We start from the raw sequence: 54917 nt of genomic DNA, 5'->3' as shown, positions 1-54917 counted from the left end.
TCGAGTCGGCCAGCATGGTGCCCCATTCGGGGGTCGGCGGCTGTGCGCCCAGGCCCAGAAAGCCCAGCGCCGCGGCGTCGAGGATGGCGCTGGAGAAGCCCAGCGTGGCCTGCACGATCAGCGGCGCGGTGCAGTTGGGCAGCAAGGTGGAGAACATCAGTCGCAACGGCCCGGCACCCGCCACGCGGGAGGCCATCACATAGTCCTTGCCGGATTCGGCAATGACCGAAGCCCGGGCCAGGCGAATGTAGAACGGTATGTTGACGATGGAGATCGCGACGATGGCATTGGTCAGGCTCGGCCCCAGAATGGCCACGATGGCGATGGCCAGCAGCAGGCTGGGCACCGCCAGCATGATGTCCACCAGACGCATCACCACCCCGTCGACCCAACCGCGGTAGAACCCGGCCACCAGGCCCAGCACCACGCCCACGGCCAGCGAGAGTGTCACCACCAGCAGGCCGACGAACAGCGACAGGCGCGAGCCGTAGATCAGCCGCGACAGGATGTCGCGTCCGACGGCGTCGGTGCCCAGCGGATAGGTCCAGCTCCCGCCGGGCAGCCAGGCGGGGGGCTGCAGAAATGCCGTCTGGTCCTGGTTGATCGGCGAGTGCGGGGCAAGAATGGGGGCGAAGAGGGCGATGAGCACCAGCGCCACGCTGACGGCCAGACCCAGCAGGGCCCCCTTGTTCTCGCGGAAATAGCGCCAGACCTCGATGGCGGGATGGGGCGGTCGGGTGTCCACATGGGCGAAGGCGTGGCCCTCGGCCGCATCGGACGCGGCGTCCAGCGCGAGTTCGCGCTGCGGATCGGTTTGCATATCGGCGTCCTTCCGGTTCAGCGCGTGTGGCGGATGCGCGGGTTGATGAGGCCGTAGGTCAGATCCACCAGCAGATTGACCAGGATGATCACGCTGGAGATCAGCAGGATGCCGCCCTGCACCACGGGGTAGTCGCGCTGGTTGATCGCCTGCACCATCCACTGGCCGATGCCCGGCCAGGAGAAGATGGTTTCGGTCAGGATGGCTCCGGCGAGCATCACCCCGACCTGCAGCCCCGTGACGGTGACGACCGGAATGAGCGCATTGCGCAGCGCATGCACCAGAATCACCCGCCACGGCGAAGCGCCCTTGGCGCGCGCGGTGCGCACGTAGTCCTCGCCCAGCACCTCCAGCATGGACGAGCGCGTCATGCGCGCGATCACCGCCAGCGGAATGGTGCCCAGCACGATGGCCGGCAGGATGAGGTGCTTGAGCGCGTCCTTGAAGGCGTCGTAGTCGCCGGCCCTGAGGGTGTCGATCAGCATGAAGCCGGTATGCGGCGTGATCCAGAACTCGGGCGAAAGTCGCCCCGACACCGGCGTCCAGCCCAGTTGCACCGAGAACAAGAGAATCAGCAACAGTCCCCACCAGAAGATGGGCATGGAGTAGCCGGTCAGGCTGGCGGTCATCACGGTATGGTCGATCCAGCTGCCGCGTTTGACGGCGGCCAGCACGCCCGCGGGCAGACCGATCAGGATGGCAAACAGAATGGCCGCCAGCGACAGCTCGACCGTCGCCGGAAAGCGCTGAAGAAAATCATGCATCACCGGCGTGCGGGTGAAGATGGAGGTGCCCAGGTTGCCGTGCAGCGCGTTCCAGTCATACATCACGAATTGCTGCCACAACGGCTTGTCCAGCCCGAGCTGATGCAGCATTTCGGCATGGCGCTGCGGCGTGAGCCCGCGCTCGCCGACCATGATGGTGACCGGGTCGCCGGGAATGAGGTGGATGAGGGCGAAGCTGAGCAGACTCACGCCCAGCAGCGCCGGGATCACCAGCGCCAGGCGTTTGAGGAGAAAGGAAATCATGCGGGGCGTGCGAAAGAGGCGACAAGGCAACGCCGCGCCGCGCCGCTTGCCGCCGGATGGGCGGTGAATCGGCGATGAGGCGAGGCATGCGGAGCAGAACGACAACCGGCCGGATCGCCGCGAACCGCGCAGGGTTCACGCGATCCGGCCGGTTGCCGAGGAAGAGACTTACTGCAGGCTCACGCCATAGAACACGTGCACCCCGGTCGGCTGAATCTTGTAGCCGTGGACCTTGGTGGACATGGGCATGAAGTCGGTCGAGTAGTCGATTGGCACCCAGGGCACCTGCTGATGGAAGACCTCTTGCGCCTGCTCGTAGAGCTTGGTGCGTTTGGCCACGTCGCTGGTTTGCTGGGCTTCGGTGGTCAGCTTCTGGAAGGGCTGATAGCACCATTCGGCGATGTTCTGCGTGGTATGCACGCCGGCGCAGCCCAGCAGGGTGTTGAGGAAGTTGTCAGGGTCGCCGTTGTCGCCGGTCCAGCCCATGAGCGCGGTCTGGTGTTCGGCCTGACCCAGGCGCTTGAGGTACTCACCCCACTCATAGGTCACGATCTTGGCTTTCACGCCGATCTTGGCCCAGTCGGACTGGATCATCACCGCCATGCGGCGCGCGTCCGGGTTGTAGGGGCGCGAAACAGGCATGGCCCAGAGGTCGGTCTCGAAGCCATTGGGGTAACCGGCCTTGGCCAGCAGCTTCTTGGCCTCGGCCGGGTCGTAGGAGTAGTCTTTGATGGCCTTGTTGTACGACCAGATGGTCGGTGGCATCGGGTTGACGGCCACCGTGCCCGTGCCCTGGAAGATGGCATCGACGATGGACTTCTTGTTGATGGCCATGTAAAGCGCTTTGCGCACGTCGAGGTTGTCGAACGGCTTCTTCTCGGTGTTGAAGGCCAGATAGCCGACGTTCAGGCCCGGCTTGGACTCGACCTTGATGGCCTTGTCGGCCTTCATCGCGGCGATGTCGGTCGGGTTGGGGTAGGCCATGATCTGGCACTCGCCGGCGCGCAGCTTGGCCCAGCGCACCGAGGCGTTGGGGGTGATGGCGAACACCAGGTTGTCTATGGCGGCCTTGCCGCGCCAGTATTGCGCGAAGGCCTTGTAGCGGATCATCGAATCGGGCTGATAGGCCACGAGTTCGAACGGGCCGGTGCCAATGGGCTTCAAGTCCAGATCCTGCTTCTTGTTTTCCTTGGCCAGCTTGTCGGCGTACTGCGCCGAGTCGATCGAGGCGAAGTCCATCGCCATATTGGCGAGGAAGGGCGCGTTGGGTACGTTGAGGATGAACTGCACCGTGTACGGATCGACCTTCTTGATCTCCTTGATCATTTTCGGCATGTCCATGCCATCGAAGTAATCGTAGGTGCCGCCCGAGACCATGTGGTACGGATTGTTCTTGTCGAGCATGCGGTTGAAGGTGAACAGCACGTCGTCGGCGTCGAAGTCGCGGGTGGGGGTGAAGCCGTAGTTGGTCTGGAACTTCACGCCCCGGCGCAAATGGAAGGTGTAGGTCTTGCCGTCGGCCGACACGTCCCACGACGTGGCCAGTCCGGGCACGATTTCGGTGCTGCCGGGCTTGAACTCGACCAGACGGTCATAAATGGTGCGCGAGCTGGCATCGAAGGTGGTGCCATCGGTGTAGAGCGCGGGCTGGAAGCCGTTGGGGTTGCCCTCGGAGCAGTACACCAAGGTCTTGGCGGCCAGCGCGGGCAGGCTGAAGGCCGCAAGCGACGCGCCCAGCGCGAGTGCGGCAATGGACTTTCTCATGGAAGTTTCCTTATGGGTTGTGAACGGTTGGGTTTCAAAAAAGCGGCCCGAGTCTATAGCAAGTTTTGCGCCCAAGAAGCGCAAATCCTGCAGCAACCCGCCGCAATCCCTGATGAAGGGGCGAATTATCAGAACGGCTTCCGTATACGTCAATCCTGCGGTTTACCCGGCGAAGCGCCTTCGCAACTGGCCTGGCAACACGGTGGGTGGACGGCTCTCCGCCAGGCGGTAAAAGCGGCTGTGCCGAAATCGGTCACAATGCGTGACAAGAGATTTTCTGGAGCTCGCCATGAATGACAGCTTTCGCCAACGCAACACCGCGTTTTTCGACCAAATCGGTCGCCTGATTGAGCGCTCGCCGCTGCACGATGCGCAGCGCAACCTGCGGGCTCTGGCGCATTCCGCCGCCGGACGGCTCGATCTGGTGACGCGTGAGGAGTTCGACGCCACGCAGCGCATGCTGCTGGCCGCGCGCCAGCAGATCGATACGCTCGAAGCCCAGGTGCGCGAACTGCAGGCGCGTCTGGACAGCGGCGCGCAGTCGGCGCCCACATCGCCCGAAGACGCCTGGCGCTGATTCGGCGCGCATGTCGCTGGCGCAGGTTGCCAGCCGGGCTTTGTTGGGCATGGAGGCGCCGCCGGTCACGGTCGAGGTGCATCTGTCTCCCGGTCTGCCCGGCTTCACCATCGTCGGCCTGCCCGAGGCCGAAGTCCGGGAGGCGCGCGACCGTGTGCGCAGCGCCCTCCTCAACAGCGGTCTGGGCTTTCCCTCGAACAAGCGCATCGTCGTCAACCTGGCGCCGGCCGATCTGCCCAAGGAATCGGGCCGCTTTGACCTGCCCATCGCGATCGGGCTGCTGGCGGCGCAGGGCCTGATTCCGGCCGGGCGGCTTCAAGGGCATACCTTCGCCGGCGAGTTGTCGCTCACCGGCGAACTGCGCCCCACGCGAGGCGCTCTGGCCATGGCCTGCGCCCTGGCTTCGCAGCGGCCGGAGGCGGGCGATGACCTCAGGCTGGTCTTGCCGCAGCAAAGCGCGGAAGAAGCGGCGCTGGCGCAGGCGGCCACGGTTCTTGGTGCACGCGACCTGCTGCAGGTCGTGGCCTATCTGCTCGAACAGGATGGTGCCGCGCAGCGCGTGACGGCCGCCGCCACCACGCTGGCCCATGCGTCCGGACCCGATATGGCCGAGGTGCGCGGCCACAGTGCAGCCAAGCGGGCCCTGGAGATCGCCGCGGCCGGAGGGCATCATGTGCTCATGGTGGGACCGCCGGGCAGCGGCAAATCCATGCTGGCCCAGCGTTTTGTCGGCCTGCTTCCGCCCTTGACCCGCGAGCAGGCGCTGGAGAGTGCGTCGGTGCTCAGTCTGGTGGGGCGGTTCGACCCGGCGCAGTGGGGGCGCCGTTTTGTCCGCAGCCCCCATCACACGGCGTCCGCGGTGGCGCTGGTGGGGGGCGGTGCGGGCACGATACGGCCGGGCGAGATTTCCTTGGCGACCCACAATCTGCTTTTTCTCGATGAACTCCCGGAGTTTGATCGGGCCGTGCTGGAAAGCCTGCGCGAGCCGCTGGAAACCGGGCGCATCCACATTTCCCGCGCGGCGAGGCAGGCGGAATTTCCGGCGCAGTTCCAGCTGATCGCCGCGATGAACCCCTGTCCCTGCGGGTATCTGGGCCATGCCACTCGGGCGTGTCGCTGTACGCCGGATCAGATCGCGCGTTATCAGGGGCGCATTTCCGGGCCGCTGCTCGACCGGATCGATATCCAGGTGGAGGTCGGCGCCATAGCGCCCGAAACCTTGCTGCAGTTGCCACAGGGCGAGACCAGTGCGCAGATCGCAACGCGCGTGGCGGCGGCCGCCGAAGTCCAGATCGCCAGACAGGGCGTGCGCAATGCCCAGCTGCAGGGCGCCGAGTTGGATGCGCATTGCGTGCTCGATCCAGCCGGCAGCGCGTTTCTGAGCCAGGCCATGACGCGGCTGGGCGCATCGTCCCGCCAGGCGCACCGGGTGCTGCGCCTGGCGCGCACCATCGCCGATCTGGCCGGGGTGCAGTCCATTGCGCTGAACCATCTTGCCGAAGCCCTGCAACTGCGCCGTGCGCTTGCGCAAGCGTGAGCTTGTGGCACGGCCCGCCCGCGGGGCGCACAAAAAAAAGCCAGGTGCGTTGCGCACCTGGCTGGAAATGCCCGGATCGGGGGGAGAGTCTGAGGAGCAGACTACCGGGCAACTTGGAGGGCCACAGGATTGAGCATGAGCTCGAACCACAGCAGCACCAGTTCTGTTCGGTGAAACTCCAAAAAGTTCAGTCCATTTTGTAACGCCCGATCTTTCCCGTCAATCAGCGAGGGGCGTGTGGCAACACCCCACGAACAGAGGGTGTTGCCGGTGTGAAATCGTGTACGGCGATCATGGGATCGGGTTCAGGCCGCCGTCGGAGCCCAGCTGCACGCGCTGGCCCACGGGCGGGGCGACCTTGAGTTGCAGGGTGCGGACCTGGCCGTCGTCCATGCGGACCTGCACGTCGTACACCGTCTGCGAATCGACACGCTTGGCGATCTCGTTGCCCGCGAAGCCGCCGCCAATCGCTCCGGCAACCGTGGCCAGCTTGCGGCCGTCACCCCCGCCAACCTGATTGCCGAGAAGGCCTCCAACGATACCCCCGGCAATGACGCCGACGGGGCTGTTCTGCTGCGAATGAACCTGGACGGGGGTGACCGCGGCCACGGTGCCGCAATGGCTGCAGACGGGTTGCTGCGGGGCGACGGGCGCGGTCTGCGGGGCGAACTGCTGAGGTGCAAACTGTTGCGGCGCGGCTTGCTCGGAGGCTTGGGCCTGCCGCACGACGGGCTTGGGCTGGGGTGCGGCAGCCTGTGTTTGGGCGGTCGAGGGTGGCGCGGTGTTCTTGGTCTCGGCGGTTTGGGTGGCTGGCACAGTCGCTGCCGCTGTGCTCTGGGTTTGGGTGGGCGGAGCGCTCGCGGCCTGGGGTGCCGAAGCCAGGGCCGTGCTGGTGGGGGCCGTCACCGCCGAGGCGGCGGCCACGGGTTTGCCGCCCGAACTGTCGCTGAGCTTGTAGAGCACCGCGGCCAACAGCGCCACGATGACCGCACCCATGACGAAGACTGCAATCCAGACGCCTTTTCCCGGTGTTGTGGCGTTCTGCGGAGGAATGGATGACATGAAGTTCTCCCGTGGTTTTGGTGAATGGTGTGTGTGCATGCTCAACGTCTCAGGCCGCCTTTTTGCCGACAGCCGAGGGCCGTGAGTCGGCTCAACTGCCGCTGGCCTCCAGCGCCTGGTCCAGATCGGCGATCAGATCGTGCACGTTTTCGATGCCGATCGACAACCTCACCATGTCCTCACTCACCCCGGCCGCTTCCAGCTCTTGTGGGTTGAGCTGGCGATGGGTGGTCGTGGCCGGGTGGCAGGCGAGCGACTTGCAGTCGCCGATGTTGACCAGCCGCGTAAAGAGCTGGAGGGCGTCCTGCAGCTGCGCGCCTGCCTTCCTGCCGCCTTTCAGCCCGAAGCTCAGAATGCCCGAGGCCCGGCCATGCATCAGCCGATGCGCGATGTCGTGATCGGGGTGGTCGACCAGCCCGGCGTAGCGCACCCAGGCCACGCGCGGATGCTTCTGCAGATGCGTGGCGATGTGCAGCGCGTTGGCGCAGATCCGGTCCATGCGCAGCGGCAGGGTTTCGATGCCCTGAAGAATGAGGAAGGCGTTGAGCGGCGACAGTGCCGCGCCCATATTGCGCAAGGGCACCACGCGGGCGCGGGCGATGAATGCGGCGGCACCGAACTGTTCGGTGTAGCTCACGCCGTGATAGCTCACGTCGGGCTCGACCAGGAGTTTGAAGCGGTCGCGGTGCGCGGTCCAGTCGAACTTGCCGGCATCGACGATGGCGCCGCCCACGCTGTTGCCGTGGCCGCCGAGGTATTTGGTCAAGGAGTGCACCACGATGTCCGCACCGTGCTCGAACGGACGGCAGAGGTAGGGCGAGGGCACGGTGTTGTCGACGATCAGCGGCACCCCGGCGGCATGCGCCACGGCGGCGAGCGCGCCGATGTCGGTCACGTTGCCCAGCGGATTGCCGATGGTTTCGCAAAACACCGCGCGGGTGCGGTGGTCGATCAGCCGGGCAAAGCTGTCGGGGTCGCGCGGATCGGCAAAGCGCACCTCCAGCCCTTGCCGCGGGAAGGTGTGGGCGAACAGGTTGTAGGTGCCGCCATACAGACGGCTGCTGGAGACGATGTTGTCGCCGGCCTCGGCCAGCGTTTGAATGGCCGCGGTGATGGCGGCCATGCCCGAGGCCACCGTCAGCGCCGCGACGCCGCCTTCGAGGGCCGCGACGCGCTGCTCCAGCACGTCGTTGGTCGGGTTCATGATGCGGGTGTAGATATTGCCGGCAACCTTCAGGTCGAACAGATCGGCGCCATGCTGGGTGTTGTCGAAGGCGTACGACACGGTCTGATAAATGGGCACGGCCACCGCGCGGGTGACCGGATCGGGTTTGTAGCCGGCGTGGACGGCAAGCGTTTCAAATTTCATGAAGAGTCTCCTGTGTGGGGTTTGGGTGGCGTCAACAGACCCCAGCCTACTCACCTCGCCGGGTGAATCCAAAGATCGAATCGTCAGAAGGATATGCCGACAGAAAGACCGATGAAAGACCGTGAACCGGCCCTCGGTTCATTCCAGTGTCGGCGCGGACTCGTCGGCGGGCGAGAGCGTCACCATGGGCCGGTGGCGCTGCTGGGTCTGAAAGTAGGCCGACGGCGTCGTGCCCAGCGTCTGGCGGAAGGTTTTGATGAAGGCACTGACGCTGTCATAGCCCAGCGACAGAGCGACGTCCTTGACGGCGCGGCCGGTCGCCAGCCATTCCAGCGCCTGGGTCAGTCGGGCCCACTGGCGCCACTGCGCGAAGCTCATGCCAGTCTCCAGCACGAACTTGCGGCTGAGCGTCCGGGGGCTGATGTCTGCCCAGCGGGCCCATTGATCGAGCGTGCGTGCGCTGGCGATATGGTCGAGAAGGCCGCGCGCGATGCTCAGCAGCCGGGCGTCCTGCGGCCATTGAAGCTGCAGGGGGCGGGCCCGTGACTGCCGCAATTCGTCGAGCAGTACCAGCAGCAGACGCATGCGGCTGAGGTCCAGCGGGACATCGTGAGGCCAGCTCAGCGCCTTCTGCAGGATCAGCGCCACCAGCGGATTGACCGGGTAGCTGGTTGGCTCCGCCGGCAGGTCGCCGCAGAGTTGCGGTGCCAAGAAGGCGCCGTAACCGGCCGTCGGACCATAAGACTGCACCGCGTGCGCCACGCCTGGCGGCATCCAGCCGATGGTTTGTGAGGGGGAGAGCTGCCGCCCCTGGGCGGTTTCCACGATCACCAGCCCTTCGTTGAGCAGGAACAGGGTGCCGCGCGCATGGCAGTGCGTTTCAGGATCCATGGCCAGCGGGTTGCGCACGCTCACCGCGATCAACTCGGCGCCTTCGAGATGGTTGATTCGCTGGAGAAGTTCCGCTTTGCTGCATTCGCAGTCGGAGGGTGGGGCGTGGTCAGGGCGCATTTTGGCGTGTTTGCGATATTCATTGGCATAGTAAAGCAACCCGGCCATTTCTTCTTCGCCTAGCATGCCGAACATTCGTCCCATCGAATCGGGGGAGCGTGGTCGGCAAAATTCCGAGGCACCTCCTAGAATCAGCCGTCTTTCGCACAGCAGGAGGCGTCCTCGCCGACAGGTGAGGGCCTCCGGCAACGCGCTGTGTTTGCCTCCTTTCCTTCCCGTTGCTCCTCCGTCTTTCCGGAACGCGCCCTATGCAGAATTTGCCCGCGACTCCTCGCGTCTTGTGGTTGTCCCTCTGCGCCGCCCTGCTCGGGGGTTGCACCACGGTCGGCCCCGATTTCCAAACGCCCAAGGCGCCCGCCGCAGCGCAATACACGCGCCAGGGCTTGCCCGCGCAGACAGCATCGGCGCCGGGTCCGCTGGGCGGGGTGCAGCGATTCCAGACCGCTGATCGCATCGCCCCCGACTGGTGGCGTGCGTATGGTTCCTCGCAGCTCGACGGTCTGGTGGATGCGGCGCTGCACAACAGTCCGTCGCTGGCCGCGGCCGAAGCCACGCTGCGGCAAGCCCAGCAGACTTATGAGGCTCAGGCCGGTTCCACGCTTTACCCCACGGTGAATGCCAAGCTCGGTGCGAGTCGCAACCAGGCGAATGCGGCGAGCACCGGCCAGAGCGGCGATAGGACGACCACCTACAACCTCTATAACGCAGGCATTGCGGTGGGTTACGACTTCGACCTGTTCGGGGGCAACCGCCGCGCTCTCGAAGCCCTGGCGGCGCAGGCGCACTATCAGCAGTTCCAGCTCGAAGGCGCAAGGCTGACCCTGGCTGCCAATGTGGTCACCGCCGCCTTCACCCAGGCCCAGCTCGGCGCCCAGATCGAAGCCACCGAGGCCATTCTGAAGGCGCAGCAGAACCAGCTCGAGATTGCCCGCAAGCGGTTTGCGCTCGGCGCCGCCGCCCGTACCGATGTGCTGACTCTGGAAACCCAGGTCGAGCAGACGCGCGCCAGCGTGCCCCCGCTGCGCAACAAGCTTGAGCAGACCGATCATCTGCTGGCGGTGCTGATCGGCAAGGAGCCCGGCGCGGCCGACTTGCCGCGTTTCACCCTGTCGGCCTTTGCGCTGCCGCAGACGCTGCCCGTGGTCGTGCCCTCGGCGCTGGTGCAGCAGCGGCCTGACATTCGCGCCAGCCAGGCCTTGCTGCATGCGGCGACGGCGCAGTACGGGGTGGCGATCTCCAATCTGTATCCGCAGATCAACCTCAGCGCCAGCCTGGGCACCCAGGCGCTCACGATGGGCGCCTTGTTCGGCCCCGGTTCGGCCGTGTGGTCGCTGGCCGGCAGCCTGGCGCAACCGTTGTTCAACGCCGGGTTGAAGGCCGGGGCGAACGCGGCCGAAGCCAGTCTCCAGGCGGCCGGGGCCAACTATCAGCAGACGGTGCTGCAGGCTTTGCGCAATGTGGCCGATGCGCTGCGCGCCCTGGAGAACGATGCGCAGACCTTGCAGGCGCAGGCCGCAGCGGATGCATCGGCCCAGGAGTCGCTCAAGCTCGTCGACCAGCAATATCTGCTCGGTGCCGCCAGCTATCTGCAGCTGCTCACCGCGCAGCAGCAGGCGCAGCAAACCCGCATCGGCCTCATTTCGGCGCAGGCCCAGCGTTTGGCCGACAGCGCAGCGCTGTACCAGGCCATGGGCGGCGGCGTGATGAACGATGCCGCCGTCCAGGGCTCGCCGCCCGCGGCGCAACCCGCCCAGGCGTCGGCCCAGTAATGGCCACCCCCTTTCCGATCACACCAAACAAGACAGCATTCGGAGTTCAGAGATGACCAAAGGCACAACCAAGCGCATGATCATCATGCTCATCATCGCCGCCGTATTGATCGGGGGACTGGTGTGGTTCCAGCACTTCAAGAACACCATGATCGCCAAGGCGATCAAGGGCATGTCCAACCCGCCGCAGACCGTGTCGACGCAGGTGACGCAGTCATCGGCCTGGCAGCCCACGGTGGAAGCGCTGGGCAATCTGCGCGCGAGCCAGCAGGCCTCGTTGAGCCCGCAGGTTGCGGGCATCGTCACCGCCATCCACTTCCGCTCCGGCGAGAAGGTGCGCGCCGGACAGGTTCTGGCCCAGCTCAGCGACGCGCCGCAGCGCGCCCAGCTGGCGCAACTGCAGGCCCAGGTGGGTCAGTTGCAGGCCCAGCTCGATCTGGCGCAGACCACGCTGAAGCGCGATGAGGCGCAGCTCAAGGTTCAGGCCATCAGCCAGGCCGCCGTGGACACCGATCGTGCCAATGTGACCAGCGTGCAGGCCCAGCTCAAGGCGCTGGCCGAGCAGATCAACGCGCAGAAGGCGGTGCTGGCGCAGGCCACCATCACCGCGCCGTTCTCGGGCGTGCTGGGCATCCGTCAGATCAACCTCGGCCAGTATCTGGCGCCAGGCACGGCAGCCGTCACGCTGCAGGCCCTCGACCCGATGGAGATCGACTTCACCGTGCCGCAGAACCAGATCGATCTGGTGCATGTGGGCATGAAGGCGCAAGTGACCACCAATGCCGTTGCCGGCAAGACCTTCGAGGCCAAGGTGATTGCGGTCGAGCCCCAGGTGAGCACGACCACCCGCAACCTCACCGTGCGCGCCAGCATTCCCAACCCCAAGGGTGAACTGCTGCCCGGTGTGTTCGCCACCGTTCGTCTGACCGACGGCGAGCCGCATGACTACATCACTCTGCCCAATGCGGCCGTGGCCTACAACCCCTATGGGGCAACCGTCTTCCTGGTGAAGGACGATGGCAAGGACGCCAACGGCAAGCCCAAGTACGTGGCCGAGCAGCGCTTTGTCACGACGGGCCTGACACGCGGCGACCAAGTGGCCATCGTCAGCGGACTGAAGGCCGGCGAGACCGTGGTCACCGCAGGCCAGCTCAAGCTGCGCAACGGCACGCCGGTGTTGATCAACAACAGCGTGCAGCCGGCCGACAGTGCCAACCCGCAAGTGCCCAACTCCTGAACCGGCCGCCCGCGATGAACAAGAAATTCACAGACATCTTCATTGATCGCCCTGTGCTGGCCATCGTGGTCAGCCTGGTGATTCTGGTGCTGGGCCTGCGCTCCGTGGGCCTGCTGCCGGTGCTGCAGTATCCCTATACGCAAAACGCGGTGGTCACCATCACCACGACCTATCCTGGTGCGGATGCCAATCTGGTGGCCAGCTTCATCACCACACCCCTGGAAAACGCCATCGCGCAGGCCAACGGCATCGACTACATGACGTCGAGCAGCGTGCAGAGCAGCAGCACCATCACCGCCAATCTGCGGCTGAACTACGACCCGGACAAGGCGCTCACCGAGATCAACACCAAGGTGAACTCGGTGCTCAACCAGCTGCCTTCCGCGGCTCAGAAACCGGTGCTCACCGTGTCCATCGGTCAGACCATCGATGCCATGTACATCGGCTTCTACAGCAATGTGCTGCAGCCGAACCAGATCACCGACTACATCACCCGTTCGGTGCAGCCCAAGCTGCAGTCGATCGACGGGGTGCAGACCGCCGAGATCCTCGGCGCCAAGAACTTCGCGCTGCGCGCCTGGCTCGATCCGAACAAGCTCGCCGCTTACGGCCTGACCGCTGCCGATGTCTATTCGGCCCTGGCCGCCAACAACTACCTCTCGGCCACTGGCAACACCAAGGGCCAGATGGTGCAGATCAACCTCGCGGCCAATACCGACCTGAAGTCGCTGAGCAGCTTCCGCAACATGGTGGTGAAGTCGGTGAATGGTCAGGTGGTGCGGCTCGATCAGGTGGCTCAGGTCACCCTGGGGTCGGACGACTATGACAGCTCGGTGGCCTTCGACGGCAAGTCCTCGGTGTTCATCGGTATCCAGGTGGCGCCGGGCGCCAATCTGCTCGACGTCGTGGAGCGGGTGCGCAAGGCCTTCCCAGCCATCCAGCAGCAGTTGCCCGCAGGGCTGAATGGCGCCATCGTCTACGACTCGACCAAGTTCGTGACGTCGTCCATCGACGAAGTGGTCAAGACCCTGGTCGAGGCCATCCTGATCGTCACCGCCGTGGTGTTCATCTTCCTCGGCTCGCTGCGTTCGGTGATCGTGCCGCTGGTGGCGATACCGCTGTCCATCGTCGGCACCTTCACCATCATGCTGGCGCTGGGCTATTCGATCAACCTGCTCACCCTGCTGGCGATCGTGCTGGCCATCGGTCTGGTGGTGGATGACGCCATCATCGTGGTCGAGAACATCAGTCGCCACCTCGAAGAGGGCATGTCGCGGCACGATGCCGCCGTGCGCGCGGCGCGCGAGTTGGCCAACCCCATCATCGCCATGACCATCGTGCTCGTGGCGGTGTACGTGCCCATCGGCTTCATGGGCGGGCTCACCGGCGCGTTGTTCACCGAGTTTGCCTTCACCCTGGTGGGCACGGTGGTCATCTCGGCCATCATCGCGCTGACGCTGTCGCCCATGATGTGCTCGCACCTGCTGAAGGCGCCCGATCCGCAGAGCCGCAGCTGGCAGGACCGGCTGGTGCTGTTCCTCGACCACAGTTTCGAGCGCCTGCACAAGCGCTACGAGCGCACCCTCGACGGTTCGCTCAACTATCTGCCGGTGACGGCGGTGATGGCCGCCATCATTCTGGGTTCGATCTATTTCCTGTACTCCACGTCCATGTCGGAGCTGGCGCCGCAGGAAGATCAGGGCGTGCTCATCGCCGTGTCGTTCAACAATCCCACGGCCACCCTGGATCAGCGCGGGCTCTACGCCAAACAGGTCTACGACGTGTTCAAGACCTTCCCGGAAACCGACCACGTGTTCCAGCTCAACACGCCCAGTCAGGTGATCGCCGGCATGGTGCTCAAGCCCTGGGATGAGCGCGCGCGCACGGCCACGCAGATGCAGCCCGAGCTGCAGCAGAAGCTCAACCACATCGCCGGCAGCCAGATCGCGGTGTTCCAGCCGCCGCCGCTGCCAGGCTCGCGCGGCCTGCCCATCCAGTTCGTGATCACCACCACCGAACCGGCGAGCAAGCTCTACGACGTGTCGCAGAAGTTCCTGCAGGACGCCCTGAAGTCCGGGCAATTCATCTTCCTGCAGTCCGACCTGCGCATCGACCTGCCGCAGACCCGCATCAATGTCGACCGCAATATGGCGGCGCAGCTCGGCCTGACCATGCAGGACATCGGCTCGGCCCTGTCGGCCATGCTCGGCGGGGGCTACGTCAACTTCTTCGAACTTGACGGACGCTCCTACAAGGTCATTCCGCAAGTGGCGCAGCAATACCGCCTCAATGCCAACCAGTTGCGGCACTACTACGTCCGTACCTCGAGCGGAAGCATGGTGCCCTTGTCCACCGTGGTGCATCTGACCACCAGCGTGCAGCCCGAGACCATCAACCACTTCCAGCAGCTCAACTCGGCGACCATCCAGGGTGTGACCCTGCCCACGATCGCCCAGGGCGAGGCGCTGGACAATCTGGTGGCCTTGGCCAAGCGCACCCTGCCCACGGGCTACAGCTACGACTTCGCCGGGCCTTCGCGGCAGTACGAGCAGGAGACCGGCGGCCTGGTGCTGACCTTCGGCTTTGCGCTGGTCATCATCTTCCTGGCCCTCGCTGCGCAGTTCGAGAGCTTCCGCGATCCCATCATCATCCTGATCTCGGTGCCGATGGCGATTTCGGGCGCGCTGCTGTTCATCAATCTGGGCATCGGCCACGCCACACTCAACATCTACACCGAGGTGGGGCTGGTGACGCTGATCGGGCTGATCTCCAAGCACGGCATTCTGATCGTGGAGTTCGCCAACAATCTGCAGCGTGAAGGCCGGAGCAAGCGCGAGGCCATCGAGCATGCCGCGGGCATGCGGCTGCGCCCGATTCTGATGACCACGGCCTCCATGGTGCTCGGCGTGATGCCGCTGATTTTCGCCAGCGGTGCCGGTGCGGTCAGCCGCTTCAACATGGGGCTGGTGATCGCCAGCGGCCTGGCCATCGGCACCCTGTTCACCCTGTTCGTCGTGCCGGCCATGTACATGCTGCTCGGCACCGATCACAGTCACGAAGCCCGCGCTCAGGCGCTGCGCGAATCCGAGGCCAACGACCCGATGGCCCATCCCCCGGGCGGAGGCGCCTCGACCGCCCATTGAGGGATGCCGCAATCCCCTTGAAGCCGACCTTAGGGTCGGCTTTTTTCTTACAGCTTGTAGCGTTTTGAGAATCGTGTTTTCAGGAGAATGGTTGAACTAGCCAATTCACTTCCACAATCATGAGCGTTGAGGTTTACCCAGATGGACAGCCCATGAAGTCAGGCGCTCATACCCGCCTTGCATTCCGCGCCGATCTGCAAAGTCTGCGTGCGCTAGCCATCGTGCTGGTTATCGCGGCACACGCCGGCGTGCCCTTTCTGCAGGGAGGATATGTCGGTGTAGATGTCTTCTTCGTACTGTCGGGTTATCTCATATCCGGTCTTGTATGGGACGAGGTTCAAGGCACTCGCAGGTTCGATGCAGTCGGTTTCTACGCTCGAAGGTTCAAGCGTCTGGCGCCTGCGTTGATTCTGGTCCTGGTCAGCGTTGCAGTCTTTGGATGGCTTCTCAGTGGCCCACAACGACAGCTTGAAGATTCCGCAGCAGCAAAGGCCGCCGCGGTCTGGCTAAGCAACTTCTACTTCTCGGCTCGAGTCATCAACTACTTTTCCTCGGGAGCCACCAGCAATTTGTTTCTGCACACGTGGTCGCTTGGCGTCGAGGAACAGTTTTATGTCGTGTGGCCGTGGTTGATGCTCTTTCTGCTCGGCGCTTTCGCCTGGCAAGGCAGGCAGTTTGATCGCAGACGTCTCCTCGGCGGCTGGATCGCAATAAGCCTGATTTCCCTGGGTTTGGGCGTGTACTGGAGTCATACACAGCTCGAGCTGGCTTTCTATCTGATGCCGGGTAGAGCCTGGGAATTCGGGCTTGGTGCTTTGACCTTCGCGCTCCGAGAGAAGCTCGAGTTCCCAAGGTGGGCGCGAGCCATGCTAGGCAGGTCGATTTTGAATGCCCTTGGGTACGTTCTGATCATCGCAGCTGCGGTGACTCTCGACGACAGTTTGCGTTATCCGGGCTTGTTCGCTGTATGGCCTAGCGTTGGGGCGGTGTTTGTCTTGCTCGATCGTCCGGAGCGCGGCCCTGGGCAATGGTTGTCGCGCTTCCTCCTCCGAGCCCGTGTGCCGCAGTTCATCGGCAATGTTTCGTACAGCCTCTACCTGTGGCACTGGCCGGTTTTGCTCCTTGGTCAGTCGTTTCTCGGGCATTCCGCATGGGTACGACTGGGAATGGTCGCGCTGGCCCTGCTACTCGCATCGCTGACTTATTTTTGGGTTGAGCAGCCAGTGCATCGTCGGCGTTTGAGGTCACGCCCGTGGCCCGTTCTCGGCGCCGGTATTGTGTCCGCGGGCCTTGCATTCGTTCTGATGAGTCAGTGGCAGGATGCTGCGCGCGAGCTTCTGCAAAGCCCGCCTCAGCTCGAGCTCGATTTGGCTCGATGGGATCTCCCAGCTCTGTACTCGCATCCCGGTTGCGATACCTGGTACCACAGCGCTGATGTTCGAGTCTGTGATTTCGGCCCAGCCCAGGCCAAACACACAGCCGTGATTTTTGGGGACAGTGTCATGGCACAGTGGTTTCCAGCCATCGCCTCCATCTATTTGGCCAAACCGGACTGGCGTGTCGCAGTGCTGACCAAGTCCTCCTGTTCTGCCTCTCAAGTGAGTTATACCTACAACAAGGCCCACGGCATTTATGCAGTTTGCAATCTCTGGAGGCAAAGGGCCATCGCCGAAATCGAGAGGTTACGTCCCGACATCGTCTACCTGGGATCCACCCATTACGCTTTTACTCAGGGCCAATGGATCGAAGGAACGCGAAGCGTTCTAGCGCGTTTGAGTCCAGTGGTCGGATGCATTTTGGTCATGAATCCATCTCCAGAACTTGGATTCGACGGCATAGCCTGCTTGTCTGCTCGAGCAAATTTGCCGCATTGGCTGTCGAGGTGGAAAACCTGCTCGAACCCGCTCGCTGCGATCAGTGTCGACAGTGTCCACACTGCGCTGGAGATGGCCATTGCGCCTTTCGCGAATGCGCACTTGATAGATCTTCGGCATGTCATTTGCCCGCAGCAAACGTGTCGAGCCGAACTGCGTGGACAGGTTGTTTATCGGGATGGCCAGCACATGACGGCTTCGTTTGTGCAATCCCTTGCGCCAGCGTTGTTATCTGTCATTCCCACGGAGGCCCGCCCGCAGTAGGCAGGTTGGTAACGTTCAGTTGCAGACCAGTAATCCACGACGTCACCGACCAATGCACGTGGGCCGTTGTTGCGGGCATGGCGTTGTGCCATGTCCCACAGGAGTCTGACATGTCCGTTCGTTTTGCTGCCCCCTTGATGCTGGCCGTTGGCCTGACGCTGGGCGCGCCTGCGGCCTTTGCCGCGCCCCAGCCGGCGATGATGCATGCGCTGCGTGATCTGCAGCAGGCCCGCGCGGAGCTGCTGCGCGCCGCACCGGACAAGGGCGGCTGGCGCATGCATGCGCTGCAGCAGGTCGATCAGGCGATGGCCTCGGTGCGTGCGGGCATGCGTTATGCCAATCAACATTGAGGCCGCCTGGGCGCGCTGCGGCGTCCTGGCGGGCTCAGGTCTGCACGGCCACGGCTTCCAGTGAGCGCGCGGCGCGGCGTTCCCAGTCGGCCTTTTGATCGGGGCCGACGGGGCCGACGTTGAAATACTGGGCTTCGGGGTGAGCGAGGTAAAAGCCGCTCACGCTGGCGGCGGGAAGCATGGCCCAGCTTTCGGTCAGCGACATGCCGATGTCCTGCGCCTGCAACGCTGTGAACATGTCGCCCTTGACCGAATGTTCCGGGCAGGCGGGATAGCCAGGCGCAGGGCGGATGCCGCGATACTGCTCGGCGATCATCTCGGCCTGGCTCAGCGATTCTTCGGGCGCATAGGCCCAGAACTCGGTGCGCACGCGCTGGTGCATGCGCTCGGCAAGCCCTTCGGCCAGGCGGTCGGCCAGGGCTTTGAGCATGATGGCGGAGTAGTCGTCGAGATCGGCGAGAAAGGCTTTTTCCTTGGCGTCCACGCCGATGCCGGCGGTCACGGCGAACAGGCCGATGTAGTCGGCGCCGGTGCCCTTGGGGGCGATGAAGTCGGCCAGCGCGCGGTTCGGTCTGGGCACGCCATCGATCACCGGGCGTTCGGTCTGCTGGCGCAGGCCATGCCACACCATCAACTCGGTGCAGCGGCTCTCGTCGGTGTAGATCGCGATGTCGTCATCGTTCACGCTGTTGGCGGGCCACAGTCCGATGACGGCATGCGCCGTGAGCCAGCGACCTTCGATCAGCCGCTTGAGCATGCGCTGGGCATCGCCGTAGACGCGGCGGGCGGATTCGCCCACGATGTCGTCGGTGAGGATGTCGGGAAACTTGCCCGCCAGATCCCAGGTCTGGAAGAACGGCGCCCAGTCGATGCTGGCGGCGATCTCCGCCAGGTCATAGTTGCGGAACACGCGCCGGCCGATGAACTTCGGCACGGGCGGCTGGTAGGCCGACCAGTCGATGCGGGTCTTGTTCGCCCGCGCCTGCTCCAGAGAGACCAGCGGGGTGACGCGCTTGTTCGCGTGCAGCACACGCACCTTCTCGTAATCGGTTTCGATCTCGGCGATATAGGCCGCAGCCTGCTCGGACAGCAGGTTCTGCGCCACGCCCACGCTGCGCGAGGCGTCGGGCACGTACACCACCGGCCCGTCGTAATGCGGGGCGATCTTCACCGCCGTGTGCACCCGGCTGGTCGTGGCACCGCCGATGAGCAGCGGCATCTTGCGGCTGCGGAAATAGTCGTCGCGCTGCATCTCCGCGGCCACATGCTGCATCTCCTCGAGGCTGGGGGTGATGAGGCCGGACAGCCCGATGATGTCGGCGCATTCCTCGCGCGCCTTGGCCAGAATGTCCTTGGCGGGCACCATCACGCCCATGTTCACCACTTCGAAGTTGTTGCACTGGAGCACCACGGTGACGATGTTTTTGCCGATGTCGTGCACGTCGCCCTTCACCGTGGCGATCACGATCTTGCCCTTGGCCCGCACATCGCAGCCCGCGGCCTGCATCTCCAGCTTCTCGGCTTCGATATAGGGCAGCAGATGCGCCACGGCCTGCTTCATCACCCGCGCACTTTTCACCACCTGCGGGAGGAACATCTTGCCCGCGCCGAACAGGTCGCCCACCACATTCATGCCGTCCATCAGCGGGCCTTCGATGACGTGCAGCGGCCGCCCGCCTTCGGCACGCAAGGCCTGCCAGACTTCCTCGGTATCGTCGACGATGAAGTCGGTGATGCCATGGACCAGCGCATGGCTCAGGCGTTGACGCACCGGCAGTTCGCGCCAGGCCAGGCGGGCGGTGTCGTCCTTGGCCGCGCCCCTCACCGCTTCGGCCACTTCGAGCAGGCGCTCGGTGGCATCGGTGCGGCGGTTGAGCACGACGTCTTCCACGCGCTCGCGCAAGGACGGGTCGAGGTCGTCGTAGACCCCGATCATGCCGGCGTTGACGATGCCCATGTCCATTCCGGCCTGAATGGCGTGGTACAGAAACACGGTGTGGATGGCCTCGCGCACCGGCTCGTTGCCGCGAAAGCTGAACGAGACATTGGAGACCCCTCCCGACACCTTGGCGCCCGGCAGGTTCGACTTGATCCAGCGCGTGGCCTCGATGAAATCGACGGCGTAGTTGTTGTGTTCCTCGATGCCGGTGGCGATGGCGAAGATGTTGGGATCGAAGATGATGTCTTCCGGCGGAAAGCCGACCCGCTCCACCAGCAGACGGTAAGCCCGTTCGCAGATCTGTGTCTTGCGGGCGAAGGTGTCGGCCTGCCCCTGTTCGTCAAACGCCATGACCACGGTGGCCGCGCCATAGCGGCGCAGCAGACGGGCCTGGCGCAAAAATTCGGCCTCGCCCTCTTTCATGGAGATGGAATTCACCACCGCCTTGCCCTGCACGCAGCGCAGCCCGGCCTCGATGACCTCCCACTTGGAGCTGTCGATCATCAACGGCACGCGGGCAATGTCGGGCTCGCTCGCCATCAGGTTGAGGAAGCGCACCATCGCGGCCTTGCTGTCGAGCATGGCCTCGTCCATGTTGACGTCGATGATCTGCGCGCCGTTCTCCACTTGCTGGCGCGCCACGGCCAGGGCCTTGTCGTATTCGCCAGCGAGAATCATGCGGGCAAAGACCTTGGAGCCCGTCACGTTGGTGCGCTCGCCAATGTTGACGAACAGCGAGCCGGGGCTAACGACAAGCGGCTCCAGGCCTGAGAGTTGCAAAGGGGGCAGGGCGGGAGGAGTGGCGTCGTGGGACATGGTGATCTCAAGGGGAGTCGGCCTTCGCCACCGCGCAGGTGAAAGAAGGGATGAGCGCCGTTGAGACCCCCAAGCCTGACGCCCGGCGCACATTCGGCGACAGGCGCTGCAACGCTCCTTGGGAAGCCTTATTGTAAAGAAGCGCGCGTGCCCAGGGCATCGGCCCTACCATGTGGCGGTACCCCGCTTTTTGCCATGCCCGCCCTCCCTCCTTCCCAACAGACCGTCCATGCGACCTGGGCGCCGCGCATCGCGCAGTTGCTGTTGCGACAGCCCGGCCATCGCCTCACCGCCGAAGACGCCGTGCTCATCGCCGACCAGATGCAGGTGCGCTGGATGCAGGCGGGCACGCGCTTCATCCAGCAAGACGACGACACGCACGATGGCACCATCCTGATGCTGCTTTACGGCGAGGTCAGCGTGGAGAAAGCCCCGCTGCACCAGGGCGACAGTCTGGTGGTTTCCATCGCCAAGGCCGGGCAGATGTTTGGAGAAATGGGTGTTTTGCTCGATGCGCCTCGCAGTGCGAGCTGTGTGGCCTATTCCGACGTGGCGCTGGCCGAACTCAGCCGCGAGGCCCTGGAGCGCCTGGTGATCGACCACCCGGCGGCGGCGGCGCGGCTGGCGCTGGGCATCGCCAGCCGTCTGGCCGAGCATCTGCGCGACACGTCGAACAAGCTCAGTTCGATGTCGCGCCTGGTCAGCGCCATGCATCCGGCCATCCGCTCGCAGATGTTGGGGCCCAGATCCGGCTTCTCCCCCAGCCAGCTCGACGACCCTTCTCAGGGCTGAACGGCGTTGTCTAAAGCCGTCCGACGGCTTCGGCGGCCAGCCAGCTCACCACGCTGGCGAGCAGGAACACCAGAAATCCGATATGGCTTTCCATGCCCAGCCGCTCGGTGAAGAACCGACGCAGGCCATAGACGGCGAAAGGATAGATGACGACGGAGACGAAAAATCCTAACAAGGCGCGCTTCCTGAAAAAGCCGCCGCTCGCGGTGAACGGCGGGCCATGGCGCCTATTGTGTCGTCCCGGGCGTGTCAGAGGTGTGTGCGGCTGTAAAAGCGCGCTGATAAACGAAAACCGAGGCCGGAGGCGCGTTGCGCCAGGCCAGGCCCGAGCGGTGCACATGCAGCCCGAGTTCCTCGCGCAAGGCGCGTGAAACGGGGCTGGCATGCCCGTAGGTGAACTGGATAAAGCAGCCTCCGGGACGCAGCACCGAAAACGCCTCGCTCAGAATCGAGCGCTGCATGGTGCGCGGCATGGACAGCAGCCCCAGCCCGCTGATGACGGCGTCGGCCGGGCCCTCGGCCAGATAGCCCGAGGACTGGGCCGTGGTGCGCAAGGCGCACGCATCGGCCTGGATGATCTGAAGCTCTGGAAAACGCTGACGCAGCAGACCATGCAGCGAGGCGTCGCGCTCGACCACCAGCAGGTTGGCGCGGTGCACGCCGTGATCGACCAGTGCGCGGGTGAAGGCTCCCGTACCCGCACCGAGCTCGATCACGCGCTGCTGCGCCGGATTGCTGTCGGGCAACAGGGCCAGCGGTTTGAGCATTTTCTGGCTGAGCTGCCGCCCCGAGGGCAGCACCGCGGCCACGCCCATCGGGTCGCGGGCCCAGGCGCTCAGAAAGGTGCGGATCTGCTGCGCAGCGCGTACGCGGGAAACGGATGGGGTTGGTGTGGAGCTCATGCGGATGCAGGACAATTCCTCGGTTTGAAACCCATGTCGTACAAAGCCAGGCAACCCCGCGCCGAAGCGCCAGAACGGCCAGACGGATTGCACGCACACATTGAAGCCGGTTAGGACCGGTCTTGGGCTGTCTCCCTGCTGTTTTTTGATTGTGGATGCCGCAACTGAGCGCAACCTTAGCATGAACCCCGATCCCTTCGAACGCCCCGAACCGCCCGCGCTGAACTGGCATTGGCAGGGTCGGCAGGACTATCTGCCGACCTGGGACGCCATGCGCGCGCTGACCGAAACCCGCACCGCGGCGACGCCCGACCAGCTCTGGGGCGTGGAGCACCCGCCCGTGTTCACCCAGGGCCAGGCGGGTCGCCCGGAGCATCTGCTCGCGGCGCATGAAGTGCCGGTCGTGCAGACCGACCGGGGCGGGCAGATCACCTATCACGGCCCAGGCCAGGCGGTCATCTACCTGCTGCTCGACATTCGCCGACGTCACTGGATGGTGCGCGAGACCGTGCAGCGCATCGAGGAGGCGGTGATCCGCACCCTGGCGCGATGGGACATCGTCGGTCTGCGCCATCCTGGCGCACCGGGCATCTACCTCGCTTCGGGCGAGAAGATCTCGGCCCTCGGGCTCAAGGTGCGCAATGGCTGTACCTATCACGGGGTTGCCATCAACGTGGCCATGGATCTGCAGCCGTTCGGCTGGATCAACCCCTGCGGCTTTCCCGGACTTCGCACCCTCGACATGGCCAGTCTGGGCGTGCACGCCACCGTGGAGCAGGTCGCATGCGCCTTCGCCGAGGAATTCGGGCTGCTCTGGCAGACGCCGGGCGCCGGGCCTACCATGCGCGTCTGAGCCTCAATTTTCGCCTGCCGAGCCCTTACAGATGACCCCGCCCACCCCCCCTCTTGCCGACCCCACGATCAAACAGAAGGGGCAGGCCAAGACCGCTCGCATTCCCATCAAGATCGTGCCCGCGAGCGCCGCGCCGCTGCGCAAGCCCGACTGGATCCGCGTCAAGGCGGCGGCGCCTTCCTCGCAGTTCTATGCCATCAAAGGCCTGCTGCGGGAGCACAAACTGGTGACCGTGTGCGAAGAGGCCAGTTGCCCCAACATCGGTGAATGCTTCGGCAAGGGCACGGCGACCTTCATGATCATGGGCGACAAGTGCACCCGCCGCTGCCCGTTCTGCGACGTCGGTCACGGCCGCCCCGACCCGCTCGACTCCGAAGAGCCCGGCCATCTGGCCCGGGCCATCGCCGCCATGCGGCTGCGTTATGTGGTCATCACCAGCGTGGACCGTGACGATCTGCGCGATGGTGGCGCCCAGCACTTCGTCGACTGCATCCAGACCACGCGCGCGCTGTCGCCCAGCACGCAGATCGAGGTGCTCGTCCCCGATTTCCGCGGCCGGCTCGACAAGGCGCTCGATCTGTTCGCCGCCGGCCTGCCCGACGTGATGAATCACAACCTCGAAACCGTGCCGCGCCTCTACAAACAGGCCCGTCCCGGCGCCGATTACGCCCATTCCCTCAAACTGCTGGCCGATTTCAAGACGCGCTACCCGGGCATACCCACCAAGAGCGGGCTGATGGTCGGCCTGGGTGAAACCGATGATGAAATCCTCGACGTGATGCGCGACATGCGCACGCATGGCATCGACATGCTCACCATCGGCCAGTATCTCGCGCCCACCGGGCACCACCTGCCCGTGGCGCGTTATGTGCACCCCGACACCTTCGCCATGTTCGAGCGCGAGGCGATGGCCATGGGTTTCACCCACGCGGCCGTGGGCGCCATGGTCCGATCTTCGTACCACGCCGATCAGCAGGCGCATGCCGCCGGCCTCTGAGGTCGTGGCTTTGCGCCAGCGCACCTTGCGCCGCCTGGGTTGCGGCGACAATCGGTGCCGACTGTTCCGCATCCTTTTGGAGATCGCCTGATGAAGTTTCCCGCCTATGCGCTTGGCCTGTCCGGGCTCATTCCGTTCATCGCGCTGGGTTTGGCCGCCTGGGTTGCGCCCGAGACCTCGCTGACCGCCGTGGTGGTGATCCAGGCGCAGTATGCCGCGGCCGTCCTGGCGTTTCTCGGCGCGCTGTATTGGGGTGCCGCGTTGGCCCAGCCGGAGGGACAGGTCCAGCGCCCCTGGCTGTTGCTGGGCTGGGGCGTGGTGCTGCCCTTGTGGGCCTGGCGCATGACCTGGGCGTCGAACTGGGTCTACGGCATGAGCGGGCTGTTCATCGGCCTGGCCGTCGCCTACGGGGCCGATGTGATGCTGCGCCGGCAGTTGCCGTGGCCAGCGTGGTTCCTGCAACTGCGTCTGTGGCTCACCCTGGGCTCGCTGTTCGGTCTGGGATTGACCCTGGTGCGTCTCTACACCCTCAAGCCCGCGGGCTGAAACGGGTCACTCGGCCGTGGCCGAGGCGGCGCAGGCCGCGCACAGGCCCTGTACTTCAAGACGCGCGTGCCGGGTGACAAAACCCGTGGCCGCCACGGCCTGGGCGATGGCGGCGTCCATCGGCGCGTTGTGCAATTCCTGCACCTGGCCGCAGCGCTCGCAAAGCAGCAGGTGCGCGGCATGTGGCTGGTCCGGATGGTTGCAGCTGACAAAGGCGTTCAGGCTGTCGACGCGGTGGACCAGCCCTTGTTCCAGCAGGAAGTCGAGCGCGCGGTACACCGTGGGCGGCTTGGCGGCGTGATCCTCGGTGGACAACTGGGCCAGCAGGTCGTACGCCTTCACGGCCTCGGGGCGCGACTGCACCAGTTCCAGCACCCGGCGCCGAAGCGGCGTGAGGCGCACGCCGCGCGCGGCGCATAAGGCTTCGGCCTGCGACAAGGTGTTCTGCGCGGGATGGGAAGGGGGTGCGTGATGGCGATGGGCAGTCATGCGCGCAAGTATGCAACAAGGCGGCAGAGCGCAGGTCGGGCGGGCGTGATTCAGAGGGCAGATGCCGGGGTGGCAAGGTGGGGCGGCTCAAGGTCCATCGAGATGGCCAGGTGCACGCGGTTGCGTCCGGCGGATTTGGCTTCGTAAAGCGCCCGGTCGGCGCGGATGAGCAGATCGTCGAAGGCCTTGTCGGCCGACGCGGCCTGGGCCACGCCGATGCTGACCGTGAAGCTCGGGGCCTCGATGTCCAGCGTCCAGGTGGCCACATGCTGTCGCAGTCGCTCGGCCGCAGCCTGTGCCGATGTCAGCTCGGTCTGTGGCAGAAAAACCAGAAACTCCTCGCCGCCCATGCGGGCCACATGGTCGCTGGGCCGCGTGCCGTCCTGCAGCCGCGTGGCCAGGGCCTTGAGCACCTGATCGCCGACGGCGTGGCCGTGTTCGTCATTGATGCGCTTGAAGTGATCGACGTCGATCATCAGGACGCAGAACGGCAGATCCTTCTGGCGGTAGGACGCCCATTCGCGTTCCAGCAACTGCTGCGCGGCACGCCGGTTGAGCAGGCCCGTGAGGTTGTCGCGCAGCGCGAGATCGCGCAGGCGGCGCACCAGGCGCGCCATCAGCATGCCGCCGTACACGAGGCTGAGAAACGACATGATCACCAGCATGGCCAGCACGAGGGATTCGTTGACGGGATCCGGGCTGCGATACTCCGGCGCGGCTGCATGGCCCAAGAAGACCGCGAGGCCGCGCCAGATCAGTCCGGCGCACAGCAGCAGGGTCGGCATATGCAGCCCCCAGGTGAGGGGCGCGCCGAATTCCGCCGTCATGGGCGCATGCACGCCCCAGACGGCCCGCGCGGCGATCCAGGCGGTGAACAGGCAGACCACGGCGACGCGCCAGTGATCCAGCTCGGCGTCTGATCCGTAGACCAGCAGGCTGATCGCGGCCAGGGCGAGGGTGAGCGTCTGTTCCACGGCATGCGTCGGGCGTTCGAAAAACAGGGCGGCCGCGTGGCGCCCGGCCGCTGCGGAAAGCACCAGCAGGAAATCGGCGATCGAGTGGCCCAGCAGATCGGGCAGAACGCCGCGCAGCGCCAGCAGCGTGACCGAGGCGGCTCCGATGCCGCAAAACAAGGCCCAAAAGCGGGCGCTCCTTCCTGCTTGCCCCGCCAGCCGCTCGATGGCCAGCCAGGCTGCGGCAAAAATGCTCTGCTGCACGGCTACGGCGAGCAGCAGCCATTGGACGGTAGTGAGGCTGAAAGGCATGGGCGTTTCGGACGGCAATGCGCAGGAAGGCCTGTACGCGGCTCATTTTGCATGGCCTGGCCGACCCGACACGCTTTCCCGCAGGGGGTGGGTCGGGAACTGTGGGGTTTTGCCCGCACACTGTCGCAATTCAGCCTTCCTAACGACAAAGCCGCCCAAGGCGGCTTTGTGGTGCCGAAGCGCCTTCCCGGTTCAGCCCACTCAGGCCAGGGCTTCGTACAGGGGCAGGGTGAGGAAGTCGGTGAAGTCCGCGCCGGTGGCCATGGTCTCGAAAATCTGCGCGGCTTTGTCGAACTGGCCTTCGGCTCCGCTGGCTTTCACCTTGGCAAGTTCCTCGGGGATGAGGGCACGGACCATGTCGGAAGTGACCTTGCGGCCGTCGTCGAGCACGCCTTTGGGCGACTGGATCCATTGCCACACCTGGCTGCGGGAGATTTCGGCGGTGGCCGCGTCTTCCATCAGGTTGTGGATGGGCACCGCGCCGCTGCCCGACAGCCAGGCGCCGAGGTAGTGGATGCCGACGTTGATGTTGTTGCGCAACCCGGCCTCGGTGATGGGCGCCTCGGGGCGGAAATCCAGCAGGTCGCTGCCCGCGACGGTGATGTCGTCGCGGGTCTTGGCGATCTGGTTGGGTTTGTCGCCCAGCACGGCGACGAATTCCTCCATCGCCACCTGCACCAGTCCCGGGTGCGCCACCCAGCCGCCGTCGTAGCCGTCGGTAGCGTCACGGCGCTTGTCCATGCGGATGCCCTCCATGGCCTTGGCGTTTTTCTCGGGATCGTTCTTGATGGGGATGAGCGCGCTCATGCCGCCGATGGCTGGCGCCTGGCGCCTGTGGCAGGTCTTGAGCAGCAGCAGGGCGTAGGCGCGCATGAAGGGCACCGTCATGGTGATCTGCGAGCGGTCGGCCAGACAGAAGCTGCGGTCCACCTTGAATTTCTTGATGGCGCTGAAGATGTAGTCCCAGCGGCCGGCGTTCAGCCCGGCGCTGTGTTCGCGCAGTTCGTAGAGGATCTCGTCCATCTCGAAGGCGGCCAGAATGGTCTCGATCAGCACCGTGGCGCGGATGGTGCCCTGCGGCAGGCCGAGGGTGTCCTGCGCCAGCACGAACACATCGTTCCACAGCCGCGCTTCCAGGTGACTCTCCATCTTGGGCAGATAGAAGAAGGGCCCGGCGCCGCGGGCGACCTGCTCGCGCGCGTTGTGGAAGAAGAACAGACCGAAATCGAACAGGCTGCCGCTCACGCGCTGACCGTCCACCAGCATGTGCTTCTCATCGAGGTGCCAGCCCCGAGGGCGCACCTGCAGGGTGGCGATGGTGTCGCCCAGGGCGTAGGTCTTGCCGTTCTGCTCCAGCCGGATGGTGCGGCGGATGGCGTCGAAGAGATTGATCTGCCCCTCGATCTGGTTGTCCCAGTTCGGCGTGTTGGCGTCCTCGAAGTCGGCCATATAGCTGTCGGCGCCGGAGTTGAACGCGTTGATGATCATCTTGCGATCGACCGGGCCGGTAATCTCCACGCGGCGGCGCTCCAGGGCCTTGGGCAGGGGGGCGATGGTCCAGCTGCCGTCGCGCACGGTCTGGGTCTCGGCGAGAAAGTCGGGCCGCTCGCCGGCATCGAGCCGGGCGGTGCGGGCCTTGCGCGCCGCCAGCAGCGCCTGGCGGCGGGGCTCGAAGGCGTGGTGCAGTTTGGCGACGAAGGCCAGCGCCTCGGGCGTGAGGATGCGGTCGAATCCGGGCTGGAGGGATGCGGTCAGGGTGACGCCCTGCGGGGCGTTGAGGGAATTCATGGGGGCGATCTCCGTAAATGTGGACGAGGGCTTGCGTCTGCCGCGTCGCCACGGATTGCGCGGCGCGTCGGCAAACGCCCATCTTTTTGAGATGCCCAGAGTTTATGCTGCACCGCAATCGTTTGACAGCATGGCGTTAACCCTCTTCGTTTTGGCGATGTCAGGATGTCGTCAGGGATGGAATGCGGCAATGCAGCATCGCGCATGAGGGGGCGCCCGGCGGTCTGTCGCACAATCAAGGTTCATGACTTTTTCCGGGGCAATACGCTGCGGCTATGGACAAACTCAAACAGCTGGAGACTTTTGTCGCGGTGGCGACGCGCGGGAGTTTGACGGCCGCCGCGCAGGTCGAAGGGGTTGCGCCGGCCATCATCGGCCGCCGCATTGATGCGCTGGAAGCCCGTCTGGGCGTCAAACTGCTGCTGCGCACCACGCGGCGCATCAGCCTGACCGACGAGGGCAGCGCCTTTCTCGAAGACTGCCAGCGCCTGCTGGCTGAATTGCAGAACGCCGAGGCCAGCGTGAGCGCGGGCGGGGTCAAGGCCAGCGGTCATCTGCGCATCACGGCGCCGGCGGGCTTCGGCCGTCGCCATATCGCGCCGCTGATCCCCGGTTTTCTCGATCAACATCCCGAGGTGAGTCTCTCGCTCGACCTGACCGATCGTCTGGTCGATCTGGTCAACGAAGGCTACGACTGCGCGGTGCGTGTGGGCGATCTGGCCGATTCCTCGCTGGTCAGCCTGCGTCTTGCGGACAATCGGCGCGTCTGCGTGGCGGCGCCGGGCTATCTGCAGCGACACGGCACCCCGGCCGCGCCCGCCGATCTTGCGCGCCACCAGTGTCTGGCGTATTCGTCGGTGAGCAGCCAGCCGCGCGGCTGGATGTTCCAGGCCGACGGCGAGACCATGCATGTGCGGGTGACCGGGCGCATGGACTGCACCGATGGCGCCGTGCTGCACCAATGGTGTCTCGAAGGCCGGGGCATCGCCTGGCGTTCGTTATGGGAAGTCGGGATGAGTCTGCAGGACGGCAAGCTCGTCGCCATCCTCGAAGACTTTGCCGCGCCGCCCAATGGCATCTTCGCGGTGTTCACCCAGCGCAAGCATCAGCCCTTGCGGCTGCGCCTGTGGCTGGACTATCTGAAGCTGCACTTCACCCAGCGGGCGACCATGCAGACGGCCAGCTGAGCGTCAGGCCTGCTGGGCCAGCAGGCGGTCGATGAGCTGGTGGAGTTCGGCAAAGTTGGGGCTGCCGACATACTGCTTGACGATGTGGCCCGACTTGTCGATGAGAAAGCTCGTCGGCGTCAGGCGCACATCCTTGAAGGCCTTGGCCGTCTGCCCGCTGGCGTCGTAGGCCACGGTGAAGGGAAGCTGGCGCTGTTGCGCGAAATGCCGCACAAAGCTCGGATTGTCGTAGCTCATCGCCACGGCCACGAGGTCGAAGCCCTTGGGATTGAGCGCGTCGTAGGTCTTGACCATATCGGGCATTTCACCCACGCAGGTGGTGCAGCTCGTCGCCCAGAAATTCACCAGAACCACCTTGCCGCGGTACGACGAGAGATCGACGGTCTTGCCGTCGAGCAGGCTGAAGCTGGCATTCGGCGCCGCGGGTTTCTGGTCCATCGCCGACCAGCCCAGGTAGCCGCCAACAGCCAAGATGGCCAGAACGATGACGACGAGCAGCGATTTGGGCAGGGATTTCATGGGGAGCCTACAAAGGACATTCGAGGGTTCTGCGACGGACGGATTTTAGGCCGCATCGTCCATGACGCGCGCCACCCTGCCGACAGCACGGCAATTCAGGTCATTCAGCGCCGCCATGGGGGTGAAGCCGCGGCATCAATAAGGCAACTGCACCGGCCGACCCAGAGCCCAGTTGCGCTGCCAGTCGGACTGGTAGTGGGCGGCCAGGTCGGGGGCGTTCCAGACCACCAGCACATTCTCGGCGTTGCGATGCGCCGCCGAGTAGGTGTAGTTGAAGCTGCCGGTCTGCACGGTGCGGCCGTCGATCACCATGTATTTGTCGTGGAAGATCGGATAGACGTCGATCGAGCGCACCGCGATGCCCGCGTTCAACAAGATGCCCAGGGCGTGTTGCGCGTAGCGGGCTTCCTCCTTGAAGTTGCCCTTCCAGTCCACCAGCACCTGAACGTCCACGCCGCGCCTTTTCGCCTGCACCAGGGCCCGTGCAACGTCCGACGAGGTGAACAGATAGGCCGCCATCTGGATGCGCGAGTGGGCCTGCGCAATGGTGCGCAGCACCAGCGCGAGCGCGCCGCCGGACGGTGAAAAGCCGCTGGAGACAGCGCTGGTCGCGGCATCGACAGGCGGCAAGACCGTTTGTGCCTGCGCGGGCAGGACGCCGCTCAGGCCGAAGAGCGCCAGGGTGAGCATCAGTCCCAGAGACCGGGCGCGGGATCGCAAAGCATTCATGAGGGGTCAAGGCATCAAAAAGCCCGGCATCGCCGGGCTTGGTTCAACGAGCCGAAACAGGGGTAGGCCAGGCCTTCCGCCGTGCGGTCGGGTCTTACTTCAGGTGAGCGCCGACCAGCTTGGTCATCTCGAACATGCTGACCTGATCCTTGCCGAAGATCGGCTTGAGCTTGGCGTCGGCGTTGATCATGCGCTTGTTCGCGGCGTCCTGCAGATTGTGCTTTTTGATGTATTCCCACAGCTTCTTCACCACTTCGGTGCGCGGCAGCGGGGTGGTGCCCACGACGGCAGCCAGATGGGCCGAAGGGGTGAGCGGTTTCATGAACGCCGCGCTGGGTTGACGGGTGGTTTTGGCGGCGGTCGCTTTTTTTGCCGCGGGTTTTGCAGTGGCCATATTGATTGCACTCCGAGAGGTTGAGCTTGTTATCCACTGGCGCGTCAGCTGGCCCGAGGGGTTGCTGCGCGCCGTGCAGATTCACCGTTGTCATGGATGGCGGGCCGGAGGTTCCGGCCCGCGGAATGATTGAGCCAATCCGAACCTGCTGGTTGGGCATGACTGCGCCCCGATCGGCGCCACCGTGCAGGAGGATCAAACTCAAACAGGCGCATATTAAGCCGAGCGCAGGCGCTTCCGACGTGCACTGCGCTTTTTTTTTGCGTTTGGGGCCCGGTTTTGTGGCATCGCCGGCGAGGCTGGATCTTGAGCTGCGGCAGCAGATGAGGTCACTTTTGCTTACACTGAATCGGCCGATTGGCATCGTCCCGTCTTTCGTTCCACTCAGCCAGGAGTCTGTTTCATGAACCCAGCCTCATTGCATCCCCGAAAAATCTTTGCCGCCGTGTTTGCCTGCGGTCTTTTGGCCAGCGTGCCGGCGCACGCGCAGTTTGCCAAGCCGCAAGACGCGGTGAAGTACCGTCAGTCGGCGTTCACCGTGATGGCGGCGAGTTTCGGCCGCATCGGCGCCATGGTGCAGGGCAAGGCGCCGTTCGACGCCAAGGCCGCACTGCAGAACGCCGAAGTCGTGGCGTTCATGTCGCATCTGCCCTGGCAGGCCTTCGGTCCGGGCACCGAGCTGCCCGACTCGCATGCAAAGCCTGAAATCTGGAAAGAGATTGACAAGTTCAAGGCCGATGCCGACAAGCTGCAGCAACTCACGCCCAAGCTGGTGGCGGCCGCGAAGACCGGTAAGCTCGACGAGATCAAGGTGGTGTTCGGCGAAACCGCCAAGACCTGCAAGTCCTGCCACGACGCGTTCCGCGAAGAGCTCTGACAGCCTTGCACCCGCGCGCAAACCCGCCGTCGGCGGGTTTGTTTTTTTCAGAGGTCCAGCGTGCCCGCGATGAGTGATTGCACCTCGCCGCCAACCCAGACCTTCCCGGCCGGATCGCGCTGAATGTGCACGCGTCCGGCGCGTCCCAGCTTCGCGCCCTGAGCGGCGACATACTGCGCGGGCAGGACGCCCTGGCCGATCAGCCATTGCGCCAGGCTGGCGTTGAGGCTGCCGGTCACGGGGTCTTCGGGCACGCTCAGCGCTGAGACGAAGCCGCGTGCTTCGATTGCGGCGTCCCCTCCCGGAGTGTGCGGGCCTGCCATGCCGACATTCACGCCCAGGCGCTTGAGCGCGGCATGGTCGGGCTCCACTGCGAGCACGCGCGCGGCGCTGCGCAGCCAGAGGCAGAACCAGCGCGGCCCGTTGTCCAGCCAGGCGCTGCGTTGAATGTCGTCGAGCCCCAGGCCTAGGGCCTGGGCCACGTTGTCCAGCAAACCGGGTTCGATGGGGAGCTCGCGCATTGGCGGCGCGGCAAAGGCGAGTTGCTGCGCGCCGGATGCCTCAGGCGCCACGACGCGTACCTCCACCAGACCGACGCCGCATTGCTGGATCACCACGCCATCGCGTCTGGGCCGGCCGCCCAGTTGCAGCCACGCGGCGCAACTGCCCAAGGTGGGGTGGCCGGCGAAGGGCAGCTCTCCTCCTGGTGTGAAGATGCGCACGCCGTAGTCGGCCTCAGGCGCGCTGGGTTTGAGCAGAAACGTGGTTTCCGACAGCCCGAGCCAGCAGGCGATGGATTGCATGGTGGCCGTATCCAGATCGTCGGCCTGGTCCACCACGGCCAGGGGATTGCCGCGCAGCGGCGCGGGGGCGAAGACATCAAGCTGCAAGAACGGATGGGTCATGGTGCGGGCGGGTCTGGGTCTGCGAAAAGACGGCGCCAAGATGCGCGATGGCGGTGTCGATCTGTTCGGGCGTGGCCGTGGCGTAAGACAGTCGCAGGGTGTTGCGCGGGGCCGTGCCCGCTGCATAGAACGCCGCACCCGGCACATAGGCCACTTTGCGCGCCAGGGCCAGCGGCAGCAGCGCGGTGGCGTCGGCGCCTTCCGGCAGCGACAGCCAGATGAACATGCCGCCCCGCGGTGTTTCCCAGCGCACGGCATCGGGCATGTGGCGGGACAGGGCGGCGAGCATGGCGTCGCGTTGGCCTTGGTAGAGCGCGCGGATGCGGGGCAACTGAGCCTCCAGCACGCCACCTTCCAGTACCTTGAGCACCAGGCGCTGCGTCAGACTCGAGGTCTGCAGGTCGGCGGCCTGACGGGCCAGCGTCAGCTTGGCGATCACCTCAGGCGGGGCGTGGATGTAGCCGAGGCGCAGTCCGGGTGACAGCATCTTGGAGAAGGTGCCCAGCAGAATGCTCTGGCCGGGCAGCCGTGCGGCCAGCGGGGCCGGCGGCGGCTGATCGAACCACAGATCGCCGTAGGGGTTGTCTTCCACCAGGGCGATGGGGCGGCCCCGCAAGGCCTGCGCCCAGTGCGCGCGGCGTGCGGCGGTCATGGTCTGCCCCGTGGGATTGCGGAAGTTGGGCTGCAGATAGACCATGCGCGCGCCGCGATGCGCCGGGGCGTCCAGCGTCGGCAGCGCGCCCTCGGCATCGTCGTCGAGATCGGCAAAGCGTGGCCCGTAAGGCGCGAAGGCCTGCAGCGCGCCGAGATAAGTCGGGCGTTCCACCAGCACGGTGCTGGCCGGATCGATCAAGACGCGCCCCACCAGATCGAGCCCCTGCTGCGACCCGCTGGTGATGAGCACCTCGTCAAGCTGGGCCGGGATGCCCTGTGCACGCAATTGCACGGCCACCCACTCGCGCAGAGGTGCAATGCCTTCGCTCGGGCCATATTGCAGCGCCCCCTGGGCCTGCGTGTCGAGCACGTCGACGCAGGCCGCACGCAAGGCCTGCACCGGAAAGCTCTCCGGCGCGGGCAGACCGCCGGCCAGCGAGATCATGCAGGGCTGCTCGGTGAGCTTGAGCAATTCGCGAATCGGGGAAACGGTGTAGTGCGCGCTGCGCTGCGACAAGGTGATGGCCATGGGTCAACTCCGGGAGCCAGGAACAGGGTGCGGCGCCTCATGCACTGGCATGCGCCGCGCGACAAAAACGACGGCCAGCACGGCGCCAGCGAACAACAAGGTGGTGAGATCGAGCACTTCATGCAGCAAGGCCGCCGCGGCCAGCATCGACAAGAAAGGTTGTAGCAGTTGCAGCTGCGAGATGCGCACGGTGCCGCCCAGGGCGAGGGCCCGGTACCAGGCCAGGAAACCCAGCCACATCGACACCACGGCCACATAAGCGAAACCGCTCCAGGCCGAGAGCTGCACCGGGGCAACGGGGCGCAGCCACCACGCTGCAGGCACGGTGAGGGGCAGGCTGAGCACCAGCGCCCAACCGATCACCTGCCCGGCGGGGCGCGACCGCGTGAGATGGCCGCCCAGGGCATAGCCCACCGCGGCCGACAGCATGGCCGCCGCCAGCAGACCATCGGCCAGGCGCAGCTTCAGGACCAGAGGCCCTGAACCGTGCAGCAGGGCGTAGGTCATCACCAGGGCGGCGCCCAGAAGGGCGCAGAGCCAGAACCCGGCAGACGGACGCTGACCTGCCAGCAGCGCGCCTAGCGCCGCGGTGAACAAGGGCAGCAGGGCCAGAATGAGCGAGGCGTGCACCGCATCGACCTCACGCAGGGCGATGGAGGTCAGCAAGGGGAAGCCGAACACCACACCGCCTGCCATCGCGGCCAGCAGAGCCCAGTCGCGGCGACCGGGCAAGGGCGCGCGTTGCCATACCAGCCAGAGGGCTGCGAGCACGCCCGCCACTGCAGCGCGCCCCAGCGCCACGAACTCGGGCGACAGTTGCGGCGCCTGGGTCGAACCGACGGCCAGGCGCGTCATCGGCAGCGAAAGCGCAAACAGCCCCACGCCGAGCAGACCCAGGGCCAGCGCCTTGCCGTGCGCGGAGGTCCGGGCGCGCGATCGCGTGGTGGCGGAGGCGGATGGTGTGGACATGCTTTGCAGCTTAGAGTTCAATGCAATACAGTACCAATACACTCAATCAGTACAAAAGAAGGCCTGTATGGCGAATTTGACCGATACAGTTTTCGCATCAAGCGAGGCGGCCACGCTGCAACGCCATGCCGCGGCCACCCTGGCGGAGCAGCTTGCGGCGCAGTTTGCCGCCCGCATCCGCAACCGTTTGCTGCCCCCTGGCAGCCGCCTGCCCTCGGTGCGCGACTGTGCGAGGCGCTATGGGCTGAGCACGCAAACCGTGGTGGCGGCCTACGACCGGCTGCAGGCTCTCGGGCTGGTGGAGGCGCGCGCTCAGCGAGGGTATTTCGTGCGTGCGACCGAGGAGGCGCTAGCGCCTTCAATAGCCAGGCGTGGCGCTGCGCAGACCGAGGTTGCGGCGCCCATGATGCCGCCCACGCACGCCACCGCTCTGGTGCGCGGCATGTTTCATCAGATGGGGGCAGGCGCCGCGGTGGCGCTGCGTGGCGCGCCCGGCTCAGGCGTGCTGCCCGCGCCATGGCTGGAAAGCCCGGCGTTGGGGTCGGCTCTGCGGCGCATCGCCCGCGCGAACGAGTTGGAGCAGGCTTCGCTGCACTACGGGCATCCGCAGGGTGACCTGGCTTTGCGCGAGGCCTTGTCGCGGCAATTGGCCGGTTTGTCCCTACAGGCCCCGCCGCAACAGATTCTGACCACGAACGGTGCATCGCAGGCCCTGGATCTGGTGCTTCGCGCGCTCACGCGCCCCGGCGACGCGGTGCTGGTCGAGAGCCCCGGCTGGGCGATGCAGTTTGCACAGATGGCACACCATGGGCTCAAACTGCTGCCCGTCCCCCGAGGTGCCGACGGCCCCGATCTGGACATCCTCGATCAATTGGCCCGCGCCCACGCGCCGCGCCTGTTCATCTGCGTGAGCGTGCTGCACAACCCCACGGGGCAGAGTCTCAGCGCGGCCAGTGCGCACCGCGTGCTGCAGCTCGCGCAGCGTTACGGTTTTCAGGTGGTCGAGGACGATGTCTATGCCGCCCTGGCCGAGACCAGCAGTCCGCGCATGAGCGTGCTCGACCAGTTGGAGCACACCATTTATCTCAGCGGATTTTCCAAGATCCTTGCGCCCGGCTGGCGGGTGGGTTTCGTGGCCGCGGCACCGGGCATCATCGACCGCCTGATCGACCAGAAGTTGCTGGCCGTGCTCACCACCCCCACGCTCAGCGAACGGGCTCTGGCCCATGTGCTCGGGCAGGGACAGCTGCGGCGCACCACGCAGCAGGTGCGCGATCGTCTGGATGCGGCGCGCGCGCGTGCGGTGCGGTGGGCCGAGAAAGCGGGCTGCCGTTTCGTCACCCCGCCGCGCGGACTGCTGGGCTGGGTGGATACCGGCGTGGACACAGCCACGCTGGCGCAGCGCCTGCTCGATGCCGGTTATCTACTCGCTCCCGGCCACCTGTTCGATCCTCAGCAGCAACCCTCCACCCGCATGCGCATCAACTTCACGCAGACTCAGGACGAAGCCTTCTGGCGCGCCTACGCCGCAGCACGGGGCTGAGGTGCTCCGCCTGACCGGCGCGCCCGCACCGCATCGGCCAGCCCGCGCAGCAAGGGGACCGTATCGTCCCAGCTCAGGCAGGCGTCGGTGATGGACACACCGGGCGCGGGCGTCTGGCCGGGCTTGAGATCCTGCCGACCCTCGCACAGATGGCTTTCGACCATCACGCCGACGATGCGCCGCTCGCCCGCGGCGATGCGCTGCGCGATGCTGGCGGCCACCTCCATCTGCTTGCGCGGCTGCTTGGCCGAATTGGCGTGCGAACAGTCGATCATCACCTGTTCGCGCTGACCCGCCTTGGCGAGCACGGCACAGGCCGCGTCCACTGAAGCGGCGTCGAAATTCGGCGCCTTGCCACCGCGCAGGATGACGTGGCAATCGGCATTGCCGCGGGTCTCGAAAATCGCCGCCACGCCCATCTTGGTCATGCCCATGAAAGCATGGCCGCTGGCCGCCGACACCATGGCATCGGCCGCCACCTGCACCCCGCCGTCGGTGCCGTTCTTGAATCCCACCGGGCAACTCAGACCCGACGCGAGCTGGCGGTGGCTCTGGCTTTCCGTCGTGCGCGCGCCGATCGCGCCCCAGGCGATCAGGTCGCTGAAATACTGCGGCGACAGCAGATCGAGAAACTCGGTGCCCGCGGGCAGCCCCAGGGCATTGATGTCGAGCAGCAACTGCCGCGCGCGCTGCAGACCCTCGTTGATGCGGAAGCTGCCATCCAGCCGGGGGTCGTTGATGTAGCCTTTCCAGCCCACGGTGGTGCGCGGCTTCTCGAAGTACACGCGCATCACCACGACGAGCGCGTCATCCAGCGCACCCGCCTCGGCCTTGAGGCGTCGGGCGTAGTCCATCGCCTGATCGTGATCGTGGATCGAGCATGGCCCGACCACCACGACCAGACGGTCGTCCTGCCCTTGCAGCACCTCGGCGATGGCCGTGCGGCTGCGCTCCACTACGGCCTCCACCGCCTCGGTGACCGGCAACTCTCCGAGCAGCAGCGCAGGCGATACCAAGGCCCGCACCGCCTTGATGCGGGTATCGTCGATGCGAGTGGTGTCGAGCGTGCCGTCGAGCACACCGGCTTCGTGATCGTGAGTGGGGTCGTCGATGCGGGGCATGAAATTTTCCAGGCTAGGGTCCTGGGGCTGATGTTAGAGGCCACGAAGTATCGGATGACGCACTTTGCGTGATGTTTTGTTCCTCCGCGCCTTCTGTCCGAGTGAAACAAGACGAAACAAGAAGGGACAAGGCATGCCAATCTGTTTCATCATGTGCTTTCGAGTGCGCACGCACTACAGCTGGCTGTTCGTTGGTTTCCGCAGGGAGTTTTAGCCATGATCCCTCCGCCCCATGTCCTGCAAGACCTAATCGAGGCCATTTACTGCGCGGCGCTGTCACCAGTGGCCTGGAGTCACGTTGCGTCGTTGCTGCGGGAGCAGTTTGGTAGCGTGATGGAATCGTTTTATGTGCTCGATCCCGCACTGGGCACGGTAACCAGCCTGTACATGCAGGGTGTCGAAGAACGCTGGGTCGAATCATTGCCCGAGATGTTTTTTCGTGACGACAATCCGTTTACCGCCCATGCCCTCGTGCTCAACAAGCCCGGTACGGTACGCACCAGCGAAAATCTGTCAGCGCTATTAGGCAAGGATGAGCTGCCTTTCACACATAGTGCCTATTTCAACGAGTGGATGCGGCCACAGGGCTTTCGCCATACTCTGGGAACGACGGTGTCAGCCAGCGGCATGCGCTCGGCGAACGTCAGCTTGTTCCGGGCCACCGACCAGCGCGCTTTCAATGATCCTGATGCAGTAGCGCTGGACCTGCTCGCGCGTCATTTTGGTTTTGCCCTGCGCATGCACGAGCGACTGGCCGAAGCTGACGTGACCGCCGCTGCGGCGATCGATGCCCTGGAACTGCTGCATTCTCCGTTGGCTGTCGTCGATGGACGGCGGTGTCTGATTTACGCGAGCCCAGGTCTGGAAACGATGCTTCGCATGGGTGAGATTCTGTTTCTGTCCGCCAGTCGCCTCAGTGCGAGCATGCCGCAGGATGACGACAAGCTCGCCCGCATCGTGCATGACGTCGTCAATGCGAAGACCACCGCCGTCACTCGTTGCATCCTGGGCCCAGAGGGTGGGGCAGCGTTGCATGTGCAGGCATTCCCCTTAGTTCGCCCGAACTTCACGGGGTCGCCAGGACCTCGGCATGTCGTGCTGCTCATTACGGGAACGGAAGCCGCCAGTCACCACCGTCTCGAGGAACTCGCGCGACGTTTCGGCCTCACCCGTTCCCAGGCGCGTCTGGCATCAGCGCTGTGCGGCGGGTCGACGCTGCGAGAGGCAGCCGACCGCTGTGGCATCAGCTACGGCACGGCACGCGGCTACCTGAAGATGATCTTTTTGAAGACAGGCACCCATCGTCAGACGGATTTGGTGACCCTGCTACTTGTCGACGCCCGTCGTTAGCGAGATCCCCCGGATCATGGGGCAGGATTGCTCCCAAATGGGAGGTGTGACGTCCTCTCAGGCTGCCTACAGTCCAACAAACATAACGATGTGTCGACAAAGAGGACGGCCATGCTCCCCCTATTTCACCCATCTCATCTTGCCCGGATCGAGTACGAGCGCGCCACGGCACACTGGACGCCACGCCCAGCCTTTGTCGCGCTGATGGTCTTTGCAGGGCTTGGAGCCATCGGCACGGCCTGGGCCTCCGATCCCTGTGCGGGCGCCACGCACTGCCGGGTAGATGGCTCGCTGATGAGTCAGGTCGTGCAAGTGAATGTGACCGATTCGGGCGGCGTGACGGCCTACCACGGGGTGCGTACCACGATTCGCTTTACCAACCTGGGCCAGACGCCGATCACTCTTGGCTATCAGGACCGATCCAGCCGCGTCAGCGACGACCGCGGCCTGAACTACAAGTGGTCGAGCAAAGCAGAAGGCATCGGACGTGTAACGCGTGACAGCGCGGACCCGCAGTTTCAGCTGGCTCCTGGGGAATCGCGCGATGCAAACTTCACCAGCGTGCTGCAGTACAACGTGCGAAACAGCGCACCGGGCCAGGTCTTCGAGCAGGATCTCACCCTGGTGCAATTGGCGGTGCTGTCCGATGGCAAGGTGCGCTCGACGCGCACGATGGCAATGACCTTTACAGGCTTGGGCGCGACTGCGGGTCTTGGGGCGGGCGCAGTACCGCCTGGCATTGCGCCAGTTACCGCAGCGCCAGCCAACGCGGCCGATGCCTGCGGGGGGCAAGCGAATTGCCAAGTGCAGGGGCCGATCCGAGTGCAGGTGGTCGGCGTCAACGTGACCGACTCAGGTGGCGTCACCGCCTACCACACGGTGCGGACCACGCTGCGCATTCAGAACACCGGCGCAGAGCCCTTGATCCTCGCCTATCCCTACGAATCGGCTGAACTTACCGACGACCAGGGGTTGAGCTATGGCTGGGGCAAAAAGGGAGGGACCGAGGCCAGGTATGTGCATGGCATTGGCATGCTCCATGGCGGCGCGGTGGACACCAGCTTTCAGCTCGCTCCTGGTGAGGCGCGAGAGGCAAGCTACGACAGCGTCCTCCAATACAACACCCGCCACGCCCATCCAGGCACAGTGTTCAGCTTTGACATCACCCTGGCCCAGCTAGTCCTTTTGGGCAACAGGCAGGTGCAAACCCAGCATCAGTACACGATGAACTTCCCCAACCTCCATGCCACTTCGGGTCTTGGCGGTCTTGGCGGTCTTGGCGGTCTTGGTAGTGGTGGTAGTGGTGGCGAGGGGGCGGCGAACGCCGCGCAGGCCGTTGGTCAAATCGTCAATCTGCTCAAGGGGCTGGGCAAGTGATTCGTCAATGTGAACACTGCGGCCGGACAGCAGGGCGCGAATGCGCTTCGTCGTGTGCCGGCCATATGGAGAAGCCATGTATCAACGTATCCCCATGATCTGGCTGTGCGTCGCGGCAGCGCTCATAGTCGGCATGCTGTCTGGCTGCGGCAACAAAACCCTGGACGGCACATACCTGCCCAATGGCGAACAGAGCTACACCTACGACCGGCTCACCTTCTCGCCGGACGGTACCGTTGTGGCGTCGTTCAGCGGCAAGCCGTTGAGTCCGCACGGCTACAAGATCGTTGACAACCAGGTGAGGCTGCAGATCAACCAGTGGCCGCACAACCTGAACATGCGCGACGACGGTTGCCTGGTCGGCACCGGAGAAAGCAATATGCACGGCGTGTATTGCAAGCAGCAGAACTGATGATGCCGACATGTCTTTGGGTCAATCCGGCGCACCACGTCTCATGGAGGGTTTCATCATGACAACGCATTCCAGACCGATCCGCAGAGTCGCCTTTCTGCTCAGTGGACTAAGCCTTGCCGCTTTGCTGGGCAGTTGCGGAAGCCATCTCTCCGGGACCTACGGGAAAGAATCGGACGGAGCACAGTTCACCTTCAAGTCAGGCGGCAAGGTGGACATTGAGCTCATGGGCGGCATGGCAGCGATGGAGGGTTCCTACACCGTGGAAGATGGCAAGGTGAAGGTGATGTTCCCGCAAGGTGTCGGTCAAGTCTTCAAGCTCGACGGTGACTGCCTCAATGGCGGCGCGATGTACGGAAAACTTTGCAAGCAATGAGCCGCGGATTCCTGCCATTCCACCCTTCGGAGACTGCCATGCCCGTGCTTTGTCGACAAACCCTTCCAATCCTCGCTATGGCCCTGGTGCTCGCTGCCTGCAGCAAGCCAGACAAGCCCGTAACCGCAACGGGTGCAGGGCAGACCACTGCGGTGCAGTCCGACCAGAACGCCACTGCCGAGCAGGTGGCCAAGGAAGCGCGTGGCGATCTGCAATGTCCGGCCAAACTCACAACTGCGGCACCCGGTGCCAATGTGCCAACGGATGATGTGATCGGAGTGCGCCCAGGGTTGACTTACGAAGAGGCTGCCAATCTGGTGATGTGCAGCAACGATCTGCTTGTCGTCACGGCCGAAAACGGTCGAGGATTCAACATCAACACTTACGGTCAAAAAGTCCGCCAGGGATTCATCGCTCGTTTTGCGGAACCCAAGGTCTTCAAGACCGGCAAGGAGATCATCAAGGAAATGGAAGCCGAGGCCACGGCGCGCGGCATGAACGCGGTGCGCGAAGATCTCAAACCCGGGCAGGTGAAATGGTTTGTCGGCACCATGGGCCTTCCCGGCCAGGAGCATGTCCTGAGCGTAGCGCGAGAAGAGCGTTTCGCCTCGGATCAGACCCCCACAGTCGATACGGTAAAGGCGGCGCTGATCAAGAAATACGGCGATCCCACACGCACCATGTCCACGCAGTCGGGCTACCGGTCGGTTTTCACGACGTTGGTGTGGGCTTACGACCCACTGGGCCGCCGCATTCCAGAAACCTCGCCTCTTTACGACCGTTGTACGGGCGTTGCAGATCCGGATCAGGGAGCCAATCTGTCACCCGACTGCGGCATCGCCGTGGCCGCGAACATCATCGCCGTACGCGACAACCATGCTCTGGTCGACCGCCTTCAGGTTGGCGTGATGGACCAGTCCGGGGGCTACAAGATGATCGCCGCCACAGAGCAGGGTTTGCGACAAGGCGATCAGCAGCGACAGGCGCAAGAGGTGCAGAAAGCCTCGAAGGACGCCAAGGCGCCTTCGCTGTGAGGGATCAATCATGCGTGTCGTGACGGCCCTGGTGACGCTCGTCGGTGGCATTTCGCTTGCCGCATCAATCGGGGGTTGCGGTCGCGCCGAGACCACGGCGGTCTCGACCGAGCCGGGGCCTGGTGCGGCCGCCGTGGCCCTGCCCGCGCCTGCTCCACAGCCCGCCCAGGCGGTTGCTCCGCTGGCTGGGCGCACCCGCACGCTGACTAACCCCGACAAGATGACCATGGTGTACCTGTACAACACACTCGCAGGCATTCCACCGCCGATCGATCAGTGGGTGGAGGATGACAGGCGCGTGAGCGAAGCCCGGCCCGCCGACAAGGCCGCGCAGCGGCTGGCGGTGCGGGCTGAGATCGCCGCTGGCCTCGCCGCCGTGCGCGACATCGGCCGCATCCGGTTCACACTCGGTAGCGCCAACCTCAGCGACTACGACCCGACTTACAAGGAATTCACCGTAGGCGCCCTGTCGCCCAGCTCGCAAGTGACGTTCCAGGCGCGCAGGCAGACCGTGAACCTGCAGTTCACCAACGGCGAGGCCGCTCAGCACTGGTCGGTGCCGCCCGATGCTGCGCAGGCCATCCGCGACCGGGTGAACGGCGGCGCCACCCTGGAGGTGCTGGTGCGCATCACCGGTGTGCAACCCGGCGCGGATGGCGGCGCGGTGCTTTCCGCCGTCGAACACTACGAACTACGCGCCAGGGATGGCACGACTCTGGCACGAGTGGATGTGCCCGCATCCTGAACACCGACATCCCGCAAATTGGTTGCTCCGCGATATGAAGACCTCATGGCTACGTCTGTTACTGGCGGCGGCCTTCTGCCTGACACCCTTCGCGACAAGGGCGTCAAGCTTATCCGTAGCTTTTGGTGCCAAGCCTACCCCGGCCCAGTCTGCCGCCATTCGCCGGGCAGCCGCAAGCGATTTCGCGGAGGTCGGTCCGCACAAAATGGCCTACACCCTCGGGCAAGCCGATCTCAACGGTGATGGACGTCCGGATCTGATCGTCTGGTATCAAGTCAGCGACTTCTGCGGCAGCACAGGATGTTCCGGCGTGATCGTGCTCGCCACACCGTCCGGCTACTCCAGTCAATCCATCGGGCTCCCCAACTTTCAGGGCAACCTCACCGTCCTCCCCAGCCAGCACCATGGCATGCACGATCTGCAATTCGATGACAGCCCGGTCTGGCAATGGAGTGGTAGCGACTACGCCATTGCCAAAGCCGATCTGCCTGGTGCCAATGCTCCGGCCTGGACGACGCGCCAATCCCCGGGTCGCCCGCTGATGGCGGTGGCCACACCGATCAATTCGTCGATTGCCAAGTTGCTGATGTTCTGCGAGCAAGGGACGCCGCTGCTGGCCATGCTGACCCAGACTCCGTTGCCATCCGGACCCTTGACGCTGACCTTCGGTTTCCGCGGATGGACGGTCAACGTGCCGATGTGGCAGAACGCCAATGACCCGAAGCTGTGGATTGCCAACGTGGCGGGTTCCGATCTGCCCTTGTGGCTGGCGCATCGCGGCCGTACCGCCACGACCGACAAACTCGCGCGGCTGGCCGACGCGTCCTACCTGCGCATCGATGGCAGCCTGCAGGGGCAGATCTCTCTGGCCGATTCCGCCAGGTCCACCCAAGCCGCGCTCAGCCCCTGCTATCGCTATTGAGCTGAGCCTCGGCGTCACATCCCCGGCTGCGGATTGCGCAGGCGGATGTGCAACTCCTTCAACTGCTTCTCATCGACCGGGCTGGGCGCGTTGGTCAGCAGGCACTGGGCGCGCTGGGTCTTGGGGAAGGCGATGACGTCGCGGATGCTCTGGGCGCCCGTCATCATGGTGACGATGCGGTCCAGGCCGAAGGCGATGCCGCCGTGCGGCGGGGCGCCGTACTGCAGGGCGTCGAGCAGGAAGCCGAATTTGGCGCGGGCCTCGTCGGGGGCGATCTTCAAGGCCGAGAACACCTTGCTCTGCACTTCGGCGCGGTGGATGCGCACCGAGCCGCCGCCGATCTCCCAGCCGTTGAGCACCATGTCGTAGGCCTTGGCGATGCACTTCTCGGGGGCGCTGTCCATCAGTTCTTCATGGCCGTCCTTCGGTGCGGTGAAGGGGTGGTGCACGGCGGCCCAGCGCTGGTTGTCCTCGTCGAACTCGAACATGGGGAAGTCGACGACCCAGAGCGGTTTCCAGACGTTCTCGAACAGGCCGTGGCTCTTGCCGAAATCACTGTGGCCGATCTTGACCCGCAGGGCGCCGATGGCGTCGGCCACGATCTTGGACTTGTCGGCGCCGAAGAACAGCAGGTCGCCGTTCTGCGCGCCGCTGCGCGCAAGGATGGCGGCTATCGCGGCGTCGTGCAGGTTCTTGACGATGGGCGACTGCAGACCGTCGCGGCCTTTGCTCACGTCGTTGACCTTGATCCAGGCCAGGCCCTTGGCGCCGTAAATCTTGACGAAGTCGGTGTAGGCGTCGATTTCGCTGCGGCTCATCTCGCCGCCGCCGGGCACGCGCAGCGCGACCACGCGGCCGCCGGGGGTGGTGGCCGGGCCGGAGAACACCTTGAAGTCCACGTCGCCCATCACGTCGGTGAGTTCGGTGAACTCCATCTTGACGCGCAGGTCCGGCTTGTCGGAGCCGAATCGGGCCATGGCCTCGCCATAGGGCATGACCGGGTAGGGGTTGGCCAGCTCCACGCCGAGCACGTCCTTGAACACGCCGCGGATCATGGTCTCGAACAGGTCGCGGATCTCCTGCTCATTCAGGAAGGAGGTCTCGCAGTCGATCTGGGTGAACTCGGGCTGGCGGTCGGCGCGCAGGTCTTCGTCGCGGAAGCACTTGGTGATCTGGTAATAACGGTCGAAACCCGAGACCATGAGCATCTGCTTGAACAACTGGGGCGACTGCGGCAGGGCGAAGAACTCGCCATCGTGCACACGGCTGGGAACCAGGTAATCGCGCGCGCCTTCGGGCGTGCTCTTGGTGAGCATGGGCGTTTCGATGTCGATGAAGCCCTGGGCGTCGAGGAAGCGGCGCACCGCCATCGCAACCCGGTAGCGCAGCTTGAGGTTGTGCTGCATCTGCGGACGGCGCAGGTCGAGCACGCGATGGGTCAGCCGCGTGGTCTCGGACAGGTTGTCGTCGTCGAGCTGGAACGGCGGCGTGACCGAGGCATTGAGCACGGTGATGTCATGGCACAGCACCTCGATCTTGCCCGAGGTCATGCCCTCGTTTTCGGTGCCAGCAGGCCGTGGCCGCACCAGGCCCTGCACCTGCACGCAGAACTCGTTGCGCAGACCTTCGGCCGCGGCGAACATGGCGGCGCGGTCGGGGTCGCACACGACCTGCACCAGGCCTTCGCGGTCGCGCAGGTCGATGAAGATGACTCCGCCGTGATCGCGGCGGCGATGCACCCAGCCGCACAACGACACGGTTTGCCCCATTTGGGCTTCGGTCACCTGACCGCAATATTGGCTACGCAGACTCATGTTGGAGAGGTACTTTCGGAAAACGGTCCTGCGGCTTCGGCGCGCAGGGGGCAGGAGAGGAAGGATGGGGACGTCGGCGCTCAGTGCACCTGCGGATTGCTGGGGCCGCCAGGCACGACCACGCCCATGGAAATGATGTATTTGAGCGCAGTGTCCACGCTCATCTGCAGCTCGATCACCTCGCTGCGCGGCAACATCAGAAAAAAGCCGGAAGTCGGGTTGGGGGTGGTCGGCACATAGACGCTGACATGATCGCCCTGCAGGTGCTCGGCCACTTCGCCGCCGGGCGTGCCCGTCATGAACGCGATCGTCCATGCGCCCTGGTGCGGGTACTGCACCAGCAGGGCTTTGCGGAAGGCGTTGCCGCTGCTCGAAAACAGTGTGTCCGACACCTGCTTGACGCTGCTGTAGATCGTCTTGACCAGCGGAATGCGGGCCATCAGCCCGTCCCAGCGGGCCAGCCACCACTGCCCGACCATATTGGCCACGGCCAGGCCGGTGAGAAAAATGGCCGCCAGCACCAACACCACACCCACGCCGGGAATGTTCACCAGCTTGTCCAGCGCCGGGGCCAGGCTGGGCGCCACCGTGCTCAGCGCGCTGACCATGGCCCGGAAGATGCCATCGAACACGGCCAGCAACTGCCACAGCACCCAGATGGTGATGGTCAGCGGCAGCCAGACCAGCATGCCCGCGATGAAAATGCTTTTCAGGCTCATGGAACGAAACAGCCTTCCGGAGTGCGGAAGGCTTGGAGGTCAGGGAAAGGGCAGGGCCGCTTCAGCGAGCCGAGCGCCCTGGCGGAGGGCCGTCCGGCCCTGCGAACCATCAATGGCAGGCGCACGAAGCTCCGCACGCGGCGGGCGCCGCACTGTCTGAAGAAGAGGAAGAGGCCGCGGCCGCAGCAGGAGCCGCCGTGGCGCTGGCGCCGCCGCCGCCCTTGAAGTCAGTGGCATACCAGCCCGAACCCTTGAGCTGGAATCCGGCGGCAGTGACCTGTTTGTGCAGCGCCGGTTTGCCGCAATGCGGGCAGTCGGTCAGCGGCGCGTCTGACATTTTTTGCAGCGCGTCCATGGTGTGGCCGCAGGCATCACATTTGTAGGCGTAGATCGGCATGATGGAAATCCCGTGAAATCGGAAGGCGCCGCAATGGGCAGGTTTCTCTGCCCAAGATGAGGCTCAAATGGCGCCAGACAATGGCCGCATTATAAAAAGCGCGCCCGCATGGGGTACAGCGGGTTGATTTGCGTCCTGTAAGGAGCTGTCGTTGTCAGAACCCAAGCCGCGCAGAAGCCCGCCTTGCGACGCATGGGGCAGCGTGTGCGGCAAGGCCTTACCGCTCGTTGTCCGTTGTGGCTGGCGTCACCTGGGCCGGCGCTATGCCCGGTGCCGCCAGGGGGGGCTGCGGGAACGGCTGGGGGCGCTGCGCGAAGCTTGGCGGATTGAAGCCCCTATTGGAGGAGAAGGCGTGCTGCGGATCCATCTTCAGCTCCTGGCGTGTGCCGTTGTAATCGAGCCAGACGATTTTGTAGCCGGTGGCGTGCAGCACGATGCCAGGTGCGACGGGGTCGCCCACGCGGACGGCGCGAGGCGGTTTGCCATCGACGCCGATCAGCGCCGAGCCGCTGTCACCTCCGGCAATCACGCCGTACAGACGAAACCTGCTCGGCGCGGACGGGGCGGCACTGGCCGCGCCCACCGGTTCGGCGCCGAACAGCCTTGCCGCCTGCCGCGCGGCCTGTTCGGGCGAGAGCGCGCCGATGAGCTGCGCACCGGCCGGAACCGTCTGCGGCGACGCCACCAGTCGCAACACCCAGGTGACGGCAAGCGCCGCGCAGGCGAACGCCAGCAGGACGCCGAGCATCAGGGCCACCTGCCGACTGCGGTGCGCAGAGGCACTGTTCATGGCGGGGAATGGGATCGAGGTTCGCAACATGAGGCCTTTATTATCCGCTCAGCGCGCGTTCCCGGGCGGCCCCATGGCGGCGGCATCCCCCGAGGGGATGAAAATGGCCGGACATGGCCCGGCGTGTCTCGAAAGGTGAAGTCGATGAAGGATGGTTTGATGGTTCTTGCCGCGCCCCCCGGGCACGCTGCCCTGCGCAAGGCCAGGGGGTTCACCTTGATCGAGCTCATGGTGGTCCTGGTCATCATGGGGGTGCTGGCCGCGCTCATCGTGCCCAACATCATGGGCCGCACCGACGAGGCGCGTCAGACCGCCGCCAAGACGGATATCGCCACCCTGATGCAGGCGCTCAAGCTGTACAAGCTCGACAACGGCATCTATCCCAGCCAGCAGCAGGGTTTGCAGGCGCTGGTGGTCAAGCCGACCACCCCCCCGATCCCGAACAACTGGAAGCCCTACCTCGAAAAACTCCCGACCGATCCTTGGGGCAACGCGTATGAGTACCTCAATCCGGGCGTGAAGGGCCCGGTGGACGTGTTCAGCTATGGCGCAGACGGCAAACCCGGCGGAGAGGGGGCCAATGCCGACATCGGAAGCTGGCAGTAAGTCCAGCAACGGCGTCTTCGGGCTGGCGCCGCCGCGTTGGCGACAAGCGCGGTGGGGGCCTTCCAGGGGATTCACTTTGCTGGAGATGCTGGTGGCGCTGATCATCGTCGGGATGGTCACCGCGCTGGCGGCGTTTGCCCTGCCACCCTCCGAGAATGCGCAGATGCAGCGCGAAGCGCAGCGACTCTCGGCCCTGTTCGACGCGGCCCGTCAACATGCGGCGGAGACCGGCGTGCCCCTGGCCTGGGCCAGCGGGCCGACGGGCTATGCCTTCGTGCAGATCGGGCCGCAGGGCTGGGAGCCGGTGGATTCCGATTTGCTGCGTCCGCGCCTGTGGCCATGGCTGGGCGGCGAGCATGACGTCGCGCCTCAGGATTGGCGCAGTGCGCTGGGCGGCCAGCCGCGCGAGGCGGCCTATTCCGCAGGAATGGTGACGGTGCATCTGCGCGAGGGCGGGGTGCGCAGTCTGGGTACGCCGCCGAGCTGGCTGCTGTTCGGCTCCGAGCCGGTGGGCGGCCCGATCGAGATCGTGCTGTCCGATGGCGCCGAGCGCGACCGCATTCAGTCCGACGGCTTCGCGCCCTTCGTCGTCAGCCGCAGCCGATCATGACGCGCGGGCCCCTTCGCGTTCCAGCGCGCTCATTGAGGGCGTCGGCCCCGTCGCCGGGCCGCCCGAAGACGGGTTTCTCCCCCTCCCAACCTCCCCCACGAGGTGGGGGAGGAGTGATCACGCCCTCCCCGCCTATGGGGAGGGCCGGGGTGGCGATGGCCCCCTCGGGGGGCAGCGCCGCTGCGCCAGCGGCAGGTGTGGGGGCAACGGCCCGGCCGCCGGGCCGCCCCAAGGCTGGGCCAGCCCCCTCGGGGGGCAGCGCCGCCGCGCCAGCGGCAAGTGTGGGGGCAACGGCCCGGCCGCCGGGCCGCCCCAAGGCTGGGCCAGCCCCCTCGGGGGCAGCGCCGCCGCGTCAGCGGCAAGCGTGGGGGCAACCTCCCGTGGGTTCACCCTGCTCGAAGTTCTGGTGGCGCTGGCGGTGGTGGCCATTGCGCTGCTCGCCGCCATGCGGGCGGCGGGCAGTGTGAGCGACAACGCGCAGCGTTACCGGCTTACGGTGCTGGCCGAGCAGTGCGCGCAGGATTTCCTGGTCGATCAGCGCCTGAGCAAGACGTTTCTCTCGGTGGGCCAGAGCACGCAATCCTGCACCCAGGCGAATGTGCCGTTCACCGTGGCGGTCGATGTCATGCCCACGCCCAATCCGAACTTCAGGCGGGTTCAGGTCAACGTGCTCGATGCCAGCGGCTGGAGCGCCTGGCAGGTGGTCACCATCATCGGAAATCTGTAGATGCGCTCGCCGTCCGACTCTGCCCACGCCGCGCGGCGCCGCCGTGCCGGGTTCACGCTGATCGAACTCTTGGTGGCCGTCACCATTCTCGCCGTCGTGGCGGCGCTGGGCTGGCGCGGACTCGATGCGGTGGCGCGCAGCCGTGACGAGGCCAGCAGCGCCTTCACCGCAAGTTCGCGTCTGGCCGACGGTCTGCAGCAGCTCGGCGACGACCTGCGCCATGCCGTGGCGCAAGGCGCAGGGTTGCCCGCGGTGAGCGTGATCGGCGGCAATCTGTTCATCGTGCGGCGTCCCGCTCAGCCTCTAGGGGGCGATCTGCGCGCCGATATGGGCGCGCAGATCGGGCTGCCGCCCCAGGCCGGTGATCTGCAGGTGGTGCGTTGGACGGTGCAGGGCGGGGCGCTCAAACGCAGCGCCAGCACGCCCACCGACAACCGGGCTGTGCTGCAGTCGGCGCTGCAGAACCCTGCCGCGCCGCTGCTGACCATCCTGCCCGGGGTGGCGGACATGCAGATCCAGTTCTACCGCTATGCCGGCATTGGCCTGCTGCAGCAGTCTGGCGCCTGGGTCAACCCGGGCACGGCCGCCAACGCCAACGCCACGGGCAACACCCCGATCGCCCCGGCCAGCGCGGCCGCGACCACCATCATCACCCTGGCCTCCAACACCGTCACCCCGGCCGCGGTGCGGCTGCGGCTGCAGTTGAGCGAACCGCCGCTCACCGGCGAACTGCAGCGCGACTTTCTGCTGGACGACCACGAATGAACGCGCCGCCCGCTCGCCGGCAATCGGTGGCGCTGCGCAACGGGCGTCAGCGGGGCGCGGCCCTCATCACCGCCATGCTGATCGCCGCCCTGGCCGCCGTGATGGTCTCGGGGATGTTCTGGGGCCAGTGGAGCGCCATTGCGCGCGAACAGACAGCGCGTGAACAAACCCAGGCGCGGTGGATTTTGCGTGGCTCGATCGACTGGGCACGGCTGATTCTGCGCGAGGACGCCAACACCTCCACGGCCGACTACCTCGGCGAACCCTGGTCGGTTCCGCTGGCCGAAGCGCGGCTGTCGACGTTTCTGGCCGCGCGCGGCCAGGACAGCGCCGGCCTGCCCGACGCCTGGCTCGAAGGGCGCATCGAAGACGCGCAAAGCCGCTTCAATCTGCGCGACCTCGCGCCGGCGGGAACCGTCGATCCGCAGGCCCTGCTGGCCTTCCAGCGCCTGTGCGCCGCGCTGCAACTGCCGGCTGGCGTAGCGGCGGACATCGCCAACGGGGTCGCGGCCAGCAACCCCGTCGGGGCGGCAAGTCAGAGCAATGTTGCAAATTCGCCACTTCCCTTGCAGCAACTGCAGGATCTGGCCCGTCTGGGCACCACCGTGGCCGAGGCCCTGCCCAGGCTCGCCCCCGTGGTCACCCTGCTGCCGCAGGCCACCCCGGTCAATGCCAACACGGCCAGCCCCATGGTTCTGGCCGCCGTGCTCGGGGTGGATGCCGACGCCGCGCAGGCGCTCGTCGAGGCCCGCAAGCGCGCCTACTTCCGCAATCTGGCCGACATCACCTCGGCGCTGCCGCAGGGCACGACCGTCAATCCACAACTGGTCAGCGTGGCGACCGGTTACTTTGAAGCCATCGCCCGGGTACGCATCGACAAGCTGGAATATGCCGAGCGCGCGCTGATTCAGCGCGCCGGCGTGTTCTCGCAGGTGGTGCGCATCCAGCGTGTGCCCCCCTGGTTGGCGGCTGCACCGGACAGTGGACAGAGCGCAAACTGACGAGCCCGATGGCCTCCCAGGACGAACCCGTTTCAAGAATGTGTTGCAACTTGGTGTTTTTCCAGTACCTTCACTGCAACAAAGCCTCTCTACAATCGCCGCCACCATGCAAACCCTGGTCCTTCGACTGCCGCCTCTGGCTTCCGCGCACCCGTTGCCGGAGCTGGAGTACGTGCTGCTGAGCGCCAACGGCAAGCTGCAATCCGTCGGCCGCGAACAGGTTGCCTTGCTGCCGCGCGGGGCGCGGGTGATCGCCGTGGTCGACGTGCTTGACGCCTCGGTCATGGCGGTCACCCTTCCGGCCATGCCCCCAACCCGCTTGCAGGCCGCCCTGAGCGGCGCCCTCGAAGACCGGTTGCTGCAGGACGCCGGACAGCTCCATTTGGCCGTCGGCCCGCTCAGCGAGGACGGTGCCGTGTCGCTCGCATGCGCGGTGCAGAAGACCGCCATGCAGCAGGTGATTGCCGATCTGACGCAGGCCGGGCAGGAGCCCGAGCAGATCGTCCCCGAAGCGGCTCTGCTGGCCCCGGGTGACGCTCTGCTGCAGACCTCCGAGCAGGGGCCGCGACTGCTGTGGCGCGATCTGCAGGGCGAAGCCGCCTGGCTGCCCCTCATTCTGGCGGCCGATGCCGCCGCGCCCCAGGCCTTGCCTCTGCCCGTCACGCCCGAGCATCTCTGGGTTCAGGACCAGGCCCAGCCGCAACTGGGCTGGCTCGACCTGCCGCCCGAACTCACCCCGGCCACCCTCAACGACGCAGGCTGGATGGCGCGTGCCGCACAGTCGCCGTGGAACCTGCGGCAGTTCGACCTCGCGCCCAAGCATGCGCTGTCGCGCGGCTGGGCGGGGGTGAGGGAGCAACTCGCCACGCCGGCCTGGCGGCGCGCCGGCGCCCTGGCGGGACTGCTGGCCGCGTTGCAATTGGTGGGCATGAACGCGGCGGCATTCAAACTCTCGCGGCAGGAGCAAGCCTTGCGGCAAAAACTCGATGTCACGGCTGCCGAAGCGCTGCCCGGCGTGCCCGCCATCCTCGATGCGAAGCTGCAAGTGCAGCGTGCGCTCAACGACGCGCGCCTGCGCACCGGCCGCCCGGGAGACGGCGACCTCGACGTGCTCATGGGCCGCGCCACCGCCGTCGTGCCGCCGGGGGTCGTTCCCACGGCCTTGACATTCAGCCCGGGCCAGTTGCAGCTCAGCCTGCCGGGCGACGCGGCCGCCCAGGCGGCGGCCCGCTGCGCGCCCGCCGGGCTGTCCTGCGTGGCGCAGGGCGATGTGTTGAGCGTGACGGGGGCGGCGCCATGAGCGCGCCGGGCCGTTCCCAAGCGCTCATCCCGCAGCGCGCAGCGCGGAGGGTCGTTCAGCGGGGCGCGCCGGGCCGCTCCCAAGCGCTCATCCCGCAGCGCGCAGCGCGGAGGGTCGTCCAGTGAGTGCGCCGGACAGTCGCGTGGCTTCGCTGTCGGCGCTCTGGTACCGCGGTCTGCCGCAGGCCGTCACCTACGGCCGTCAGCGCTGGGCGCAGATGTCGGGGCGTGAGCGGGTGCTGATCGGATCGGCCACGGTGGTGGTCGTGGCAGCGCTGCTGTGGTTGCTGGCCGTCCGTCCCGCCTGGCGCACGCTGCAGACGGCACCGCAACGCATCGTCAGCCTGCAACAGCAATTGCAGACGCTGCAGCAAGAAGGGCAGAGCATCGCCGCCCTGCGCAATGCGCCGTCGGTGCCCGCGTTCAACGGCGATCTGCAGGCAGCCATTGCGGCGTGGTTCAAGCGCGTCGATCCGGGCGCCACGGTTCAGGCCCAGGTGCTGCCGGGTGAGGTGACGCTGCAGCTCACGTCGCTGCGTCCGGCCACGCTGGCGGCGCTGGCGCAGACGGCGCGGCGCGACTGGTCGGCGCAGATCGACGCCGCCGACCTCAAGCGCGGCGCGGGCGGCACGCTGGGCGGGACGGTGCATCTGTCGCGGCAAGGATCGGGTGGCGGATGAATGGCAGGCGCAATCACCTCCTCCTCGGCTCGCGAAGGGTCGTCCGCCGGCAAACGTCGCTCCGGCGCATCGGCTCGTGGCCGGTCGTCGTCGCGCAAGCCGGTCAAGCGGCGGCGTCCGTTCAATCGACGCTGGCTATGGCTGGCCGCTTTTCTGGGCGTGCTGTGGGGGCTGCTGTGGCAGGCTCCGGCGAGCTGGCTGAGTGCGGCGGTCTGGCGGGCCAGCGGCCAGCGCGTGCTGCTGGCGCAGGCGCAGGGCACCTGGCACAACGGTTCGGCGCTGCTGGTGCTCGAGGGAGGCGCGGGCAGCCGCGGCGCGACCGTGCTGCCCGGCATGCTGCACTGGACCGTGCGTCTGGGCTCGCTCTGGCGCGGCGCCTTGCAGGCACAGATCGACTGGCCCACGGTTTCGCCGCAAGCGCTGCAGGTGGACGCCCGATTCGGCCTCTCGCAGAGCACCTTGGCCTTGCGCCCCGCAGGCGGTGGGCCGGACGAGGCGTGGCAGGGCGCGCTGCCGCTTTCGGTGCTCGAGGGCCTGGGCACGCCCTGGAACACCGTTGCGCTGCAGGGACAGGCGCAATTTACCTTGCGGGGCCTGCACCTAGAATCGGTGGCAGGGCGGATGCGGCTCGGCGGACAGGTGCAGATCGATCTGCCGGATGTGGCCTCCCGATTGAGCGTGGTGGCGCCCATCGGCAGCTACACCCTCAACATCGTCGGCCAGGGGGCCGACGCGCAAGTGGCGTTGCGCAGCGACAAAGGGCCTTTGCTGTTGGAGGGCAAGGGGGTCTGGAACGGCCAGGCGCTGCAGTTTCTCGGTACCGGCCGGGCGACGCCGGGCAACGAGGCGGCGATGGCCAATCTGCTCTCGCTGCTCGGACGGCGCGACGGCGACCATGTCCAGATTGCGCTCTGAGGGCGTCTGCGTCCCGACAGCCGTAGAAGATCACAAGAATCAAGGAACGCTGCGATGCATCCACACGTGAAACACAGAACCCAAGACAGCCGCTGGAGCCGCCGTCTGCTGGTGCTGCTGCTCGTTCCGCTTTTGATGCTGCAGCCGGTGATGGCCCAGGCACCGCCGCCCTCGGGCACGGCAGGCGATGCCACGCGCAGCGCCAACGGCGATCTCACCATCAATCTGGTGAACGCCGACATCGCCAGCGCGGTGCAGGCCGTGGCTGCGGCGACGGGGCGCAATTTCATCGTCGACCCGCGGGTGAAGGGTCAGGTCACCCTGCAATTCGAAAAGCCGGTGCCGCCGCAGAAGGTCTTCCAGGCGCTGCTCACGCAGCTGCGCCTGGCGGGCTTCGCCGTGGTGGAACATGACGGCGTGTTCCAGGTCGTGCCCGAGGCGGACGCCAAGCTGCAAAGCGGCCCCGTGGGCGTCGGACTGGCGCCGTCCCACATTCCGGGGCGCGGCGATCAGGTGGTGACGCAGATTTTCCAGCTGCGCAATGCCTCGGCCAACAGTCTGCTGCCGGTGCTGCGGCCGCTGATTTCGCCCAACAACACCATCAACGTCAGCCCTTCGGGCAACGCGCTGGTGGTGACCGACTACGCCGACAACCTCAAGCGCATTGCGCGCATCATCGCCGCGCTCGACGTGCCTACCGGCACCGAGGTCACCGTGGTGCCGCTGACCTATGCCGTGGCCAGCGATCTGGCGCCCACG

54 protein-coding genes and 1 riboswitch (2 of these 55 cut by a window edge) are annotated in these 54917 nt (G+C 65.6%); of the genes, 31 read left to right on the top strand and 23 right to left on the bottom strand.

Translation table 11 applies throughout. The features are described 5' to 3' along the window. The 3 genes from BVH73_RS06630 to BVH73_RS06620 all read right to left on the bottom strand — a co-directional run. Nucleotides 1–820: the 5' portion of an ABC transporter permease subunit gene (locus BVH73_RS06630; RefSeq protein ID WP_079417229.1), read on the bottom strand. The gene continues 128 nt to the left of window position 1, outside the view; 820 of the gene's 948 nt are visible here — the first part of the coding sequence; the start codon lies at nt 818–820; its stop codon lies off the left edge, out of view. A 17-nt stretch (nt 821–837) separates the two neighbouring features. After that, entirely contained in the window at nt 838–1848 is a 1011-nt protein-coding gene (locus tag BVH73_RS06625; protein WP_079417227.1) for an ABC transporter permease subunit, read from the bottom strand. Nucleotides 1849–2016: 168 nt separating this feature from the next. Beyond that, nucleotides 2017–3612: an ABC transporter substrate-binding protein gene (locus BVH73_RS06620; RefSeq protein ID WP_079417225.1), complete on the bottom strand. Its 1596-nt coding sequence runs from the start codon at nt 3610–3612 to the stop codon at nt 2017–2019. A 289-nt stretch (nt 3613–3901) separates the two neighbouring features. On the opposite strand from BVH73_RS06620, the gene BVH73_RS06615 reads away from it, so the two are divergent. Beyond that, nucleotides 3902–4189 (top strand): accessory factor UbiK family protein, encoded by a 288-nt coding sequence (locus BVH73_RS06615; RefSeq protein WP_079417223.1) that lies wholly within the window; start codon nt 3902–3904, stop codon nt 4187–4189. A 10-nt stretch (nt 4190–4199) separates the two neighbouring features. Continuing rightward, a complete protein-coding gene (locus BVH73_RS06610) occupies nt 4200–5726 on the top strand; it encodes a YifB family Mg chelatase-like AAA ATPase (protein ID WP_079417221.1) in 1527 nt (508 codons plus the stop codon). 291 nt (nt 5727–6017) lie between these two features. Here the strand turns inward: BVH73_RS06610 and BVH73_RS06605 are convergent, their stop codons facing one another. The 3 genes from BVH73_RS06605 to BVH73_RS06595 all read right to left on the bottom strand — a co-directional run bounded on the left by BVH73_RS06605 (nt 6018) and on the right by BVH73_RS06595 (nt 9243). Further along, nucleotides 6018–6788: a glycine zipper 2TM domain-containing protein gene (locus tag BVH73_RS06605; RefSeq protein ID WP_079417219.1), complete on the bottom strand. Its 771-nt coding sequence runs from the start codon at nt 6786–6788 to the stop codon at nt 6018–6020. Nucleotides 6789–6879: 91 nt separating this feature from the next. Continuing rightward, nucleotides 6880–8157 (bottom strand): O-acetylhomoserine aminocarboxypropyltransferase/cysteine synthase family protein, encoded by a 1278-nt coding sequence (locus BVH73_RS06600; RefSeq protein WP_079417217.1) that lies wholly within the window; start codon nt 8155–8157, stop codon nt 6880–6882. A 138-nt stretch (nt 8158–8295) separates the two neighbouring features. Next, nucleotides 8296–9243: an AraC family transcriptional regulator gene (locus BVH73_RS06595; protein ID WP_245800446.1), complete on the bottom strand. Its 948-nt coding sequence runs from the start codon at nt 9241–9243 to the stop codon at nt 8296–8298. Nucleotides 9244–9416: 173 nt separating this feature from the next. Here BVH73_RS06595 and BVH73_RS06590 point away from each other — a divergent pair, with 173 nt between their 5' ends. The 5 genes from BVH73_RS06590 (at nt 9417) to BVH73_RS06570 (ending at nt 17805) form a co-directional block, all read left to right on the top strand. After that, complete coding sequence (locus tag BVH73_RS06590) at nt 9417–10937, top strand: efflux transporter outer membrane subunit (protein WP_079417215.1); 1521 nt, start codon at nt 9417–9419, stop codon at nt 10935–10937. A gap of 52 nt (nt 10938–10989) precedes the next feature. Beyond that, nucleotides 10990–12174, top strand: a complete 1185-nt coding sequence (locus BVH73_RS06585; RefSeq protein WP_079417213.1) for an efflux RND transporter periplasmic adaptor subunit — start codon at nt 10990–10992, stop codon at nt 12172–12174. 14 nt (nt 12175–12188) lie between these two features. Further along, nucleotides 12189–15317, top strand: coding sequence for an efflux RND transporter permease subunit (locus BVH73_RS06580; protein ID WP_079417211.1), 3129 nt, complete (start codon nt 12189–12191; stop codon nt 15315–15317). 119 nt (nt 15318–15436) lie between these two features. Then, entirely contained in the window at nt 15437–17455 is a 2019-nt protein-coding gene (locus tag BVH73_RS06575) for an acyltransferase family protein (RefSeq protein WP_079417209.1), read from the top strand. Between the two features lie 110 nt (nt 17456–17565). Further along, a complete protein-coding gene (locus BVH73_RS06570) occupies nt 17566–17805 on the top strand; it encodes a hypothetical protein (RefSeq protein ID WP_154048441.1) in 240 nt (79 codons plus the stop codon). A gap of 34 nt (nt 17806–17839) precedes the next feature. Here BVH73_RS06570 and metH read toward each other — a convergent pair whose 3' ends face one another. Then, entirely contained in the window at nt 17840–20560 is a 2721-nt protein-coding gene (metH, locus tag BVH73_RS06565) for a methionine synthase (RefSeq protein WP_079417205.1), read from the bottom strand. Between the two features lie 45 nt (nt 20561–20605). After that, a riboswitch (S-adenosyl-L-homocysteine riboswitch) is annotated at nt 20606–20686 on the bottom strand. 69 nt (nt 20687–20755) lie between these two features. On the opposite strand from metH, the gene BVH73_RS06560 reads away from it, so the two are divergent. Next, nucleotides 20756–21352 carry a Crp/Fnr family transcriptional regulator gene (locus tag BVH73_RS06560; RefSeq protein ID WP_079417203.1) on the top strand — a complete coding sequence of 199 codons (597 nt, stop codon included), beginning with the start codon at nt 20756–20758 and terminating at the stop codon, nt 21350–21352. 10 nt (nt 21353–21362) lie between these two features. Here the strand turns inward: BVH73_RS06560 and BVH73_RS15925 are convergent, their stop codons facing one another. Together BVH73_RS15925 and BVH73_RS06555 are read right to left on the bottom strand one after the other, a co-directional pair. Then, a complete protein-coding gene (locus BVH73_RS15925) occupies nt 21363–21527 on the bottom strand; it encodes a hypothetical protein (RefSeq protein WP_169836760.1) in 165 nt (54 codons plus the stop codon). A gap of 52 nt (nt 21528–21579) precedes the next feature. Beyond that, complete coding sequence (locus BVH73_RS06555) at nt 21580–22254, bottom strand: class I SAM-dependent methyltransferase (protein WP_079417201.1); 675 nt, start codon at nt 22252–22254, stop codon at nt 21580–21582. Nucleotides 22255–22435: 181 nt separating this feature from the next. Here BVH73_RS06555 and lipB point away from each other — a divergent pair, with 181 nt between their 5' ends. From lipB to BVH73_RS06540, 3 genes are all read left to right on the top strand, one after another. Next, nucleotides 22436–23107 carry a lipoyl(octanoyl) transferase LipB gene (gene lipB / locus BVH73_RS06550; RefSeq protein ID WP_079417199.1) on the top strand — a complete coding sequence of 224 codons (672 nt, stop codon included), beginning with the start codon at nt 22436–22438 and terminating at the stop codon, nt 23105–23107. A 31-nt stretch (nt 23108–23138) separates the two neighbouring features. Then, nucleotides 23139–24104, top strand: coding sequence for a lipoyl synthase (gene lipA / locus BVH73_RS06545; RefSeq protein WP_079417197.1), 966 nt, complete (start codon nt 23139–23141; stop codon nt 24102–24104). A 90-nt stretch (nt 24105–24194) separates the two neighbouring features. Continuing rightward, nucleotides 24195–24650: a DUF3429 domain-containing protein gene (locus BVH73_RS06540; protein ID WP_079417195.1), complete on the top strand. Its 456-nt coding sequence runs from the start codon at nt 24195–24197 to the stop codon at nt 24648–24650. 6 nt (nt 24651–24656) lie between these two features. Here the strand turns inward: BVH73_RS06540 and BVH73_RS06535 are convergent, their stop codons facing one another. The 3 genes from BVH73_RS06535 to aceB form a co-directional block, all read right to left on the bottom strand. Then, nucleotides 24657–25139, bottom strand: a complete 483-nt coding sequence (locus BVH73_RS06535) for a transcriptional repressor (RefSeq protein WP_079417193.1) — start codon at nt 25137–25139, stop codon at nt 24657–24659. 50 nt (nt 25140–25189) lie between these two features. After that, entirely contained in the window at nt 25190–26404 is a 1215-nt protein-coding gene (locus BVH73_RS06530) for a GGDEF domain-containing protein (RefSeq protein WP_079420404.1), read from the bottom strand. Nucleotides 26405–26605: 201 nt separating this feature from the next. Further along, complete coding sequence (gene aceB / locus BVH73_RS06525; protein WP_079417191.1) at nt 26606–28192, bottom strand: malate synthase A; 1587 nt, start codon at nt 28190–28192, stop codon at nt 26606–26608. Between aceB and BVH73_RS15715 the strand changes: the two genes are divergently transcribed. Together BVH73_RS15715 and BVH73_RS06520 are read left to right on the top strand one after the other, a co-directional pair. Next, nucleotides 28191–28400, top strand: coding sequence for a hypothetical protein (locus BVH73_RS15715; protein WP_154048440.1), 210 nt, complete (start codon nt 28191–28193; stop codon nt 28398–28400). The two genes, aceB and BVH73_RS15715, sit on opposite strands and share 2 nt — an antisense overlap. 67 nt (nt 28401–28467) lie before the next feature. Then, a complete protein-coding gene (locus BVH73_RS06520; protein WP_079417189.1) occupies nt 28468–29379 on the top strand; it encodes a LysR family transcriptional regulator in 912 nt (303 codons plus the stop codon). Nucleotides 29380–29382: 3 nt separating this feature from the next. Here BVH73_RS06520 and BVH73_RS06515 read toward each other — a convergent pair whose 3' ends face one another. The 3 genes from BVH73_RS06515 to BVH73_RS06505 form a co-directional block, all read right to left on the bottom strand. Beyond that, nucleotides 29383–29898 carry a peroxiredoxin family protein gene (locus BVH73_RS06515; RefSeq protein WP_079417188.1) on the bottom strand — a complete coding sequence of 172 codons (516 nt, stop codon included), beginning with the start codon at nt 29896–29898 and terminating at the stop codon, nt 29383–29385. A 135-nt stretch (nt 29899–30033) separates the two neighbouring features. Further along, nucleotides 30034–30627 carry a phospholipase D family nuclease gene (locus BVH73_RS06510; protein ID WP_079417186.1) on the bottom strand — a complete coding sequence of 198 codons (594 nt, stop codon included), beginning with the start codon at nt 30625–30627 and terminating at the stop codon, nt 30034–30036. A gap of 94 nt (nt 30628–30721) precedes the next feature. Continuing rightward, nucleotides 30722–31021 carry an SWIB/MDM2 domain-containing protein gene (locus tag BVH73_RS06505; RefSeq protein ID WP_079417184.1) on the bottom strand — a complete coding sequence of 100 codons (300 nt, stop codon included), beginning with the start codon at nt 31019–31021 and terminating at the stop codon, nt 30722–30724. Nucleotides 31022–31424: 403 nt separating this feature from the next. On the opposite strand from BVH73_RS06505, the gene BVH73_RS06500 reads away from it, so the two are divergent. Beyond that, nucleotides 31425–31898: a c-type cytochrome gene (locus BVH73_RS06500; protein WP_079417182.1), complete on the top strand. Its 474-nt coding sequence runs from the start codon at nt 31425–31427 to the stop codon at nt 31896–31898. A 47-nt stretch (nt 31899–31945) separates the two neighbouring features. Here the strand turns inward: BVH73_RS06500 and BVH73_RS06495 are convergent, their stop codons facing one another. From BVH73_RS06495 to BVH73_RS06485, 3 genes are read right to left on the bottom strand one after another with little or no spacing between them, the layout of a single operon-like run. Beyond that, nucleotides 31946–32803, bottom strand: coding sequence for a PhzF family phenazine biosynthesis protein (locus BVH73_RS06495; protein ID WP_079417180.1), 858 nt, complete (start codon nt 32801–32803; stop codon nt 31946–31948). Next, the gene (locus tag BVH73_RS06490; protein ID WP_079417178.1) at nt 32778–33986 is read right to left on the bottom strand and encodes an aminotransferase-like domain-containing protein; all 1209 of its coding nucleotides are present in this window, start codon (nt 33984–33986) and stop codon (nt 32778–32780) included. The genes BVH73_RS06495 and BVH73_RS06490 overlap by 26 nt, the downstream gene beginning before the upstream one ends. Before the next feature lie 3 nt (nt 33987–33989). After that, on the bottom strand, nt 33990–34955 hold the full coding sequence (locus tag BVH73_RS06485; RefSeq protein WP_079417176.1) for a DMT family transporter: 966 nt from the start codon (nt 34953–34955) through the stop codon (nt 33990–33992). A gap of 67 nt (nt 34956–35022) precedes the next feature. Here BVH73_RS06485 and BVH73_RS06480 point away from each other — a divergent pair, with 67 nt between their 5' ends. After that, on the top strand, nt 35023–36498 hold the full coding sequence (locus BVH73_RS06480) for an aminotransferase-like domain-containing protein (protein WP_079417174.1): 1476 nt from the start codon (nt 35023–35025) through the stop codon (nt 36496–36498). Here the strand turns inward: BVH73_RS06480 and BVH73_RS06475 are convergent. Next, complete coding sequence (locus BVH73_RS06475; protein ID WP_079417172.1) at nt 36477–37619, bottom strand: 3-deoxy-7-phosphoheptulonate synthase; 1143 nt, start codon at nt 37617–37619, stop codon at nt 36477–36479. The genes BVH73_RS06480 and BVH73_RS06475 overlap by 22 nt on opposite strands. A 216-nt stretch (nt 37620–37835) precedes the next feature. Between BVH73_RS06475 and BVH73_RS06470 the strand changes: the two genes are divergently transcribed. From BVH73_RS06470 to BVH73_RS06440, 7 genes are all read left to right on the top strand, one after another. Further along, nucleotides 37836–38969, top strand: a complete 1134-nt coding sequence (locus BVH73_RS06470) for a helix-turn-helix transcriptional regulator (RefSeq protein ID WP_154048439.1) — start codon at nt 37836–37838, stop codon at nt 38967–38969. 111 nt (nt 38970–39080) lie between these two features. After that, nucleotides 39081–40346, top strand: coding sequence for a hypothetical protein (locus BVH73_RS06465; protein WP_154048438.1), 1266 nt, complete (start codon nt 39081–39083; stop codon nt 40344–40346). A gap of 76 nt (nt 40347–40422) precedes the next feature. After that, complete coding sequence (locus tag BVH73_RS06460; RefSeq protein ID WP_079417166.1) at nt 40423–40758, top strand: hypothetical protein; 336 nt, start codon at nt 40423–40425, stop codon at nt 40756–40758. 58 nt (nt 40759–40816) lie between these two features. Then, nucleotides 40817–41134 (top strand): hypothetical protein, encoded by a 318-nt coding sequence (locus BVH73_RS06455; RefSeq protein ID WP_154048437.1) that lies wholly within the window; start codon nt 40817–40819, stop codon nt 41132–41134. 38 nt (nt 41135–41172) lie between these two features. Further along, nucleotides 41173–42168 carry a hypothetical protein gene (locus BVH73_RS06450; protein WP_154048436.1) on the top strand — a complete coding sequence of 332 codons (996 nt, stop codon included), beginning with the start codon at nt 41173–41175 and terminating at the stop codon, nt 42166–42168. Nucleotides 42169–42178: 10 nt separating this feature from the next. Then, nucleotides 42179–42913: a hypothetical protein gene (locus BVH73_RS06445; RefSeq protein ID WP_079417160.1), complete on the top strand. Its 735-nt coding sequence runs from the start codon at nt 42179–42181 to the stop codon at nt 42911–42913. Between the two features lie 205 nt (nt 42914–43118). Further along, on the top strand, nt 43119–43835 hold the full coding sequence (locus tag BVH73_RS06440; protein WP_079417158.1) for a hypothetical protein: 717 nt from the start codon (nt 43119–43121) through the stop codon (nt 43833–43835). Between the two features lie 14 nt (nt 43836–43849). Here the strand turns inward: BVH73_RS06440 and aspS are convergent, their stop codons facing one another. The 4 genes from aspS to BVH73_RS06420 form a co-directional block, all read right to left on the bottom strand. Beyond that, nucleotides 43850–45649 (bottom strand): aspartate--tRNA ligase, encoded by a 1800-nt coding sequence (gene aspS, locus BVH73_RS06435; RefSeq protein WP_079417156.1) that lies wholly within the window; start codon nt 45647–45649, stop codon nt 43850–43852. Between the two features lie 80 nt (nt 45650–45729). Further along, nucleotides 45730–46368: a DUF502 domain-containing protein gene (locus BVH73_RS06430; protein ID WP_079417154.1), complete on the bottom strand. Its 639-nt coding sequence runs from the start codon at nt 46366–46368 to the stop codon at nt 45730–45732. 109 nt (nt 46369–46477) lie between these two features. Beyond that, complete coding sequence (locus tag BVH73_RS06425) at nt 46478–46765, bottom strand: FmdB family zinc ribbon protein (protein ID WP_079417152.1); 288 nt, start codon at nt 46763–46765, stop codon at nt 46478–46480. 217 nt (nt 46766–46982) lie between these two features. Next, entirely contained in the window at nt 46983–47555 is a 573-nt protein-coding gene (locus tag BVH73_RS06420; protein ID WP_245800445.1) for a type II secretion system protein N, read from the bottom strand. Nucleotides 47556–47714: 159 nt separating this feature from the next. Here BVH73_RS06420 and gspG point away from each other — a divergent pair, with 159 nt between their 5' ends. From gspG to gspD, 9 genes are all read left to right on the top strand, one after another. Continuing rightward, on the top strand, nt 47715–48161 hold the full coding sequence (gene gspG / locus BVH73_RS06415) for a type II secretion system major pseudopilin GspG (protein WP_154048435.1): 447 nt from the start codon (nt 47715–47717) through the stop codon (nt 48159–48161). Continuing rightward, on the top strand, nt 48136–48771 hold the full coding sequence (locus tag BVH73_RS06410; protein ID WP_079417148.1) for a pilus assembly FimT family protein: 636 nt from the start codon (nt 48136–48138) through the stop codon (nt 48769–48771). Before gspG ends, BVH73_RS06410 begins: the two co-directional genes overlap by 26 nt. Before the next feature lie 364 nt (nt 48772–49135). Next, nucleotides 49136–49498 carry a type II secretion system minor pseudopilin GspI gene (gene gspI / locus BVH73_RS06405; protein ID WP_245800444.1) on the top strand — a complete coding sequence of 121 codons (363 nt, stop codon included), beginning with the start codon at nt 49136–49138 and terminating at the stop codon, nt 49496–49498. Further along, on the top strand, nt 49499–50263 hold the full coding sequence (locus tag BVH73_RS06400; RefSeq protein WP_079417146.1) for a PulJ/GspJ family protein: 765 nt from the start codon (nt 49499–49501) through the stop codon (nt 50261–50263). Further along, on the top strand, nt 50260–51264 hold the full coding sequence (gspK, locus tag BVH73_RS06395; RefSeq protein WP_079417144.1) for a type II secretion system minor pseudopilin GspK: 1005 nt from the start codon (nt 50260–50262) through the stop codon (nt 51262–51264). The genes BVH73_RS06400 and gspK overlap by 4 nt, the downstream gene beginning before the upstream one ends. A gap of 106 nt (nt 51265–51370) precedes the next feature. Then, on the top strand, nt 51371–52564 hold the full coding sequence (gene gspL, locus BVH73_RS06390; RefSeq protein WP_079417142.1) for a type II secretion system protein GspL: 1194 nt from the start codon (nt 51371–51373) through the stop codon (nt 52562–52564). Nucleotides 52565–52685: 121 nt separating this feature from the next. Further along, nucleotides 52686–53243, top strand: coding sequence for a type II secretion system protein GspM (gene gspM, locus BVH73_RS06385; protein WP_245800443.1), 558 nt, complete (start codon nt 52686–52688; stop codon nt 53241–53243). Next, nucleotides 53244–54158 (top strand): type II secretion system protein N, encoded by a 915-nt coding sequence (gene gspN, locus BVH73_RS06380; protein WP_079417140.1) that lies wholly within the window; start codon nt 53244–53246, stop codon nt 54156–54158. A gap of 66 nt (nt 54159–54224) precedes the next feature. Then, nucleotides 54225–54917: the beginning of a type II secretion system secretin GspD gene (gspD, locus tag BVH73_RS06375; protein WP_245800442.1), read on the top strand. 1929 nt of this gene lie beyond the right edge of the window; the window shows 693 of its 2622 coding nt (coding positions 1–693); its start codon is at nt 54225–54227; the stop codon falls past the right edge of the window.

The organism is Thiomonas intermedia, from assembly GCF_002028405.1.
Classification (GTDB): domain Bacteria; phylum Pseudomonadota; class Gammaproteobacteria; order Burkholderiales; family Burkholderiaceae_C; genus Thiomonas; species Thiomonas intermedia.
The sequence above is the reverse complement of the archived record's forward strand: the minus strand, read 5'-3'. Positions and strand labels throughout refer to the sequence as shown.

What these genes read in the sequence shown, in the direction of transcription:
- gspN (WP_079417140.1), top strand. Translation starts at nt 53,244, where the DNA reads ATGGCAGGCGCAATCACCTCCTCCTCGGCTCGCGAAGGGTCGTCCGCC.
- BVH73_RS06580 (WP_079417211.1), top strand. Translation starts at nt 12,189, where the DNA reads ATGAACAAGAAATTCACAGACATCTTCATTGATCGCCCTGTGCTGGCC.
- aspS (WP_079417156.1), bottom strand. Translation starts at nt 45,649, where the DNA reads ATGAGTCTGCGTAGCCAATATTGCGGTCAGGTGACCGAAGCCCAAATG.
- metH (WP_079417205.1), bottom strand. Translation starts at nt 20,560, where the DNA reads ATGTCCCACGACGCCACTCCTCCCGCCCTGCCCCCTTTGCAACTCTCA.
- BVH73_RS15715 (WP_154048440.1), top strand. Translation starts at nt 28,191, where the DNA reads ATGGGGGCGATCTCCGTAAATGTGGACGAGGGCTTGCGTCTGCCGCGT.
- BVH73_RS06515 (WP_079417188.1), bottom strand. Translation starts at nt 29,898, where the DNA reads ATGAAATCCCTGCCCAAATCGCTGCTCGTCGTCATCGTTCTGGCCATC.
- BVH73_RS06555 (WP_079417201.1), bottom strand. Translation starts at nt 22,254, where the DNA reads ATGAGCTCCACACCAACCCCATCCGTTTCCCGCGTACGCGCTGCGCAG.
- BVH73_RS06615 (WP_079417223.1), top strand. Translation starts at nt 3,902, where the DNA reads ATGAATGACAGCTTTCGCCAACGCAACACCGCGTTTTTCGACCAAATC.
- gspL (WP_079417142.1), top strand. Translation starts at nt 51,371, where the DNA reads ATGCAAACCCTGGTCCTTCGACTGCCGCCTCTGGCTTCCGCGCACCCG.
- gspG (WP_154048435.1), top strand. Translation starts at nt 47,715, where the DNA reads ATGGTTCTTGCCGCGCCCCCCGGGCACGCTGCCCTGCGCAAGGCCAGG.
- lipA (WP_079417197.1), top strand. Translation starts at nt 23,139, where the DNA reads ATGACCCCGCCCACCCCCCCTCTTGCCGACCCCACGATCAAACAGAAG.
- BVH73_RS06605 (WP_079417219.1), bottom strand. Translation starts at nt 6,788, where the DNA reads ATGTCATCCATTCCTCCGCAGAACGCCACAACACCGGGAAAAGGCGTC.
- BVH73_RS06475 (WP_079417172.1), bottom strand. Translation starts at nt 37,619, where the DNA reads ATGCCCCGCATCGACGACCCCACTCACGATCACGAAGCCGGTGTGCTC.
- BVH73_RS06480 (WP_079417174.1), top strand. Translation starts at nt 35,023, where the DNA reads ATGGCGAATTTGACCGATACAGTTTTCGCATCAAGCGAGGCGGCCACG.
- BVH73_RS06625 (WP_079417227.1), bottom strand. Translation starts at nt 1,848, where the DNA reads ATGATTTCCTTTCTCCTCAAACGCCTGGCGCTGGTGATCCCGGCGCTG.
- BVH73_RS06540 (WP_079417195.1), top strand. Translation starts at nt 24,195, where the DNA reads ATGAAGTTTCCCGCCTATGCGCTTGGCCTGTCCGGGCTCATTCCGTTC.
- BVH73_RS06585 (WP_079417213.1), top strand. Translation starts at nt 10,990, where the DNA reads ATGACCAAAGGCACAACCAAGCGCATGATCATCATGCTCATCATCGCC.
- BVH73_RS06450 (WP_154048436.1), top strand. Translation starts at nt 41,173, where the DNA reads ATGCCCGTGCTTTGTCGACAAACCCTTCCAATCCTCGCTATGGCCCTG.
- aceB (WP_079417191.1), bottom strand. Translation starts at nt 28,192, where the DNA reads ATGAATTCCCTCAACGCCCCGCAGGGCGTCACCCTGACCGCATCCCTC.
- BVH73_RS06510 (WP_079417186.1), bottom strand. Translation starts at nt 30,627, where the DNA reads ATGAATGCTTTGCGATCCCGCGCCCGGTCTCTGGGACTGATGCTCACC.
- BVH73_RS06440 (WP_079417158.1), top strand. Translation starts at nt 43,119, where the DNA reads ATGGCCTACACCCTCGGGCAAGCCGATCTCAACGGTGATGGACGTCCG.
- BVH73_RS06530 (WP_079420404.1), bottom strand. Translation starts at nt 26,404, where the DNA reads ATGCCTTTCAGCCTCACTACCGTCCAATGGCTGCTGCTCGCCGTAGCC.
- BVH73_RS06495 (WP_079417180.1), bottom strand. Translation starts at nt 32,803, where the DNA reads ATGACCCATCCGTTCTTGCAGCTTGATGTCTTCGCCCCCGCGCCGCTG.
- BVH73_RS06595 (WP_245800446.1), bottom strand. Translation starts at nt 9,243, where the DNA reads ATGTTCGGCATGCTAGGCGAAGAAGAAATGGCCGGGTTGCTTTACTAT.
- BVH73_RS06505 (WP_079417184.1), bottom strand. Translation starts at nt 31,021, where the DNA reads ATGGCCACTGCAAAACCCGCGGCAAAAAAAGCGACCGCCGCCAAAACC.
- BVH73_RS06490 (WP_079417178.1), bottom strand. Translation starts at nt 33,986, where the DNA reads ATGGCCATCACCTTGTCGCAGCGCAGCGCGCACTACACCGTTTCCCCG.
- BVH73_RS06470 (WP_154048439.1), top strand. Translation starts at nt 37,836, where the DNA reads ATGATCCCTCCGCCCCATGTCCTGCAAGACCTAATCGAGGCCATTTAC.
- BVH73_RS06575 (WP_079417209.1), top strand. Translation starts at nt 15,437, where the DNA reads ATGAGCGTTGAGGTTTACCCAGATGGACAGCCCATGAAGTCAGGCGCT.
- BVH73_RS06465 (WP_154048438.1), top strand. Translation starts at nt 39,081, where the DNA reads ATGCTCCCCCTATTTCACCCATCTCATCTTGCCCGGATCGAGTACGAG.
- BVH73_RS06520 (WP_079417189.1), top strand. Translation starts at nt 28,468, where the DNA reads ATGGACAAACTCAAACAGCTGGAGACTTTTGTCGCGGTGGCGACGCGC.
- BVH73_RS06425 (WP_079417152.1), bottom strand. Translation starts at nt 46,765, where the DNA reads ATGCCGATCTACGCCTACAAATGTGATGCCTGCGGCCACACCATGGAC.
- BVH73_RS06455 (WP_154048437.1), top strand. Translation starts at nt 40,817, where the DNA reads ATGACAACGCATTCCAGACCGATCCGCAGAGTCGCCTTTCTGCTCAGT.
- BVH73_RS06610 (WP_079417221.1), top strand. Translation starts at nt 4,200, where the DNA reads ATGTCGCTGGCGCAGGTTGCCAGCCGGGCTTTGTTGGGCATGGAGGCG.
- lipB (WP_079417199.1), top strand. Translation starts at nt 22,436, where the DNA reads ATGAACCCCGATCCCTTCGAACGCCCCGAACCGCCCGCGCTGAACTGG.
- BVH73_RS06430 (WP_079417154.1), bottom strand. Translation starts at nt 46,368, where the DNA reads ATGAGCCTGAAAAGCATTTTCATCGCGGGCATGCTGGTCTGGCTGCCG.
- BVH73_RS06485 (WP_079417176.1), bottom strand. Translation starts at nt 34,955, where the DNA reads ATGTCCACACCATCCGCCTCCGCCACCACGCGATCGCGCGCCCGGACC.
- BVH73_RS06400 (WP_079417146.1), top strand. Translation starts at nt 49,499, where the DNA reads ATGCGCTCGCCGTCCGACTCTGCCCACGCCGCGCGGCGCCGCCGTGCC.
- BVH73_RS06590 (WP_079417215.1), top strand. Translation starts at nt 9,417, where the DNA reads ATGCAGAATTTGCCCGCGACTCCTCGCGTCTTGTGGTTGTCCCTCTGC.
- BVH73_RS06620 (WP_079417225.1), bottom strand. Translation starts at nt 3,612, where the DNA reads ATGAGAAAGTCCATTGCCGCACTCGCGCTGGGCGCGTCGCTTGCGGCC.
- gspK (WP_079417144.1), top strand. Translation starts at nt 50,260, where the DNA reads ATGAACGCGCCGCCCGCTCGCCGGCAATCGGTGGCGCTGCGCAACGGG.
- BVH73_RS06500 (WP_079417182.1), top strand. Translation starts at nt 31,425, where the DNA reads ATGAACCCAGCCTCATTGCATCCCCGAAAAATCTTTGCCGCCGTGTTT.
- BVH73_RS06535 (WP_079417193.1), bottom strand. Translation starts at nt 25,139, where the DNA reads ATGACTGCCCATCGCCATCACGCACCCCCTTCCCATCCCGCGCAGAAC.
- BVH73_RS06460 (WP_079417166.1), top strand. Translation starts at nt 40,423, where the DNA reads ATGTATCAACGTATCCCCATGATCTGGCTGTGCGTCGCGGCAGCGCTC.
- BVH73_RS06445 (WP_079417160.1), top strand. Translation starts at nt 42,179, where the DNA reads ATGCGTGTCGTGACGGCCCTGGTGACGCTCGTCGGTGGCATTTCGCTT.
- BVH73_RS06570 (WP_154048441.1), top strand. Translation starts at nt 17,566, where the DNA reads ATGTCCGTTCGTTTTGCTGCCCCCTTGATGCTGGCCGTTGGCCTGACG.
- BVH73_RS06410 (WP_079417148.1), top strand. Translation starts at nt 48,136, where the DNA reads ATGCCGACATCGGAAGCTGGCAGTAAGTCCAGCAACGGCGTCTTCGGG.
- BVH73_RS06420 (WP_245800445.1), bottom strand. Translation starts at nt 47,555, where the DNA reads ATGAACAGTGCCTCTGCGCACCGCAGTCGGCAGGTGGCCCTGATGCTC.
- BVH73_RS06560 (WP_079417203.1), top strand. Translation starts at nt 20,756, where the DNA reads ATGCCCGCCCTCCCTCCTTCCCAACAGACCGTCCATGCGACCTGGGCG.
- BVH73_RS06600 (WP_079417217.1), bottom strand. Translation starts at nt 8,157, where the DNA reads ATGAAATTTGAAACGCTTGCCGTCCACGCCGGCTACAAACCCGATCCG.